General features: G+C 59.8%; 36 protein-coding genes, 1 tRNA gene and 1 riboswitch. Of the genes, 24 read left to right on the forward strand and 13 right to left on the reverse strand.

The genetic code is table 11. The features are described 5' to 3' along the window. Positions 1–1324: 1324 nt before the first annotated feature. The 3 genes from HMPREF2779_RS01080 to HMPREF2779_RS01090 all read right to left on the reverse strand — a co-directional run bounded on the left by HMPREF2779_RS01080 (position 1325) and on the right by HMPREF2779_RS01090 (position 4697). Positions 1325–2080: an HAD family hydrolase gene (locus tag HMPREF2779_RS01080; RefSeq protein WP_070685990.1), complete on the reverse strand. Its 756-nt coding sequence runs from the start codon at positions 2078–2080 to the stop codon at positions 1325–1327. A 203-nt stretch (positions 2081–2283) separates the two neighbouring features. Next, positions 2284–3705 (reverse strand): FtsX-like permease family protein, encoded by a 1422-nt coding sequence (locus tag HMPREF2779_RS01085; protein WP_070685992.1) that lies wholly within the window; start codon positions 3703–3705, stop codon positions 2284–2286. Then, on the reverse strand, positions 3705–4697 hold the full coding sequence (locus HMPREF2779_RS01090; protein WP_105360623.1) for an ABC transporter ATP-binding protein: 993 nt from the start codon (positions 4695–4697) through the stop codon (positions 3705–3707). The genes HMPREF2779_RS01085 and HMPREF2779_RS01090 overlap by 1 nt, the downstream gene beginning before the upstream one ends. A 283-nt stretch (positions 4698–4980) precedes the next feature. Here HMPREF2779_RS01090 and HMPREF2779_RS01095 point away from each other — a divergent pair, with 283 nt between their 5' ends. The 8 genes from HMPREF2779_RS01095 to HMPREF2779_RS01130 all read left to right on the forward strand — a co-directional run bounded on the left by HMPREF2779_RS01095 (position 4981) and on the right by HMPREF2779_RS01130 (position 15952). Further along, the gene (locus HMPREF2779_RS01095) at positions 4981–6270 is read left to right on the forward strand and encodes a 2-carboxy-D-arabinitol-1-phosphatase (RefSeq protein ID WP_049338391.1); all 1290 of its coding nucleotides are present in this window, start codon (positions 4981–4983) and stop codon (positions 6268–6270) included. A 19-nt stretch (positions 6271–6289) separates the two neighbouring features. Next, the gene (locus tag HMPREF2779_RS01100) at positions 6290–6724 is read left to right on the forward strand and encodes a VanZ family protein (RefSeq protein ID WP_005508166.1); all 435 of its coding nucleotides are present in this window, start codon (positions 6290–6292) and stop codon (positions 6722–6724) included. A gap of 421 nt (positions 6725–7145) precedes the next feature. Beyond that, positions 7146–7937 (forward strand): DeoR/GlpR family DNA-binding transcription regulator, encoded by a 792-nt coding sequence (locus tag HMPREF2779_RS01105; protein WP_005504500.1) that lies wholly within the window; start codon positions 7146–7148, stop codon positions 7935–7937. Then, positions 7937–8887: a 1-phosphofructokinase family hexose kinase gene (locus tag HMPREF2779_RS01110; protein ID WP_105360610.1), complete on the forward strand. Its 951-nt coding sequence runs from the start codon at positions 7937–7939 to the stop codon at positions 8885–8887. The genes HMPREF2779_RS01105 and HMPREF2779_RS01110 overlap by 1 nt, the downstream gene beginning before the upstream one ends. Positions 8888–9078: 191 nt before the next feature. Next, entirely contained in the window at positions 9079–11088 is a 2010-nt protein-coding gene (locus tag HMPREF2779_RS01115; protein ID WP_105360611.1) for a PTS fructose transporter subunit IIABC, read from the forward strand. Between the two features lie 100 nt (positions 11089–11188). Then, entirely contained in the window at positions 11189–12883 is a 1695-nt protein-coding gene (gene ptsP / locus HMPREF2779_RS01120; RefSeq protein ID WP_105360624.1) for a phosphoenolpyruvate--protein phosphotransferase, read from the forward strand. Positions 12884–13116: 233 nt separating this feature from the next. Then, positions 13117–13395 (forward strand): HPr family phosphocarrier protein, encoded by a 279-nt coding sequence (locus tag HMPREF2779_RS01125; protein ID WP_005504506.1) that lies wholly within the window; start codon positions 13117–13119, stop codon positions 13393–13395. 418 nt (positions 13396–13813) lie between these two features. Beyond that, a complete protein-coding gene (locus HMPREF2779_RS01130) occupies positions 13814–15952 on the forward strand; it encodes a threonine/serine exporter family protein (RefSeq protein WP_070686004.1) in 2139 nt (712 codons plus the stop codon). 139 nt (positions 15953–16091) lie between these two features. Here the strand turns inward: HMPREF2779_RS01130 and HMPREF2779_RS01135 are convergent, their stop codons facing one another. Further along, positions 16092–16763, reverse strand: a complete 672-nt coding sequence (locus HMPREF2779_RS01135) for a uracil-DNA glycosylase (protein ID WP_105360612.1) — start codon at positions 16761–16763, stop codon at positions 16092–16094. 170 nt (positions 16764–16933) lie between these two features. On the opposite strand from HMPREF2779_RS01135, the gene HMPREF2779_RS01140 reads away from it, so the two are divergent. The 4 genes from HMPREF2779_RS01140 to rlmC all read left to right on the forward strand — a co-directional run bounded on the left by HMPREF2779_RS01140 (position 16934) and on the right by rlmC (position 21424). Then, positions 16934–17257 carry a DUF3263 domain-containing protein gene (locus HMPREF2779_RS01140; protein WP_105360613.1) on the forward strand — a complete coding sequence of 108 codons (324 nt, stop codon included), beginning with the start codon at positions 16934–16936 and terminating at the stop codon, positions 17255–17257. 261 nt (positions 17258–17518) lie between these two features. Continuing rightward, positions 17519–18091, forward strand: a complete 573-nt coding sequence (locus tag HMPREF2779_RS01145) for a LytR C-terminal domain-containing protein (protein ID WP_105360614.1) — start codon at positions 17519–17521, stop codon at positions 18089–18091. A gap of 369 nt (positions 18092–18460) precedes the next feature. Continuing rightward, on the forward strand, positions 18461–20083 hold the full coding sequence (gene groL / locus HMPREF2779_RS01150) for a chaperonin GroEL (RefSeq protein ID WP_070686012.1): 1623 nt from the start codon (positions 18461–18463) through the stop codon (positions 20081–20083). A 207-nt stretch (positions 20084–20290) separates the two neighbouring features. Beyond that, a complete protein-coding gene (gene rlmC, locus HMPREF2779_RS01155) occupies positions 20291–21424 on the forward strand; it encodes a 23S rRNA (uracil(747)-C(5))-methyltransferase RlmC (RefSeq protein WP_070686014.1) in 1134 nt (377 codons plus the stop codon). Positions 21425–21527: 103 nt separating this feature from the next. Here rlmC and HMPREF2779_RS01160 read toward each other — a convergent pair whose 3' ends face one another. Further along, complete coding sequence (locus HMPREF2779_RS01160; RefSeq protein WP_105360615.1) at positions 21528–22034, reverse strand: mycothiol transferase; 507 nt, start codon at positions 22032–22034, stop codon at positions 21528–21530. A gap of 246 nt (positions 22035–22280) precedes the next feature. On the opposite strand from HMPREF2779_RS01160, the gene HMPREF2779_RS01165 reads away from it, so the two are divergent. From HMPREF2779_RS01165 to HMPREF2779_RS01180, 4 genes are all read left to right on the forward strand, one after another. Beyond that, the gene (locus HMPREF2779_RS01165) at positions 22281–23690 is read left to right on the forward strand and encodes an FAD-dependent oxidoreductase (RefSeq protein ID WP_070686018.1); all 1410 of its coding nucleotides are present in this window, start codon (positions 22281–22283) and stop codon (positions 23688–23690) included. Between the two features lie 308 nt (positions 23691–23998). After that, positions 23999–24700 (forward strand): isochorismatase family protein, encoded by a 702-nt coding sequence (locus HMPREF2779_RS01170; protein ID WP_070686020.1) that lies wholly within the window; start codon positions 23999–24001, stop codon positions 24698–24700. Beyond that, positions 24697–25464, forward strand: coding sequence for an SDR family oxidoreductase (locus HMPREF2779_RS01175; protein ID WP_070686022.1), 768 nt, complete (start codon positions 24697–24699; stop codon positions 25462–25464). Before HMPREF2779_RS01170 ends, HMPREF2779_RS01175 begins: the two co-directional genes overlap by 4 nt. Before the next feature lie 63 nt (positions 25465–25527). Beyond that, a complete protein-coding gene (locus HMPREF2779_RS01180; protein ID WP_105360616.1) occupies positions 25528–26631 on the forward strand; it encodes an isochorismate synthase in 1104 nt (367 codons plus the stop codon). A gap of 107 nt (positions 26632–26738) precedes the next feature. Here the strand turns inward: HMPREF2779_RS01180 and HMPREF2779_RS01185 are convergent, their stop codons facing one another. Further along, the gene (locus HMPREF2779_RS01185) at positions 26739–27731 is read right to left on the reverse strand and encodes a 4'-phosphopantetheinyl transferase family protein (protein ID WP_105360617.1); all 993 of its coding nucleotides are present in this window, start codon (positions 27729–27731) and stop codon (positions 26739–26741) included. Between the two features lie 174 nt (positions 27732–27905). Here HMPREF2779_RS01185 and HMPREF2779_RS09320 point away from each other — a divergent pair, with 174 nt between their 5' ends. Beyond that, the gene (locus tag HMPREF2779_RS09320; RefSeq protein WP_070686029.1) at positions 27906–29366 is read left to right on the forward strand and encodes an RNase H family protein; all 1461 of its coding nucleotides are present in this window, start codon (positions 27906–27908) and stop codon (positions 29364–29366) included. Positions 29367–29590: 224 nt separating this feature from the next. On the opposite strand, the gene HMPREF2779_RS01195 is transcribed toward HMPREF2779_RS09320, so the two are convergent. The 4 genes from HMPREF2779_RS01195 to HMPREF2779_RS01210 all read right to left on the reverse strand — a co-directional run bounded on the left by HMPREF2779_RS01195 (position 29591) and on the right by HMPREF2779_RS01210 (position 32836). Next, on the reverse strand, positions 29591–29881 hold the full coding sequence (locus tag HMPREF2779_RS01195; RefSeq protein ID WP_005504526.1) for a WXG100 family type VII secretion target: 291 nt from the start codon (positions 29879–29881) through the stop codon (positions 29591–29593). A 414-nt stretch (positions 29882–30295) separates the two neighbouring features. Next, the gene (locus HMPREF2779_RS01200) at positions 30296–31783 is read right to left on the reverse strand and encodes a sensor histidine kinase (RefSeq protein WP_070686031.1); all 1488 of its coding nucleotides are present in this window, start codon (positions 31781–31783) and stop codon (positions 30296–30298) included. A 1-nt stretch (position 31784) separates the two neighbouring features. Next, on the reverse strand, positions 31785–32489 hold the full coding sequence (locus HMPREF2779_RS01205; RefSeq protein WP_070686033.1) for a response regulator transcription factor: 705 nt from the start codon (positions 32487–32489) through the stop codon (positions 31785–31787). A gap of 74 nt (positions 32490–32563) precedes the next feature. Next, positions 32564–32836 (reverse strand): hypothetical protein, encoded by a 273-nt coding sequence (locus HMPREF2779_RS01210; protein WP_070686034.1) that lies wholly within the window; start codon positions 32834–32836, stop codon positions 32564–32566. A 141-nt stretch (positions 32837–32977) separates the two neighbouring features. Here HMPREF2779_RS01210 and HMPREF2779_RS01215 point away from each other — a divergent pair, with 141 nt between their 5' ends. From HMPREF2779_RS01215 to HMPREF2779_RS01225, 3 genes are all read left to right on the forward strand, one after another. Further along, on the forward strand, positions 32978–33727 hold the full coding sequence (locus HMPREF2779_RS01215; protein WP_105360618.1) for a DUF3027 domain-containing protein: 750 nt from the start codon (positions 32978–32980) through the stop codon (positions 33725–33727). Positions 33728–33936: 209 nt separating this feature from the next. Next, positions 33937–34641, forward strand: a complete 705-nt coding sequence (locus tag HMPREF2779_RS01220; RefSeq protein WP_070686037.1) for a metal-dependent transcriptional regulator — start codon at positions 33937–33939, stop codon at positions 34639–34641. A 699-nt stretch (positions 34642–35340) separates the two neighbouring features. Continuing rightward, positions 35341–35500: riboswitch (cyclic di-AMP (ydaO/yuaA leader) on the forward strand. Next, the gene (locus HMPREF2779_RS01225; RefSeq protein WP_070686039.1) at positions 35501–36139 is read left to right on the forward strand and encodes a C40 family peptidase; all 639 of its coding nucleotides are present in this window, start codon (positions 35501–35503) and stop codon (positions 36137–36139) included. Positions 36140–36319: 180 nt separating this feature from the next. Here HMPREF2779_RS01225 and HMPREF2779_RS01230 read toward each other — a convergent pair whose 3' ends face one another. Further along, positions 36320–37351 (reverse strand): DUF4031 domain-containing protein, encoded by a 1032-nt coding sequence (locus tag HMPREF2779_RS01230; RefSeq protein WP_105360619.1) that lies wholly within the window; start codon positions 37349–37351, stop codon positions 36320–36322. Between the two features lie 119 nt (positions 37352–37470). Here HMPREF2779_RS01230 and HMPREF2779_RS01235 point away from each other — a divergent pair. Continuing rightward, positions 37471–37543, forward strand: a tRNA-Arg gene (locus HMPREF2779_RS01235). 174 nt (positions 37544–37717) lie between these two features. On the opposite strand, the gene HMPREF2779_RS01240 is transcribed toward HMPREF2779_RS01235, so the two are convergent. Further along, on the reverse strand, positions 37718–38509 hold the full coding sequence (locus tag HMPREF2779_RS01240) for a VOC family protein (RefSeq protein WP_233992176.1): 792 nt from the start codon (positions 38507–38509) through the stop codon (positions 37718–37720). A gap of 144 nt (positions 38510–38653) precedes the next feature. Between HMPREF2779_RS01240 and HMPREF2779_RS01245 the strand changes: the two genes are divergently transcribed. From HMPREF2779_RS01245 to sucD, 3 genes are all read left to right on the forward strand, one after another. Further along, positions 38654–41653: a UvrD-helicase domain-containing protein gene (locus tag HMPREF2779_RS01245; RefSeq protein WP_105360620.1), complete on the forward strand. Its 3000-nt coding sequence runs from the start codon at positions 38654–38656 to the stop codon at positions 41651–41653. A gap of 459 nt (positions 41654–42112) precedes the next feature. Continuing rightward, positions 42113–43279: an ADP-forming succinate--CoA ligase subunit beta gene (gene sucC, locus HMPREF2779_RS01250; RefSeq protein ID WP_105360621.1), complete on the forward strand. Its 1167-nt coding sequence runs from the start codon at positions 42113–42115 to the stop codon at positions 43277–43279. A gap of 29 nt (positions 43280–43308) precedes the next feature. Continuing rightward, on the forward strand, positions 43309–44226 hold the full coding sequence (gene sucD / locus HMPREF2779_RS01255; RefSeq protein ID WP_070686056.1) for a succinate--CoA ligase subunit alpha: 918 nt from the start codon (positions 43309–43311) through the stop codon (positions 44224–44226). Positions 44227–45134: 908 nt separating this feature from the next. Here the strand turns inward: sucD and HMPREF2779_RS08920 are convergent. Further along, complete coding sequence (locus HMPREF2779_RS08920) at positions 45135–45347, reverse strand: hypothetical protein (protein WP_158676570.1); 213 nt, start codon at positions 45345–45347, stop codon at positions 45135–45137. Positions 45348–46231: the final 884 nt, after the last annotated feature.

The raw sequence follows: 46231 nt of genomic DNA on the forward strand, positions 1-46231 counted from the left end.
CCCCGGTCTGCTCCTTGAGGAGCGGGCCGGGGGTCTTTCTTGATGCTACCTATCAGGTGAGGCTGTGGGGCGGGCGCCTCTTAGTTCTGCGCCGCCTCCGACTGCTGTGCCGCCTCAAGCTTGGCGATCCAGGTGCGCACCAGCGAAAAAGCATACGCACCTAGGAAAGAAGAAGAGAGGTGGGTGAAAGCAGCAGGGGAAGTGAAGACTGTTTACCGCTGTATCTGCGATAAGAACCTAGAAATGTTTAAGGCAGAGGAGCATCTGAAGCGCATTAAGACGACTTAGGATGCAAGTTTGCTGAGGAGAGAGAACGGGCTGGGAGCTTTAGCAGCTAAACACTATAGTTTGTAGTGGCGCAAATTATTATTGAATTATTACTAAAATAATCTTGACTCCCATTTTGCTGATTGATATCATAAAAGTGTTCCGGTTCATATTAAGCTAGAGATATCATCAACAGCTAGAGAAGGACAGGCAATGAAAAATTTTAGTAAGTCAATCGTAAGTTGTATTTCTGCAACTGTAGCGATAGGTATATCTGGGTTGGCGAGCTATCCTGCTCACGCAGAATCCACTGCTCCACAAAGCGTCTCATCTGTTTCACCTACTTTAGGTAGCTTTTCTACAAACTCAAACGAAACGGGGTATACCACCACTGAAAGCAAAAATTGAATAAATATCTGAGGTGATTAAGTTGGTCGATACTAGATACATACCGGTACCTGAATTATGTTTCGCAGGTTATTCTTTCTATTATTTTACATCTTCGCATGATTCAATGTTTTATAATGTTGCCGGTATTTTAATTCTTTGTGGATTTGTTGGGTACTCTGCATATCGTGCAAATAAGAACTACGTACAACCTGCGGCATCCTTCATAAAATCCGTATTTTTTATGTTGGCTGTGGTAATTTTACAAGTGTATTGGCTTGACCCTTTGGCTCAGGTTGTAGTTCTACTTATGAGTATCCTGTACGCTTTTGTTTTCTATAAGCAACAGCCGAAATAAGCATCCTTGGACTTCTAAAACACCTAGCATCACGAGAACCTGCCAATGTTCAGGTTCTCGTGATGTTTTGTATTGGTACCGTTTAGTGAGACTTTGGAAAAGTAGCGCTCCGCGAGAGTGCTGATGAGGTCAAAGGGCTACAAGAGCGGGTGCTAGAGAGGCAGCTGATAAGCATAGAAGACCCCCGGTCTGCTCCTTGAGGAGCGGGCCGGGGTCTTTCTTGATGCTGCCTGCCAGGTGGGGCGGTGAGGCGGTGAGGTGTCTACGGTAGGTGCTTAGCCCTGCTGCTTAGCCCTGCGCCGCCATAGACTGCTATGCCTCAGACTGCTGTGCCGCCTCAAGCTTGGCGATCCAGGTGCGTGCCGCCTCCCAGAGCTGCGGGTCATTGAACGAATCGAAGCGCCCAAAACCGGCCGGTGCCTTTGCCGGGTCGGTGCCTCCCGGAACGTAAATCATGACCTTCGTACCGGCGTCACGTGCCGCCTGCGCGCCCGCGGGGGAGTCCTCGAACGCCAGCGCCTCGTGACCTTCAAAGCCGAGGCGACGTGCCGCCTCCAGGTACATGTCCGGGGCGGGCTTACCGGTCGGAACGTCGTTGCTGCTGACCCAGGTGCGCACCAGCGGGGCGTAACCGTAGCTTTCCATCTTCAGGGTCAGAATGTTCGCGGTGGAGTTCGACGCCACCGCAACCGGCATGTGCTCGCTCAGGAAGCCCAGGAACTTCTGCGCACCCTCAATCAGGTCCACGCCGGAGCTGATGACCTCGTGCTCGGTGGTGAGCAGGTCCTTCATCACGCGTTCATGGTGCTCGGCGTACTCTGCGGAGGTGGTGTCCGGCTTCTGGCCGTTCTGCGCCTCGTAGGAGAGCAGTGCAAGCTCCTCGGCGACATCGGCTGCCGCCAGGCCGGTGAGGCGGTGCTCGACCTCTTCGGTGAAGGGAACAGACCAACGGGCGAAAAGCTCACGCTGCACATCGTTCCAGACGGTCTCGGAGTCGAGGAGGATGCCGTCGCAGTCGAAGATTGCGCAGCGGGGGAACCAATCGGAGGGTACTGTGTGTTCAAACATAATGTCAGTCTCTCACAGGGCTTTAGGCTATGGAAGCGGTGGCCCGGTGCGTGAGAAAACATGCAGAGCGCAAACCGGGTGAGGGTACAAAAGCACGCACTATAAGCACACAACACAAAAGCACACAGCACATCAGCAGACATAAAGAAACCCTCCCGCCGCATCCAGAACGGATGCAACGGGAGGGCAGAAGCTAAAACAGCTTAGAGAGCGGACACCGGCTTATGAGTCACCTGACGCATAAACGGAATGGTCGCCAACAGGCCCACATAGACCAGTGCCAGACCCAGCGCAATAGCGCCGAAGGTCATACCGAACATCTTCGCCAGAATCTCACCGGAAAGACCCTGCGCCGCAATCAACGCCGTCAGCGGCAGACCCAGTAGCGCAGAAACCACGCTAATGAGCACCAGCGGACCGAAAACCACGGTAAGGCGCGAAGCCTGCAACATCCTTGTGGGGGTACCCATCATATTCAGCGAAGAGTACAGCGAACCACGCTCGTAAATGGCGGCGCTCTGATTCAGCACTGCGGAGAGGGTGACCAGCAGGTACGAGAAGAACAGCATGAGCAGCATGCCCTGGAACATGTCCGACATGATGGTCATGAAGGGACCGGCGGCGGGGCCTACCTCCTTCGCAGTTTTGTTCATCTCACCCGCCAGAATCAGGATGGGGCCGAAGAAGGTCACCAAGAAGGTCGACAGTGCCACACCCGAAACCTGACGCCACGCCCCGCGCGGGGACTCTAGCACCGCACGATAACCCAGCAGAACCGACGCCTTCTGGGTCATGCGCACACGAATCTTTGCGTACGCCCACACCAGGAAGGTACCAATCAGGTCGATAGCAACCATCATCAGCAGACCCGGCAGAGCAATGAAAATCGCTAGGTTCTTAATCGCGCTATCGGCACCGCCGTCCTGGAAGGGTGAGAACATGCTAAAACCCTTCGAGGTCGAAGCCAGAATCATCACGGCAATGACCAGAACAACACCGATACCCAGAGCAATGTAACCGGCGGAACCAGCCTTCGCGCGGGTACGCACACCCAGCGGGCTGATGCTGACCTTCGCCAAACCGAACAGGGAGCTCAGAGCCGCCAGAACCATACAACCCAGGAAGCAGTAGAAAATCACGCTCACGGGCAGGAGCATATTCTCAGCACCCAGCGGAACGTTCATGAAGTGCATGGCACCGAACGGGAAAATCAGCACCAGGTAAAGCAACAGACCGATGATGAAGCCCACGAGGGAGTACACCAGCGCGTCCGCAACCGACAGACCCACAATCAGGGTCGTGGAGGCACCAATCAGGCGCAGGGACGCCAGACGCTCATCACGGCGGCGGGCACTCAAACGAGCAGCCGAAGCGCCCAAGGTAAAGAGCGGAACAATCAGCACCAGAGCGGCAACCCACGCCAAACCCATGTAGAGCTTCTGAATGCCCATCAGGTTCACCAGTTCGTGGTCAACGTTGGCGGCGTGGTCAAGCCAGGTGCTCAGCGCCTGAACACCACCGGCAACCGTCAAAAACAGTGCCGAGGAGGCGGCAAAAGCCAGCACGGGAAGAATCGCCTGCGAACTCCATAGGGTTCGTTTGGCGAGTAGAGCGTAGATTTGCATTATGCACCTGCCTGAGACTGAGCGCCGAGGTTCTGGGCACCGGGGTTCTGTGCGGGAACACCGCCCTGGTTATTGCGCTGGTCGCTCACAATCTGACCGTCCTGCAGGTACACCACGCGGGAGCACGCCGCCGCCACGTTCGGGTCGTGAGTAACCACCAGCAGAGTCTTGCCCTGCTGCGGAATCATGGTCAGGAGCAGAGCCATCACCTCGCGGGCGGTCTTCGAATCCAGCGCACCGGTCGGCTCATCCGCGAAAGTTACGGGGGCGCCGTTCACCTGGGAGCGGGCAATCGCCACACGCTGAGCCTGACCACCGGACATCTCACCCATACGGCGGTCCAGCATCTGACCCAGACCCAGACGGTTCAGCAGGTCAGCGGAAATGGAACGCGCCTGCTGGCGGGGAACACCGGCAATCATCGCGGCGAGGGAGACGTTCTCCTCCGCGGTCAGCTCGGGAACCAGCAGACCCTGCTGGAACACGAAACCAAACGAGTTAGCGCGCAGGGAGGTGCGCTCACGCTCGCTGAGGGACTCCACCGCCACCTGACCGGTGGGGCCATTGAACAGCACAGAACCGGCATCGAGCTTGATAATGCCCGAGAGTGCGTGCAACAGGGTGGTCTTACCGGAACCGGAAGGACCCATAATCGCCACGGACTCGCCGGGGAAAATATCCAGGCTCACGTTACGCAGCACCGGGTTATTGCCGTACGACTTGTGCAGGTTACGGGCAGAAATAATCGCGCCGCGCGCGAAGGGTGCCTGCTGCATCTGCTGAGGTGCCTGCGCCAGGTAGCCCTGCTGGCCCTGGTAGTAGCCTGCCTGACTCTGCTGGTTAGGCTGACCGGGCTGACCGGACTGACCCTGCTGGGGCTGACCGGGCTGAGCGGAATACTGACCGGCAGGCTGCGCCGCCTGCGGAGGGGTCATTGAATACGGGTTCTGAGCCTGGAACTGCGGGTTCTGAGATTGAGGATTCTGCGTCATGACAACCTTCATTGGGTATGAACTAACGGAAGTACACTTCTATCATCTCAGCTTCTTGGCGGCTCACCCCTCCGTCTGGGGGCTGAAAAATATGGGAAAACCCTGAAAAAATTCGCCCGACCGGGCGCTCAACCACCCCGCAGCTCATACCGCGGTATGAGTGCGCCTCAGTAGAAGGGATAAGCCGCGCACCCCTTGAACTGCACTGAGGCTTTGAACTGCACCGAGGCCTTGAACTGCACCGAGGCCTTGAACTGCATGGAGGCAGTGCCATACTAGAAAGATGACCGACGCACAGAACACCCCCATCATCACTCCGGTAGCCGACCCCGAGGCAGGAACCCGCATCATCTTCCTGCGCCACGGCCAGACCGACTGGAACATTGACCACCGCTTCCAGGGCGGCACCGACATCCCCCTCAACGACACCGGCAGGGAGCAGGTCCGCACCGCTATTGGTGCCCTGCAACAGGCAGCAGCTGAGGGCACCACCGTGGACGCTATCGTCTCCTCACCCCTTTCCCGCGCCGTAGAAAGCGCCGAAATCGTAGCCGAAGGCCTGGGCGTACCCTACCGCGGTGCCGTTGACGGCTTCCAGGAACGTTCCTTTGGCGACCTGGAAGGCCAGATCGCTACCCGCGAGCTGATTCTCGCCTCCCGCCAGTCCAACAATGCTTTCAATGTGGAACCGAAGAAGGACTTCCTCGCCCGCTCCCTCGCGGCGCTGAACCGCGTCCGCCGCGAATACGAGGGTCAGACCGTTGTGGTCGCCGCGCACGGCATGCTGATTGCCATGACCATGACCGCCCTGGTCGCTGAACGCCACCCCGAACTGCTCAACGAGGACGGCATCTACCCGATCCCGGTGAACGCCTCCCTGACCGAGGTGCCCCTGCAGTACCTGGACGACGCGATCGACCGCCTGGTTGTGCAGCACCTGGAGCCCGAGCTGAGCCCCGAAGAGGTCCCGGCGGGTGCCGAGAACACGACCCTCACCCTGATCCGTCACGGCCAGACCGACTGGAACAAGGCGAACCTGATGCAGGGCATCACCGACATTCCGCTCAATGACACCGGCCGCGAACAGGCACGCACCACCGGCAAGAAGCTCGCCGACATGGGTCTGGAGTTCACCGTGCTGGTGTCCTCGCCGCTCTCCCGCGCCCACGAGACCGCGCAACTGGTCGGTGAGCACTTCGACCTGCAGGTGCACAAGACCTACCCCGAACTGGTGGAACGCGCCTACGGTGCCGGCGAGGGCCTGGACATTCCCGCCCCCGAACGCCGCGCCCCGGAACGCTACTACCCGAACGTGGAATCCGAACGTGACGTGTACGTTCGTGCGGTGCGTACCCTGCGCAATATCGTGCGTGAACTCTCTGAAGCCGCGGGCGACCAGAAGATTATTGCCGTCAGCCACGGCAGCTTTATCCGCCGCGCCCTCTCCGCAGCGGCCGGTGAAGAATGGACCGTGACCGTGCCGAACGCCGAACCGCTCACGATTGACGTGCCGGGCCTGTTCGCGTGGGACTCGAGCAAGCAGTTCGACGAGGTGGGTCGCCTTGTTTGGTAAAAGTTGGTCTAGCGCTCGCGTGTGGCGGCTGATTCTCTGGCCGGTCACGGCGCTGTACTGCGCGGTGGTGGCGAGTATTGTGTTCGCCCCCGTGCACGTGGACGATAACGAGATGGGCGGCCGCCTGGCGCAGCTGCTGGATACCGGCCACGCTGAGGGTTGGTTGCCTGCGTTCATTACCTATTCGAGCATTGAGCAGCTTTCGAACGTCATCATGTTCATTCCGGGCGGTTTTCTTTTCGCCCTGCTGCTCAAGCCGAAGGCTCGCCCGCACGTGCTGTACTCGGGATTTTTGGTCAGCGCCTGCATTGAGACGATCCAGAGTTTCATGCCTGATCGCACCGGCGACCCGGTGGATGTGCTGATGAACGGTTCGGGTGCCCTGCTGGGTGCGGCGGGTGCTTTGGGCGTGCATCGTTGGCGTCGCGTGCGTCGCGAACGCAAGGGCAAGTAAACGAGCACCCAAATAAGCGCGCATTAATTGCACATGTTCTGCTGGTGGAGGCGCCGGTTCCGAGGGTTTCTCGGAGCCGGCGCCTCCACTTTTTGCCCTGCTGTGGGTGTGCTGGCGGGGCCTATCAACACCGTGGGTGGTGGGGGAGAGGTAAAACCCAACAGTTCATTAGGTCAAACAGACATAAACAGGCAACAGCTCGCAAATAGGTGTGGTTTCGGTAGGGAACAATCGGGTAATATTCCGGCAAATACAGCGTTTTATATTGACTTGCCCACAAAAACCCACATAAAATCAAGTATTACCCTAAAGCGTTCTGTCGGTTCGCTGAAACCATGTCTCTCACGGTCCTGAAAGCCGAGCAGAACGCAGAAAAGAACGCACAGATTTCCTCCCACTAGCCCAAAGGAACACCAGATTTATGTTCGCAGAAGAACGCCGTGCCGAAATTGCAAAGCTTGTTGCCTCCGCACGTCGTGTCAACGGCGCTGACCTTGCGCGCCGTTACGATGTGACCATGGAGACCGTGCGTCGTGACCTCGCCGCACTGGAAGAAGCAGGTAAGCTCCGCCGTGTCCACGGTGGTGCTGTCACCATTGAACAGTCCACCTCCCTGGAGTCCTCCATCTCCTCCCGACAGGGCATGAATACTCCCGAAAAGCGCCGCATCGCCACCAAGGCATACCAGATGCTGCGCGACTCCGAGGCGGGCTCCATTGTCCTGGACGCAGGCTCCACCATCGAAATTCTTGCCGACCACATCGGCGCCGAAAACTTCAGCCTCAAGACCGGCAACGACCGCATCGTCATCACCCATGCACTGCACATTGCAGTCAAGCTCGCCGAAGCTGAAGGCGTGACCCTTGAGCTGGTTGGCGGCCAGCTGCGCAAGATGACCTGGGCTGCTGTTGGTGCACGCGCCGCAGAGCACTTCGGCACCATGCGCCCCGATATTGCTTTCATTGGTGCCAACGGTATCGAAGCCCACTTCGGCATCTCCACCCCCGGCATGAACGAAGCCATCGTCAAGACCGCAATTTGCAAGGCGGCCCGCCGCGTGGTCTTGCTCTGTGACTCCGCGAAGTTCGGTCAGGAATCCCTGGTCCGCTTCGCCGGATTTGAGGATATTGACACCCTCATTACCGATCGCGAGCCCGAAGGTGCTCTCCGTCAGGCGCTCGAGGCCGCAAACGTTGAGATTGTGATTGCCTAATGATTATTACTCTGACCGCCAACCCCAGCCTGGACCGCACCATTGAACTCGGTGCGCCCCTGGCCCACGGTGCCGTGCAGCGTGCTGTCGGCGCCGTACAGGATCCCGGTGGCAAGGGCGTGAATATTTCCCGCGCCCTGCAGGTTTCCGGCGTGCCGACCCTCGCCATTGTGCCCGGTGAAGCCACCGACCCGGTGCTGACCGCACTGCAGGCTGTGGACGTTGAGTTCGCTAACCTGCCCACCGGTGAGCCGATTCGCTCGAACATCACCGTGGTTGACCCGGATGGCACCACCACCAAGCTGAACGCCCCCGGCACCGTTTTTGATGCTGAACTGCGTCAGAAGCTGGACGAGCTGGTGGTTGAGCGTTCCAAGGGTGCCGACTGGGTGGTTTTGGCTGGTTCGCTGCCTCCGGGTCTGGAACCGACCTACTACTCCGAGCTGGTGGCGGCACTGCGCGCCTCCGGCTACGAGGGCATGATTGCTATTGATACCTCTGAGGCGCCGCTGATTGCGACCGTCGCCGGTGAGCACAAGCCCACCCTGATTAAGCCCAACTCGGAGGAGCTGGCTCAGCTGACCGTTAGCGATAACTGGGAGGAGCTGGAGGCTAGCCCCGAGCTGACCGCTCGCACCGCCCAGAAGCTGCTCGGCGACGGCATCGAGTACGTGCTTGCCACCCTCGGCGGCGGCGGTGCAGTGCTGGTCACTGAGCAGGGTATCTGGCACGCTGTGCACGAGCCGATTCAGGTTCGTAGCACTGTGGGTGCCGGTGACTCATCGCTGTCCGGTTTCTTGATTGCTCACACTCGTGGTGAGGACGCCCCCGGTTGCCTGGTTCAGGCGGTAGCTCACGGTTCGGCTGCTGCTGCTCTGCCCGGTACCCGTATGCCTTCGCTGGAGCAGACCACTCCTGAGAAGGTCACTGTTCGTCAGCTGCAGCTCTAATTCGGGCTGTTTTCGCACCTCCAGCTTTTATTCTCAGAAGAGAATATAAGCTGGGGTGCGGTGCGCATATGTACACGCATATACGCACGCTACACACTCAACACACACTGCGCACACTTTGAACTCATATAGGGGAGAAGCCCGGCACCACTGAGCGAATCCCCACCCCAATACATACCCGAGGAGGGAATATGTCTGATCTGATCACCGCAGATCTCGTCCTGCTGGACGAGAACCTCGGCGAGACCCGATTCGACGTAATTGCCAAGCTCGCCCAGGCAGTCGTAAATGCCGGACGCGCTACCGACTTCGAGCAGCTCTACGCGGCTGCCGAGGCACGCGAATCCAAGACCGACACCGGTATCCCCGGCGGTATTGCGATTCCGCACTGCCGCAGTGCCGCCGTCACCGAGCCGACCCTGGCAATGGCACGCCCTAACCCGGCAGTTTCCTTCGGTGCAAAGGACGGCCCCGCCGACCTGATTTTCTTCATCGCTGCACCCGATGGCGCTGACCAGGCCCACCTGAAGCTGCTCTCCACCCTGGCACGCTCCCTGATGAAGAAGAGCTTCACTGCGTCCCTGCGCGAAGCCTCCTCGGCTGAAGAGATCGTTGAGCTGGTCAACGATGCGCTCGGCGTGGGCGAGAAGAAGGCAGAGGCTAAGCCCGCCGAGGCTGCACCCGCCGCCGCACCTGCCGCCTCCGCTCAGGAAACCCCCGCTGCTTCGGCTCCGGTGAAGAAGATTGTTGCTGTGACCGCATGCCCCACCGGTATCGCTCACACCTACATGGCTGCCGACGCCCTCAAGTACGCTGCTGAAGAGCTCGGCTACGACCTGAAGGTTGAGACTCAGGGCTCCTCGGGTAATGAGAAGCTGGCTCAGGCTGATATTGACGCCGCAGACGCCGTGATTTTTGCGGTGTCCGTGAACGTGCGTGAGCGTAACCGCTTCGCAGGTAAGCCCTTCGTTGAGTCTCCCGTCAAGCGCGGTATTGACGAGCCTAAGGAAATGATTGCGGAGGCTCTGGCTGAGGCTGAGAACCCCAACGGTGCACGCGTTGCCGCTGCCGCATCCAGCGGTGAGGACAGCACAGGTGCTACCGAAGGCGCTTGGGGCTCGCGCATCTACAAGGCCGTGATGACCGGTATCTCCTACATGATTCCGTTCGTTGCTGCCGGCGGTATTCTGGTCGCCCTGGGCTTCGTTTTCGAGGCAATTACGGTGCCGAACCTTGGTGATGTGAACACCAAGGCGATTCTCGACTCGGCAACCCTGTTCAACCTCGGTGATGTGCACTGGACCCTGTACCTGGGTGCTGTTCTGCAGACCATCGGTGGTTTCGGTCTGAGCCTGATGGTTCCGGCTCTTGCCGCGTACATTGCGTACGGTTTGGCTCAGCGTCCCGGTATTGCTCCGGGCTTCATCGCCGGTTCGGTGGCTCTTGCGGTGAACGCGGGCTTCCTTGGCGGTATTGTTGGCGGTATTCTCGCCGGTCTGATTGCGTACGCTCTGGGTACCCTGAAGCTGCCCCGCTGGCTTGGCTCGATGATGCCCGTGGTCATCACCCCGCTGGTGACTTCTCTGGTTGCCGGCCTGGCAATGTACCTGCTGCTCGGTGCGCCCCTGGCGTGGGTTATGACCACCCTGCAGGATTGGCTGACCTCCATGTCTGGTGGTTCCGCTCTGCTGCTGGGCCTGATCCTGGGCGCCATGATGGCTTCTGACCTGGGTGGCCCCATCAACAAGGCTGCTTACCTCTTCGCAACCGCTGGCCTGTCTTCGGGTGCGACCGTGAACCAGGAAATCATGGCTGCCGTCATTATTTCCGGTATGGTTCCGCCGCTGGCTATGGCTCTGGCAACCACCCTGCGCCCCAAGCTGTTCAACGAGAACGAGCGTGAGAACGGTAAGGCTGCGTGGCTGCTGGGTGCATCCTTCATCTCTGAGGGTGCTATTCCCTTCGCTTCGGCTGACCCGGCTCGCGTGATTCCTTCGACCATTGTTGGTGGCGCTATTGCCGGTGCAATCTCCATGGGTGCGCACGTGGCTTCCCCGGCTCCGCACGGTGGTATTTGGATTATTGGTCTGGCGCAGAACCCGCTGATGTTCCTGGCAGCTGTTGTTGCCGGTACCGTCGTTTCGGCGCTGTTGTACGTGGTGCTGAAGTCCCTGGGTGCCCGCTCTAAGGCATCCGCATAATGGCCGTATAACCTCACCTTCATTTGATTGTCTGTTTGCAGGCGTGAGCGTGAAAAAACACGTTACACTGTAGACAAACCACAGATAGGACATGAACTCTATGACTACCTACAAGGGCGTCGGCGTATACGCCGGCCGCGTTATTGGCCCCGTTCTTCAGATGCCTAAGCCCATCGAGGAACCCAAGGACGGTCTGCGTCTGAGCGGTGAGACCGCTGAGGCTGCAGCGCAGCGCATCAAGGACGCATCGGTCCGCGTCAAGGAAGACCTGCTGGCTCGCGCAGAGAACGCAGGTCGCGACGGTAAGGCTGTTCTGAAGTCCACCTCTCAGATGGCTACCGACCGTGCACTCATCAAGAGCGCTATCAAGCTGGTTGAGAGCCAGGAGATGGCTCCCGAGCGCGCAATCTGGGAGGCTGCGACCTCCTTCGCAGACCAGATGGCTGCCCTGGGTGGCTACATGGCTGAGCGCGTCACCGACATCCACGACGTGCGTGCCCGCATCGTTGCTGAGCTGACCGGCCAGCAGGCTCCCGGCATCCCCGTTTCTGATAAGCCGTTCATCCTGGCTGCTATTGACCTGGCGCCGGCTGATACCGCGACTCTGGACCCCGAGAAGGTTATCGCCCTGATCACCTCTGACGGTGGCCCCCAGGCACACACCGCTATTCTGGCTCGCGGCCTGGGCCTGCCCGCTATTGTGGCGGCTAAGGGCGTGACCGAGATTGCTGACGGCACCATCGTCTACGTGGACTCCAACGAAGGCATAGTTGACACCGAGCCCACCGACGCTGACCGCGAAGCAGCAATCAAGTACGCAAACCGTAAGCCCGTCGCTGACTTTGGCGGTCAGGGCGTGTTGGCTGATGGCACCCGCGTTGAGCTGTACGCAAACGTTGGTGACGGCAAGTCCGCTGAGAAGGCTGCAAGCCTGAAGGCTGAGGGTGTTGGCCTGCTCCGCACCGAGTTCGGCTTCCTGGGCCACGACTCTGAGCCTTCTATCGAGACTCAGGCTAAGACCTACAAGTCCGTGTTTGACGCATTCCCCGGCAAGCACATTGTGGTTCGTACCCTGGACGCTGGCGCTGACAAGCCCCTGCCGTTCCTGAACGTGAACCCCGAAGAGAACCCCGCACTGGGTGTTCGTGGCTTCCGTACCGACTGGACCGTTCCGGGCGTTCTGACCCGCCAGCTGGAGGCTATTAAGGCTGCTTCGGAGAACTCCGACGCTGACATCTGGGTTATGGCTCCGATGATTTCGACCACCTCCGAGGCACGCAACTTCGCGAACATGCTCAAGGAGATTGGCCTGCCCGTTCACGGTGTGATGGTTGAGACCCCCGCAGCTGTGATGAACGCTGAGGCAATCCTGGGCGAGGTCGACTTCGTGTCTATCGGCACCAACGACCTGACCCAGTACACTATGGCGGCTGACCGCCTGCTGGGCGACCTGGCGCACCTGAACAACCCCTGGCAGCCTGCAGTGCTGAAGATGATTAAGATGACCGTTGAGGGTGCTCAGCGTGCATCGGTCACCGCGGGTAAGAAGAAGTACGTGAGCGTCTGTGGTGAGGCTGCGGCTGACCCGGCTCTGGCTGTTGTTCTGATTGGTCTGGGTGTTGATACCCTGTCCATGAACGCTGGCGCTATCCCCGCTGTGGCTGCGGTTCTGAAGTCCGTGACCAAGGAGAAGGCACAGCAGATTGCGGCTATCGCTCTGCAGCAGATTTCTTCTGCTGAGGCGAAGGAGAGCGCACGCAAGGCTCTGCCGATTCTGGACGAGCTGGGCCTCTAAGCTTAAAACGATTTCGGGGCTGCCTGCCGCTCCTTGATGGGGTGTGCTGGGCGGTGCCTGAGTCCATAAAAATGCCGGGTGTAGAGTTTTATTTCTGCATTCGGCATTTTTGGTACTTGTTAGCGTATGGCTGAACGGTACAATTTATAGAGTAAGGGCGGGTCCTGAAGCGCCCCGTTCATTTAGAATAGGTACTGATATATTTTCGGTTCCTTGATCAAAGGAGAAACATAATGGCAGAGCGCGAAGCCACTATTGCAAGCCGTGTTGGCCTGCACGCACGTCCGGCAGCTATCTTCGCTGAGGCAGCTGGCGACCTCCCCGTTGAGGTGACCATCGCTGCTAAGGGTGAGCCCGCAGATGAGGCTATGGACGCTGCATCGATTCTGTCCCTGATGTCCCTGGGTGCAAAGCACGGCGACGTTGTTGTCCTGCGCGCTGAGGGCGAAGGTGCTGAAGAGGCTCTGGACTCGCTGGTTAAGATCCTCGAGACCGACCACGACGCTGAGTAATTGACTTTCGCCTCTGAGGTGACCCCCGAGCGGTGCGCTTCAGATGCTGTGAAGGCTAATGGCCTTAAGGCGTGAATATCCCGTCACTTCGGTGACGGGATATTTTTTGTTATGAATAATTCATTTTTTATTGAGGTGCGAGGGGGAGTAAGTGGGGGATATTTCTATGCAAATCTTAATGTATATATAACCTTTATTTTTCCTCAAAAATAGCTCTAGAAATATCTCCCAAAATATCTTCTGTACAGTAGTGACCTGGATTTTTCTTCATATCAATGAAGCTTTCTGCCGTAAGTGCCGCAGAGCGCTTTTTGCTCACAAAATCACCGGGCAGAAAAGTGATATTTCTGCTCTTCAGTGCTACCGCAGAATCGTGCCCTTGTTAGACTAAAAAGGCACTGTCTATCTGGGAGGGACATTGGCAGAATCGAGGAACACCCCCGCGACCCCCACATCGCGGGAAGCTTCGCATGCAGGCGAAGCAAACACTGCCGCAACGGAAGGAAGCGAGCAGAATACCACCGCGGGCTATATCGCCGGTAAACGCGGTTTTCCCCTGGTTTCACTAGACCAGGTCACCGACGAGAAATTGCGCCGCGTGCTGGCTCAGCAGGCCGTCTCCGCGACAAACCAGGAGGGCACCGTCGCTGCAGAAGCTGTCAGTGATGTACTCCAGGAAGCCGCAGCGGATATGGGCATCACCGCGCAGGAGCCGGTTGAGCCCGCCAGCGACCCCGAACTCACCCCTAACGGCCACGGCGCGCGTACCGTCATTGACCCCTCCCTCGTGCCTGATGATGATCTGGACGCCTACCGTGAAGACCCGAACCCCGTCACCTCCAGCAACTTGGTAACCGAGGCGGCGCTGACCCGCCCCTCCCAGCCGGTGCCCATGACCGGCATGATTCCGCAGGTGCCCAACTCTCACGCAGCCCGACGCTACGGTGCGGATCCTACCGCCGTGCCGAAGACCGGGCCCGTCTCGATGCCCACCACCTCCGTACCGCTGGTTGAGGGCGGCTCTCGCGGCCTGTTTGGGCGCGGTAGCGGTGGTCGCTGGGGTTCGCGTCGCTTCCGCTCCTTCGTGCGCACTGAGGAGGCGGCACCCGCCGCCCCGCGCGGTGCCCAGCGCATCGCGCAGCGTCAGTTCGTGCCGACTATCCGGTCTGACGAGCATGAGCGCCGTGAGGCGTTCCGCCGTGAGAAGGAGTACGCGCGCGATACCCTGAACTTCACCCTGCGCCTGGCGGAGGCGATGTTCCACTACGGCGCGGACGCAATGGATGTGGACTCGGCGATTATTGCGGTGTCTTCGGCGTACGGGCTGGACTCGGTGGAAGTCGACATTACGAACCAGTCGGTGACCATCAACTACACGTCGGACCCCGATATTTACATGGAATCCCGCATCGCCAAGCGCAATGCGAACGCTGACGAGCGCTTTACCCATACCCTGGTGCGTGTGGTGCGTTCCTCTACGGAGAACTACGAGGCGCTTTCTGAAGTGTACGGCCTGATCTACAAGATCACTCGGGGCGGTATGACTCTAGAAATCGCCGATTTGAAGCTGAACCAGATTACGCACCGACCCAAGCCGTTTCCGCCTCTGGTGGTGTGGTTGGCGAACCTGGCGTGTGCTGGAACCCTGACGGCGGCGCTGGGTGCAAGTTTTGCGACGGCGTTGAGTGCGGCGATTATTTTTATTCCGGTGTACCTGCTGATTCAGTGGTTGAGTTCGATTGGTATTCCGGCGTTCTTCCGTATGGCTGCTAGTGCGGGTCTGATGACCTTCTTGGCGATTTGGCTGGGCGGTGAGGGATCCATTCTTTCGGTGTTGCAGCGTCAGGGGGAGGCGATTTCGGCGCCTCTGGTGGTGGCTGCGGGCATGATTATGTTCTTGCCAACACCGCGTCTGGTGGGTGCCGTGCAGGATGCGATTAATGGCTTCCCGGTGACGGCTGCGGGTCGTTTCGTGTCTACGGGCATGAGCTTCTTGGGTCTGGTGGTTGGCATTGCGACCGCGGTGAGTGCGATCAATATTTTCAACGGTCCGACCCTGGATATTGAGCAGCTGCGTTTTGAGCCGACGACCCCGCTGGTGGCGTCGTTCTTCTTCCTGGTGGCGATTGCGACCTTTGCGATTACCTTGCAGACGAAGCTGGTGAAGGTCGGGTGGCTGATGGTCATCACGGGCTGCGGTCTGGCGGCGTATTACGGTTATGAGCTGCTGGCTGGCCCGAGTACTGGTCGCGGTCCGACGGCGTGTGCGGCGGTTGTGATTGGTGCGTTGAGCACGTATTTTGCGTACCGTCTGCATGTGCCTCAGGCGATTTTCTCGATTCCTGCGATTACGTTCTTGTTGCCGGGTCTGTCGTTCTTCCGTGGCATGTATTTGTTGACGGTTGAGACGGACGTGATTCTGGGTATGCAGAATATGATTACGGCGGTTTCGATTGTGGTGGCGATGGCTTCGGGTGTTGCGTTGGGTAATTACACGATGCAGTATGCGCTACAGCGTTTTACGACTCCGCGAAACGTGGAACCGGCGGATTCTTAGCCCTCTTTCAAGGGTATATAGCCAATATTGCATATATTGGATATTGGGAAGGGGCGGTAGCTTGCAAGTTCAACTCACAGGCTACCGCCCCTTCACTATCCCTATTGCGCCAGCTCATACACTGGCTCATGTGCTGCGCCTAGCGGACCGTCCAATCCACCGGCTCTTCCCCCTGCTGCACAAGCAAAGAATTCACCGTCGAAAACGGGCGCGAACCAAAGAAACCACGACGAGCAGACAGCGGCGAAGGATGCGCCGACTCCACGCTCGGGTACGGCTGCAACATGGGTGCGCACTTGCGTGCATCCGCACCCCACAGCAGACCCACCAGCGGCTGGTTACGCGCCACCAGGGCACGGATAGCGCACTCGGTAATCTCCTCCCAACCCTTGCCGCGGTGCGAACCCGCATCAGACTCACGCACCGTCAAAACCCTGTTGAGCAGCATGACGCCCTCATCAGCCCAACAGGACAGATCGCCGTGATCAGCCGGGGCAATACCCAGATCGTCCTCAAGTTCCTTGTAAATATTGTTCAGCGAACGAGGCAACGGCATACCGCGGTGCACCGAGAACGACAGACCCATCGCATTGCCCGGAGTAGGGTAGGGGTCCTGACCAATAATGAGGACCTTTACCCCGCTCATCGGGCGGCGGAACGCATTGAAAATATCGGCAGTAGGCGGGAACGTACGGTACCCAGCCGCGTGCTCCTCACGCAGGAAAGCGCCCATGGCGTGAATCTGCTCTTCGACGGGGGCAAGTGCTGCCGCCCAATCCTCGCTCATAATGTTGCTGAGGGGCTGGTTCATAAATCTCCTCGGGGAATCTCCTGGTGCTGATGCGACCCGGACGGTGACGGGGCCGGGTGCGGGCTGAATGTTTCTCCTCTAGACTGAGTTTCTCTTCTAGACTAGGGGATGACGGATGCACGCGCTAGGAGACGCCAGCCGCGGCAGGCGAGCTACAGACAGGAGGGAACATGACAGAACAGGAATGCGCCGAAACCGCTGAGATCCAGGCAGAGGCAGGGGCTCATGCGGAGGCAGAGAACCAGGTAGAAACACAGAATCAGCCGGAAGTGCAGCAGCAGCCCGGCGGCCTGACCCCGGTGGAGCGCCGCATCCTTGAGGTGGAGCGCCGCCGCTTCAAGCACCAGGGCTCCAAAGAGAAGGCGATTATCGCCGCCGGATTTACTCCGATTGCCTACTATCAGCGCCTGAACGTGATGCTCGATGATGAGCGGGTACGTGCCGCAGCGCCGCAGATTATCGAGGTTCTGCGCGCCCGCCGAGACGCTGACTAGGAGCTCGAACTGGGGGAGCTGTGGGAGCTTTCCAACTCCTGCTTTCAACCCCGCGCACCTCAAGTTCAACCAGAGATTGAACACTGTGCGGTGTCCGTCTCTTTCACAGCCGGTTGCGGGGCGTTCACGTTGGTTCTCGCTAGTTGAGCCGGTACTCTAGGTACTAGAACACCAAGACCGCACCTTCCGTAGCCGCGCCCGCGCGCCCGGTAGGGCGGTACGGTACCAGCCGGTAAACAGAGACCCGTGAAATGAGGATAAATGAGCTACCCCCGCGACGAATTTGACGAGGTAGACGAAAATACCGCCCGCCGCGGAACCTACCGTGCGGTCAATGCTGACCCGGCAAAGAGCCCCAAGGGCGCTATCCCCCTGGTAGCTGCAGGCGTAGTTGGTCTGCTCATCGGCGGCGCAATGTACGTGTACGCGCCGCGCACCGCCTCCCCGCAGTATTCGGCGTCCACCGCGAAGAGTAGCTCCGCCCCCGCAAGCGCGTCGGCGTCCTCTGCGCCGGCTAAGGCTTCCGTATCGGCAAGCGCTACGAAGACCGGTCTGGCTGAGTCCATCTCTGTGGCGGTCTACAATGCGGCGGCTCCGGCGGGTAGCGCATCCGGTGCGGCGGCACTGCTGACCGGTTATACCATCAGCGAGACGGCAAACTACACGGGTGCGGCACCGGCAACCAGCGTGGTCTACTATGCTGAGGGCTACCAGTCGCAGGCGCAGAGCATCGCTTCGAAGCTGGATATTTCGCAGGTACGACAGGCAACCGCCAGTGTTGAGATGGGTAACCACGAGGTGATTGTGGTGCTGGCTTCCGATTACACCGGCTAGGCCCCGGCGTCCGCCGCTTTGTAATTACAAACTTTCATCAACCCCACTCGTGCAATTCCACTGATGCGCCGGGTGGGGTTGATGCTTTTAACACCCCTCACGCGCCCCCGGCGGGCACACCGATAACGCCCCTTTTGGCGGGGTTGATGAGCGCAGATTAAGCACTGGGCGATTAACCCTTCAACCTTGGGCTTAAACGTTTGCTCCATGCCGGTGCGGGTGCCACAATTGATGTAGCATTCGGGTGCTTTATGCCCTACTCTGCCCGCGCCTGCGTAACGGGGGCGTTGTGGAGGGGCAGCCACCCGATTTAGATGTACCGCACCCGCAGGGGTGAAGGAAAAAATCCGATCGTCCAGGAGGACACTTATGGCAAAGCTCATTGCTTTTGACGAAGAGGCACGCCGCGGCCTTGAGCGCGGTTTGAACACCCTCGCCGATGCAGTGAAGGTGACCCTCGGCCCCCGCGGCCGCAACGTTGTGCTGGAGAAGGCGTGGGGCGCCCCCACCATCACCAACGACGGTGTCTCGATCGCGAAGGAAATCGAGCTGGAGGATCCGTACGAGAAGATTGGTGCGGAGCTCGTCAAGGAAGTTGCTAAGAAGACTGACGACATCGCAGGTGACGGTACCACCACCGCTACCGTTCTGGCTCAGGCACTGGTTCGCGAGGGCCTGCGCAACGTGGCTGCTGGCGCTGACCCGCTGAGCCTCAAGCGCGGCATTGAGAAGGCTGTTGAGGCTGTGACCGAGGCTCTGCTCTCCTCCGCAAAGGAAGTTGAGACCGAGGAAGAGATCGCTGCAACCGCGTCTATTTCCGCTGGCGACGCTGAGATCGGCAAGCTCATTGCTGAGGCAATGGAGAAGGTCGGCAAGGAAGGCGTCATCACCGTTGAGGACTCCAACACTTTCGGTCTGCACCTCGAACTGACTGAGGGCATGCGCTTCGACAAGGGCTTCCTGTCCGGTTACTTCGTGACCGACCCGGAGCGTCAGGAAGCAGTCCTGGAGGACCCCTACATCCTGGTTGTGAACCAGAAGATTTCGAACGTTAAGGACCTCGTCCCCGTCCTGGAGAAGGTCATGCAGTCCGGCAAGCCGCTGCTGATCGTTGCTGAGGACGTTGAGGGTGAGGCTCTGGCTCTGCTGGTGCTGAACAAGATGCGCGGCTCCATCAAGTCTGTTGCTGTGAAGGCTCCGGGCTTCGGTGACCGCCGTAAGGCTCAGATGGCTGATATCGCTATCCTTACCGGTGGCCAGGTCATTACCGAAGAGGTTGGCCTGTCCCTGGACGCAGCAACCCTGGACATGCTCGGTTCCGCTCGCAAGGTCGTTGTGACCAAGGACGAGACCACCATCATTGAGGGTGCAGGCGATGCAGTGGCTATTGAGGGTCGCGTGGCTCAGATTCGCGCAGAGATTGCTAACTCTGACTCCGACTACGACCGTGAGAAGCTGCAGGAGCGCCTGGCTAAGCTCGCTGGTGGTGTTGCTGTGCTGAAGGCTGGTGCCGCAACTGAGGTTGAGCTGAAGGAGCGCAAGCACCGCATTGAGGATGCTGTGCGTAACGCTAAGGCTGCTGTTGAGGAGGGTATCGTCCCCGGTGGTGGCGTTGCTCTGATTCAGGCTGGAGTGAAGGTCTTCGACAAGCTGGAGCTGACCGGCGACGAGGCGACCGGCGCGAACATTGTGCGCGTGGCTATTGACGCACCGCTGAAGCAGATCGCTGCTAACGCTGGTCTGGAGCCGGGTGTTGTGGTTGACCGCGTTCGTTCCCTGCCTGCTGGTACCGGTCTGAACGCTGCGACCGGCGAGTACGAGGATCTGATGGCTGCTGGTATTGCTGACCCGGTGAAGGTGACCCGTTCGGCTCTGCAGAACGCTGCGTCGATTGCTGGTCTGTTCCTGACCACTGAGGCTGTTGTTGCGAACAAGCCGGAGCCCGCTGGTGCGGCTGCTCCCGGTGCGGACGCAATGGGCGGAATGATGTAGTAAAAATTTATCCCTGATGGGGTAAATTTCTACGGAATCCGTGGCACGCGAAGCGTGACCCGGTGGTGACCTAACGCTGGTACCCAAACCGGCGCAGGTCCACGCATCCGTATGAGGCGGGGGCGGCTACCCATGAAGGGTGGCCGCCCCCGCTTTTGTGTGCCCATGCGTCCTGTCCCGGCGGTGGAGGCGGTAGAATGGCTCCTTATGGAATGCGCCTATTTTCGTGATGACCTCTGCTCCTCCTGCCCCAGCATTGAGACCGCCTACACCGCGCAGGTGCAGGCGAAGCAGGAGCACGCCCGCGCCCTGCTCGCTAACTACCCGCAGCTGCAGTGGCTGGACCCGGTGACCAGCGCGGAGGCGGGCTTCCGCAACAAGGCGAAGCTCGTGGTGGGTGGTTCGGCGAAGAACCCGACCCTCGGCATCGTGGATTACCGTACGGGCGCCTCCACGGATCTTGGCGCATGCCCGCTCTATATGGAGCCGATTCAGGCGGCTATTCCGGTGCTGCGTGAGCTGATTCAGCGCGCGGACCTGACCCCCTATGACATTCCGAATCGTCGCGGTGAGCTGAAGAATATTCTGGTGACTGCTTCGGCGGCGGGTGAGCTGATGGTGCGTTTCGTGTTGCGTTCGAAGAAGCTGCTGGTGCCGATTCGCCGTCAGATGGACTGGCTGCAGGAGCGGCTGCCGAACCTGGCGGTGCTGTCGGTGAACCTGCTGCGTGAGCCGGTGGCGCGCGTTGAGGGTGATGAGGAGATTATCCTTTCGGAGCGTCAGACTCTGCCGATGCAGGTGAACGACCTGACTCTGCATTTGCGTCCGCAGAGCTTCTTCCAGACGAACACGAAGGTTGCTGAGGCGATGTACGCGCAGGGTCGTGAGTGGGTGCGTGAGGTGGCTCCGCGCTCGCTGTGGGACCTGTACTGTGGCGTGGGTGGTTTTGCTCTGCATGCCGCTTCGGTGATGGACGGCGGCTCGGTGACGGGCATTGAGATTAGTGCGGAGGCGGTCGCTTCGGCGCAGCGCACGGTCGCTGAGTACGGCCTGGAGGGTGTGGACTTTTCGGCTCAGGATGCGCCGGAGTTCGCGGTGTCTTCTGGCACGGTGCCGCAGATGCTGGTGGTGAACCCGCCGCGCCGCGGTATTGGTGAGAGCTTGTGCGCGTGGATTGAGGGTTCGGGTATTGACCGCGTGGTATATTCGAGCTGTAACGCCGTGACTTTGGCGAAGGATCTGGGGCGCATGCCCTCGTTTGCGCCGGTGCAGGGCCGTGTGCTGGACATGTTCCCGCATACGGACCACTACGAGGTCATGGTGCTGCTGCAGAGGCAGTAGCGGCTTTTAGATGTGTAGGCGGTGGCGTCTCGGACGGTTGTGTCCGAGGCGCCACCGCCTTTTCATGCCCCCTAGCGGGCGTGAAATCCTGCGCCGCGAAATCCTAGGCGGCGAGAATACCCGCCACGTACGCCGCCTGACCCACGTGCTGCGCCGCATCGTCAATCATGCTGACCAGACGCACACCGCGAGTCACCGGCGGAGTCCACGAACGGTCAATAACCTCACTCAAATCAGCCTCGCTCAGCGTCTGTGCGTAGGCCGCGAGCGCCTCGCCGGTCGCCACAAGGTACTCCACCAGCAGGGCAGAATCTTCAACCACGATGGAACGCGCCTGCTCTGCGGCGTGGCCGTAGCCCATGGTGTCGCCCAGCTCGCCCAGGTTGAAGCGTTCCCTGAAGCCCTGAGCCTCCCAGATCTGCGGCTGACCGTTGAGGGCGGAGAGCTGCATGTCCATCTGTCGTCCGGCGTGCCAGAGCAGCCAGGCGATAGAGTTCGGGTGCCCGCCCGGGTGGGCGTTGAGCGCCTCGGGGGATAGCCCCTTGACGGCTACGGCGGCTTCGATACCGGGGCGGCTGGCGGCGTCACGCAGAATATCGTGGGTGTTCATGGAGTCCTCCTGAATTTGCTGGCTTCCTTTAGGCCGGCTTCTTGTAGGGAGCCGGGTAGTTTTAGTCTACGCCCGCGCGGGCTCTGAGGGGTGGCTGTGGAAGAAGGGAGGGGGCTTTGCTCACTTCCTAGCGGTGGGGGCGTGAATTGGGGTGGCAAGAAAAAATGTGGTGCACGGGAATAATGCTCATTTCTTTGCGTTGAACTCTGTGAAGACATCATCATCTAAATTTCACAGGAGAATATTATGACCACCCCCGCTCAGCTGCACTTTGACATGGTCGTCATTGGCTTCGGCAAGGGCGGCAAGACCCTCGCCGGCGCATACGCTAAGACCGGCAAGAACGTTGCCCTCATCGAACAGTCCACCGGCATGTACGGCGGCACCTGCATTAACATCGGTTGCGTACCCACCAAGGCGCTCGTGCACCGCGCCGACGAGTTCCGCGCCAGCGGCGAGCGTAGCCTTGAAGAGGCAAACGCTGCCTACGAATCCGCCGTGGTTTTCCGTGACAAGCTGACCGGCATGATGCGCGCCAAGAACCGCGAGATCCTGCTGTCCAACGAGACCGCTAAGCTCATTGACGGTCACGCACGTTTCATCTCCGACACCGAGGTTGAGGTCACCGCGGGCGAGGACACCCTGCGCGTTACCGCCGACTACTTCATCGTCAACACCGGTGCCGTGTCGGTTATCCCGCCGATTGAGGGTATCCGCGAATCTGAGCGTGTGCTCACCTCCACCGAGCTGCAGAAGCTCACCCCGCGCCCCAAGCGCCTGGGCATTATCGGTGGTGGCCCCATCGGTGTTGAGTTCGCCGGTATTTTCTCCTCCTACGGTACCGAGGTGACCATTCTGGACGGCGTACCCGCCCTCTTCGGCCGCTACGATGAGGACGTTGCCCAGATTGCCCGCGAGATTATCGCAGACCAGGACATTACCGCTCACACCGGCGTGCGTGTGCAGTCCTTCAAAGACGGCGCTGACTCGGTGACCGTGACCTACCTCGACTCCGAGGGCGCTACCCGGGAGCTGGAGGTGGACTACGTGATGGTTGCGACCGGCCGCAAGCCCGCCACCGAGGGTCTGGGCCTGGAGAACACCAGCATCGAAACCAACGACCACGGCGCAATTGTCGTGGATGAGCACCTGCGCAGCACCGTGCCGAACATTTTCGCGCTCGGTGACGTGAACGGCGGCCCGCAGTTCACCTACATCTCCATGGATGACTACCGCGTGGTGCTCTCCCAGCTGGTCGGTGACGGTTCCCGCTCCACTAAGGATCGCAAGGCAGTGGCTTCGACCATTTACATGAACCCGCCGCTGTCTTCCGTGGGTCTGACCGAGCGTGAGGCGATTGAGGCTGGCCACAAGGTGAAGGTCGCTTCGAAGCCGGTTGCCGCGGTTGCCGCGATGCCGCGCGCGAAGACCCAGGAGAACCCGCGCGGCATCATGAAGTTCGTGATTGACGCGCAGAGCGACCAGATTCTGGGTGCCCAGCTGCTGGTAATCGAGTCCATGGAGGTCATTAACCTGGTGGCTCTGGCGATGCGCCATGGCATTACTGCTTCGCAGCTGCGCGATGAGATTTACACTCACCCCTCGATCACTGAGGGTCTGAATGAGGTTCTTGCCGTCGCGGCGCCCGTGAACTAGTTGAACTAGAATCGCGGCTGAATTCCCGGTTCGTATAGCGTTTCTGCTTGTCTGAGTGCTTCCCTGCCCGTTCCGCCCGTTGTGCTATCAACGGGGGTGCGGGTGGGGAAGCATTTTTGTTAAAGTTCAGATATACCTTGTTGCTAAGTATGCCCTAAGATGGTTATGAGATAAGCGCAAGCTCACCGATTGGGTGGTCAGCGCGAGAGGGCTCGGAGGAGACACCCACTCGCTGCTACACCCACCACAGCGCACTGCCTGCGCCGCGCATACAACCGAAAAAACCATAGGCACGAACCGGGAGAATCATGGCACTGCCCAAAATCAAGCCCTACACCTACGTCGACCGTGAACACAGCAACCGCGTGAGCTGGCCCGTAGACCCCTCCCGCGCTGTACTGCTCGTGCACGACATGCAGGTACACTTCGTCCAGGCTTTCGAAGGCGCCAACCTGGGTGAGAGCAACGGCAACCCGGACGCCCAGATCAACATCGCCATTCGGAACCTGCGCCGCCTCATTGACGCCGCCCACGCCGCCGGAATCCCGGTCTACTACACCGCGCAGCCGCCGCGCCAGAACCCAGAAGACCGCCGCCTGCTCATCGACTTCTGGGGCGACGGCCTGCAGAACGACGAGTCCGCCCGTGTGCTCGACGAACTGGCACCCACCGACCGCGACACCATGCTGACCAAGTGGCGCTACTCCGCGTTCGTGCGCAGCCCCTTCGAAGACCTGCTCAAGGAGTCCGGTCGCGACCAGCTCATTATCGGCGGTGTGTACGCGCACATTGGCTGCCTGACCACCGCCCTGGAGGCGTTCATGCGTGATATTCAGCCGTTTATGGTTGCGGATGCGCTCGCCGACTTCTCGGAGGAGGAGCACCGCATAGCGTGCGAGTACGCTTCGGCTCGTTGCGCCCGCGTGCTGAACACCGCCGATGTACTCGCCGACCTGCATGCTGCAGAAGGTGCTGAGAAGGCTGAGACTGCTGAGGAGGCGCGCGCATGAGCTGGGTCATTGTGACCGGCGCGAACGGCGGTATTGGTGAGGCAACCGTCCACCAGCTCATTAAGAACGGCTATTCGGTGTTTGCGGCTGACCTTGCGGAGCAGCCCATTGCTTCCTTCGGTACCTACGGGGACGCGATCTTCCGCTACCGCACCGTAGACGTTACGAGCGAAGAGTCCGTCACCGCCCTCGCCAACGCTGTAGCGGCACTCGACGAACCCATCACCGGTGCCGTGCTCGCCGCGGGTATCGCCCACAGCCAGCCGCTGCTGGAAACCAGTTTCGACACCTGGAAGCGCTTGCACGCGGTCAACTCCGACGGCGTGTTCCTGTGCCTGCGCGAATTCGCGCGCATCATGATTGACCAGCAGGAAGCCGACCCGGCGAACAGTCGCTCCCTGGTGACGGTCGCCTCCAACGCGGCACGTGTGCCCCGCGCGGAGTTTGGCGCTTACGGTGCATCGAAGGCGTCGGCGGCGCGCGTGAGTTCCAGCTTCGGCCTGCAGCTTGCCGCGCACGGTATTCGCGTGAACTCGGTCTGCCCCGGCACCACCCGAACCCCCATGGTGACTGACGCCTGGGAGGGGGAGGACCGCTCCGCCCTGCCGGTTGCCGGTAATCCGCAAACGTTCCGCCTGGGCATTCCGCTGCGCCGTATTGCCGACCCGGCGGATATTGCGGCGGTCAACGCTTTCCTCATTTCTGAGGCGGCACGCCACATCACCATGCAGGAGATTGTCGCCGACGGCGGCGCGACCCTCTAACGGCACCCCGTGTCCGGCGTTTAGATGCCCGGCGCGAACCCACATACCACTGATAGAAGTACGATGACGAACCTTCCCGACTTTATCTTTGCCACCGGCACCCGCGTCCTGCGCGCATCCGGCGCGATGACCCCTGTCACCTTCGATAATGCCCTGGACGAGGCGAAACGTGCCGGTAGCGCCGTCGTGGGTCTGATCCCTTTTGACCCCGATATGCCCGCCTACCTCTTCGTGCCCGAACGCCTGGAGGAGCAGCAGGTGCCGGTCCCCGAGCAGACCGTGGCGCTTGCCGAGCCGGTATCGGTCACCGGACGGCAGAACGACCGGTTCCGTGCCGCCGTTGCGACCGCCGTGGAGCGCATGAAGGCGGGTGAGCTGAGCAAAATCGTGCTTTCGCGTGTGCTCACCGCCCGCTACGCACCCGGCGCTCTCAACCTGGAGGCGCTGTACAACAACCTGCGCGCCCAGCAGCGTTCCGCGTTCAACTTTGCGGTGCGCCTGCCCGAGGGTGAGCGCGGTATGAGCGGAAGCTACCTGATGGGCGCCTCCCCGGAGCTGGTGTTCCGCACCGAGGGCCGCGCATTTAAGACCCACCCGCTGGCCGGCAGCGCCCCGCGCATTGCCGAGCCCGGTAGCGCCGAGGACGAGGCGATTCGTGACCGCCTGTTCGCCTCCCCCAAGGACCGCCACGAGCACGCCTACGTCATCAACGATATTGCCGAGCGCCTGGCACCCATTGCCGAGGAGCTGAACGTGCCGCAGGTGCCTTCGCTGCTGCAGACCCCGCAGCTCTGGCACCTGGCGACCCCCATCGACGGCGTGCTGAAGGAGGGGCTGACCTGCTTGGACGGTGCCCGCGCGATCCACCCGACCCCCGCGATTTGCGGTGCCCCCACTGAGAAGGCGCTGGAACTGATTCGCCAGCTGGAGTCTTTCGAGCGCCGTTACTTTGGCGGCCTGGTCGGCTACATGGACGCCGAGGGTAACGGCGAGTGGGCGCTGGTGTTGCGCTGCGCCCAGGTCAGCCCGGACGAGGCGGTGCTGTACGCGGGTGCGGGTATTGTGGCTGAGTCCGACCCGGAGCTGGAGCACACGGAGACTGGCACGAAGCTCGGTAGCTTTGGTCGCGCCCTGGGCGTGGAGACCCTGGGTGAGGATACCCCTTAGGTTCTGCCTTGAACGCCTTGACGAGGCAGAATAAAACGACGGAACGCGCTCGCTGGCATGGCGGGCGCGTTCCGTCGTTGTATCAGGTGTTAGGGGATTGAGCGCGGCTAATCGGTGAGCAGGCGCTTGAACTCCAGGGGAGTAGCCACCGGCAGAAGCTGAGCCTCAACCTGCGCGGGCTCACCCTCGGCAGGGTTCTCCACTGCCAGGGCGATGAGCATCTTCTGCGCGTGCTCGGGGTTCTCCGCGTCGGGGAGCGCTACGGGTACCCACTGCAGGCTAAAGCTTCGCTCGGCAACCTCGCCGCCCTGACTACTACCAGGGGGCGCGCTAAAGGTCGCTTGGGCGGTCAAGCTGTCCTGAATCAGTACGCGCAGGGCGGTCGGCTCGGAAGCGTTGCTGCCCAGAGGGTCCCCCGGGTCCTCCTCGTTCATGGCAAGTTCGAGCGCATCCAACAGGTCATCGGTGAGCTGCACCCGAACCAGGGACGGCACCACGCTCAGGCCGTGGCCGGTCGCCTTGAGCACCGCTTCCTTAGCGGTCCACAGCGCCACAGAGAGCAGGTGCAGTACGGGGGCGGGGCGTTCCTGCGCCACCCGCTCATAGAATGCGCGTTCTTCATTGGAGAGCGCCAGGCGCGCAAAACCGGAGAACAAGCGCGCATCCAGGGTCTCAACATCCACGCCAAGCACCGCCGAAGAATTACGACTAAACGCGCCCACGACCAGCGGATTCACCTGCGACATATTGAAATTCACGCCCGCAATACGTGGCTTACCGTGCTTCTTACCGCTGGTGCACAGGGTGCAGGAACGATCCACCTCAATCTCAGAAGCGGCGCTGGATGGCACATCCAGACGTGCCGCAGCCATGGCGCGCATGAGCGCCTGAGTGCTCAGGTAGCTGACCGCCGCCGTGGAGGTCGGCAACTGCGCCGCATGCTGCTGCTCAGCAAGCCCCAGGTAGCTCAACCAGCTAAAACGCAGGGAACCGTACATCGTACGGGTGGGAAGAGCGAAAATCTGCACGCGCTCGCTCGGACGGGCGGTAGGGCGCTCCGGGCGCTGTGCGCTGGGTGTTTCGGGGGCAGAATAGCTCATAGGTTTAGTGTACCCGCCCGGCATTACGGCAATTTGCGTTGCGAGGCTACTTGAGGTTGTCCACAGCGGCGACCATGCGCTACGCACCCTCGCCGCCGGTGCGGTAAAGTCATCACAGACATCATTACGGACAGCCGCCCGCACAATAGAGCGGCGGTACAGAAAGAAGGTACCGTGAACAGCACGCAAGAAATCATTGCCGCCGCAGACGGCTCGGCGCTGGGCAACCCCGGACCGGCGGGCTGGGCATGGTATATCGACGATGACCACTGGGCGAGCGGCGGCTGGGCGCACGGCACCAATAACATGGGTGAGCTCAAAGCTGTCCTGGACCTGTTCGAGGCGACCGCATCCCGCCCGGAGGCGAAGCTGCGCGTGTACTGCGATAGCCAGTACGTCATTAACTCGCTGACCAAGTGGATGTCCGGCTGGAAGAAGAAGGGCTGGAAGAAGTCTGACGGCAAGCCCGTGCTCAACCGCGATCTTCTGGAAGCGCTGGATCAGGCGCTGACTGGCCGCGACTACGAGTTTATTTGGGTGAAGGGCCACGCGGGTCACGAGCTCAACGAGAAGGCGGATTCCCTGGCGAATGGTGCTGCGCGCGCCTATCAGGAGGGCCGCGAACCTGCGCACGGCCCCGGCTTCGGTGCGGCTGCTGAACCTGCTACTGCGGCTGAGCCTGTGGAGGCTCCGGCTGTTGAAGTGCCGATTGTGAACGCTCCGTCCGCAGAACCTGCACTCTCTGACGTTGCCCTCTCTAAGCTGGCGCCCTCCGAGTCTTCCGCGGACGCCCACCTGCCCGTGCAGGAATTCACCGCAGCCGAGATTGAGAACGCCCAGCGAGGCGTGGAGAGCCTGCGCCTGTCCGGTCTGCTGCGCCCCGCCTCCGCGGTGAATGCCCCCGATCCGGAGGTGGTCCGCACCCGCAAGGAACAGCTGGCGCTCGCGGCAGAGCGCGCCGCCGAGCGTGACGCAAAGGCACTGGCGCGCCAGCAGGAAACCGCTCAGCAGGCATCCAGAGCCGCGCAGGCGGAAGAAGAGGATGACCTGACCGGTCTGGAAGAGTTCGCGGGCCTGGACCCGAACGATGTTGACCCGGCGGAACTTCTGGGCGAGACGGAAGAACATGCAGAAGAGCAGGCGGTAGAGCCCGCTCTAGAGCCTGCCGCGGCGCCCGCACAGACCGTAGAGCCCGCTCAGCCTGGTGCGCCTGTCCAGTCTGTTGCGCATACTCAGCCTTCTGTGCCTGCGCCCGTTGCTCCCGCCGCGCCTGCCCCGAACCCCGTTGTCCTGAACCCTGAGGAAGCCGCCGCCGCAGAACAACTACTCGAGAGCCGCGGCTCCGTCATGGAGGCGGCGCAGCTGGAGTCCATGCTGCACGAGCGTCTGGTGTGGGTGACCGCCACCGGCAAGTCGGTGTCCCGCTCCTCGGTGCTGCAGTACCGTGAACGCGCCTTCACCCAGCAGGGTGCCCCGCTCAAGCAGGGTGTGCAGGTGCTGGATTCTTCCAGCGTGCTGGTTATGGCGGCGGTTGCCACCGCGCGCGGTCGCGTGAGCCGTTCGAGCATCTGGCATTACGACGCTGAGCGCGGCCTGTGGCGTCTGCGTTTCCGTCAGGAGACCCCCGCCGCATAAAAGGTTCAATCGCCTGGTTCACGGGCTTCTGAGCTCTCAAAATTTCCGTACAATAAAACCCCGCCGCATCCTCAAATTGCGAGGATGCGGCGGGGTTTTTCTCAATAGATGTTCGCCGCCTTCTGGCGAATCTGGCAGGCGGTGTGCAGTGCGGTCGGGACCTTTTAGCTGCCCGGTCTGCCGTCTGCCTGCGGGTGGGCCTTAGAACCTGTAGCCCTGACCCCTTAGCCGACGAACATGGAGGCGTTAGCCTGCTCGGTGTCTGCGTAGTTTACGCCTGCACGGGTGAGTGCCTCGTTGATCTGGGTGATGGATGCTTCGACCTGGCGCTGGGTTGCGTGCCACTGGTCCAGTACGCCCTGGAAGTTGGCGGATGCGGAGCCGGTCCAGGAGCTCTGCAAATCGTGCAGGGATGCGGTCATACCGTTGACGTCTGCGGTGATGGATGCGACGTAGGATCGTGCCTGTGCGCTCTTGGCTGCGATGACTTCGGAATCGACATTGAACTGTGCCATGGTTTTTCTCCTTTGAGATTAGGTGGGGTGGGGTGGCTGCCCCGTTGTGGCGCTTGGGGTGTGGATCTCTGGAAGGGTTGAGTTCCTGACCGGAAGCTTGTTATCACTATATCTTTCAAAATGTATCAAATGAGCTGAAAAGTGATTATTAAATAAATCTGTGGATAAACCCGCCAGATTCACTCCAGCATCTCGAAAAAATCGAAAACCCTCCCGAAAATGACGCCGCCATGACGCGCGCTAGGTTGCCCACCCCCGCTGTTCTTGAGCCGCGCAGCTTCTCCTAACTCGCGCTCTCTTTACTCGCGCCGCCGCGAGCCATAGTCCCGCCTCCGGGGCACAGCAAAACCCCCGAACCGTAGAACACTCAAGTTCCACAATCCGGGGGTTTATGTATCAGTGCTATTTCATCAGCTAATCATCCGAGACGGGCGGCGGATAGAACGGCAAAGAAATCACGAAGGTAGCGCCGCCACCATCGGTCTCTTCAATGTGAATCCTACCCTCGTGCTGCTCGACAATCGCAGCCACAATGGACAGACCCAGACCCGTACCACCGGTCTCACGCGAACGTGAAGCATCGGTGCGGTAGAAACGCTCGAAGACGCGCTCGCGGTCTTCGCCGTGAATACCGGGGCCGTGGTCGCGCACCTCCAGCACGGACAGCGGGAAGCCGTGAACCTCTTCGCGTACGCCCACCGCAATCTCCAGGGGAGAGCCGTCGGGGGTGTAGCGCATGGCGTTGGTCAGCAGGTTCGCCACAACCTGACGCAGACGTGATTCGTCGCCGAGCACGGTCGCGGAGGTCGGCGCGACCTCTTCGTTCAGACCCACCAGGGACACCGCACGATCGGGTGCCGTAGCGTAGGCGTCGTTCGTAGCGTCCACCGCCAGGTTGAACAGGTCGAAGGGCGCCAGCTTGGATTCGCGGCGCTCATCAATACGCGCCAGGGTCAGCAGGTCTTCCACGAGCTGACCCATACGCTTGGACTCCGATTCGATGCGGCTCATCGCGGTAGCGACGGCCTCATCGGTCGGTAGCGCGCCCTGACGGTACAGCTCCGAGTAGCCTCGAATACTGACCAGCGGGGTGCGTAGCTCATGCGAAGCGTCACCCACGAAGCGGCGCATTTTCGCCTCGCTCTTCTCGCGGGCTTTGAAGAGCATTTCAATCTGGGTGAGCATCGTGTTCAGCGAAACCGCGAGGTTACCGATCTCGTTGCTGGGGTTGTAGTCCTCAATACGTTGAGAGAGGTCACCGGCAGCGATCTTGGCGGCGGTCTGCTCCACGCGAGCTAGCGGCTCGAAGGTGCGGGTCACAATCACCCAGGTCATCGCAATTGCGGAGGCGAGAGTCGCCAAGCCAAACGCGAAGGTCAGCACACCCACGAGGGCGACCACCTGGTTCGTTTGTTTCAGCGGCATGGCAATGATGAGGGAGGCCGCCTCCGGCAATCCTGAAGAGTCGTTGGCTTCAATGGGCACGGCGAGCACACGCCAATCGGAGGAGCTTCCCACCGAGTTGACGGTGACCGCCTCCTCGTTTTGCTTGCGAACCTTCTCTTCGGTCCAGCCCTGCAGCACCGGCTCGCTGAACTGACCGCTGTCCTCGGACTCGAGCGAGTACAGTACGTTGCCGTCCTTATCGAGCAGGTACAGGCGGTAGGTGCTCAGGGATTGTTCCTGATTGCCGGAGGGGCGCACGGTCGCCAGCTGCACGAGTGAGGGGGCGCTGTTCTTCATCTCTTCGTCTAGTTGGTGCACCATCTGGGCGCGCAGTGCGGAAATCGCCACCAGGCTCGTTACCGCAATGGAGAGGGCGATGAGCATGGAGGTGATGAGCACCAGCTGGGTGCGAAGGGAGAGAGACTGGGGGATCCGGTCGAGGGGTTTGAGCGCCACGTTAGCCTCGAGAACCGCGAATCATGTAGCCCACACCGCGCTTGGTGTGGATGAGCGGCTCGTGGTTTTCGCGGTTATTGTCGATCTTGCGGCGCAGGTACGAAATGTAGGACTCGACAATGGAGGAGTCGCCGTTGAAGTCGTACTCCCACACGTGGTCGAGAATCTGCGCCTTGGACAGCACGCGGTTGGCGTTGAGCATCAGGTAGTGCAGCAGGTTGAACTCGGTGGGGGAGAGGTCAATCTCTTCGTCACCGAGGAACACTTCGTGGGTGTCCACGTTCAGGGTGAGGGCGTCAACGCGCAATACGGCGTCGTCCTCCTCCTGGACGCTGCGGCTACGGCGCAGAATGGCGCGGATGCGGGCGATTACCTCGTCGAGGGAGAAGGGCTTGGTGACGTAGTCGTCGCCGCCGGCACCCAGACCGGTCACCTTGTCCTCGGTGGCGTCCTTTGCGGTCAGGAAGAGCACGGGGGTGGTGGTGCCGTTTTCGCGCAGGCGGCGGGTCACCTCGAAGCCGTCCATGCCGGGCATCATGACGTCCAGGACAATGAGGTCGGGTTTTTCGGCGTGCGCCTTTTCGAGGGCTTCGCGGCCGTTGCCGGCGGTAACTACTTCAAAACCGGCGAAACGCAGGGAGGTGGCGAGCAATTCAAGAATGTTGAACTCGTCATCGACGACTAGGAGTTTTGCTTCAGCAGACATACTCTATCTTTCTCTCTGAATGGCAGGCTGTACTTGATAAGTGAATGATGTGTGTGAGCTTGCGGCCCAAATCTTTATGCCCTGTTGCGGCGCATGACCGACAGGATGAGTGCGGCCATGAGTGTAATAAAGGCGACGGGGAGGAGGACCAGCGGAATCTGGCTCATGAGGGCGGGCGGCGCTGCCCCAACCCACTTCATCACGAGCATGGCAACTCCGGTGAGCAGACAGAGCAGGGCGAGAATCGCGCCGCCTGCACCGAGCCAGCGGATGGCTCCGGCGTAGGGCAGGGGTGCAGGGATCTGCTCTGCAGTGTTGTGCTTATCCTGTGCGGGTTCATTACTCATGGATTTAACGGTATCAGCTCACACACAGCTGTTCGTGGGCGAAGCCCCAGATTTAGCGGTTTGAGACCCAAATTCACAGCGTATGTGAAGCTTGGGGGAGCGGCCGCACTGTTTGCGCACGCGAGATGCTTTAATAGGGGTATGTCTGAACAGGTTATTGAACTGCTCCCCGAAACTACGCCCGCTACTGACGCGCCCGCAGAGTCCGTTGTGCCTTCTGCCGCGCCTGAGAGCGCTGACGAGGGTAGCGCTGTACCTGCTGAGACTCAGCCCTCCGTGAACGCTGAGGAACCTGAGATGGCTGAGGCACCTGCTGAAGAATCTATCTCGGAGGAATCCGCTGCCGAAGAAACTGAACAGAACGAAGACTCCACCCCCGACCCCTTCACCCCGCTGGATGAAGAGGTAGGTGCCCCCTCCCTGGGTGTCCCGCACAAGCTGCGCCGCACCTCCAAAGTGGATGAGATTCTTGCCGCCGCTAAGGACGTAGCGTTGCAGGGTGTGCGAGAGATCGCCCCGGCACACGCTATCGGTCTGGTTCACCATGTGCGCGCCGAGGAAGAGCGTCTGAGCACTCACCTGTTTGAGTGTAGCCTGCCCGGTTACCGCGGCTGGTTCTGGTTTGCGACCCTCTCGCGTGCGCCTCGCTCCCGCGTGGCAACGATCTGCGAGGTGGGCCTGCTACCCGGCGACGATGCACTGATTGCGCCGGATTGGGTGCCGTGGGCTGACCGCGTTCGCCCCGAAGATCTGGAGGAGAACGCCGCGCAGGAGAACGCAGAGTCTGCTGAAACCGCTGAGGCAGAGGAATCTGCTGAGCTTGCAGGGAACAAAGCGGAAGAGAACGAATCTGCCGTGGAAGAAACCGCTGAGGCTGAGTCCGCAGAGTAAGCCTACCGTCTACTCCTCTTAATAAGGGGCGGGTTAGCAAAATGTATATATAAGGTGTTGTATTGAGTCGTCCAACGGTTATTGTTGGGCGACTCAATGACTTAAGCCGTGGCAAAAGCCGCTGAAAAAGTACATAATAGATTATTGAGTAAGTAACGACTTAGGCAGTGCTATCTAAGCACTGTTGCGGTGATAGCTGGGAGAGATATATGACAGACCTCATCGATACCACAGAGATGTATTTGCGCACCATCCTCGAACTGGAGGAAGAGGGCATCGTCCCCATGCGTGCGCGCATCGCTGAACGACTCGAGCATTCCGGCCCGACCGTTTCCCAGACCGTGGCACGCATGGAGAAGCACGGCCTACTCACCGTTGAGCCGGATCGCCACCTCGAACTGACCGAGGAAGGCCGCCACAAGGCGGTCGAGGTGATGCGTAAGCACCGCCTGGCTGAGCGCCTGCTCTCCGACATTATTGGTCTGGAACTTGAGTACGTGCACGAAGAGGCATGCCGCTGGGAGCACGTCATGAGTGACAAGGTGGAGAAGCGCATCCTGGAGATGCTCAAGGACCCCAAGTTCTCCCCGTACGGCAACGCTATCCCCGGCCTGGAGGATCTGGGACACACTAGCGAGAAGAATGACGAGCGCACCGTGCCCATGTCCCTGGCTGCACGCGACTCCGGTCCCGAGGATCGTTTCACCATTTCTCGCTTCCCCGAGTCCATTCAGACTGACGTTGAGCTGCTGAAGTTGCTGGCTGACGTAGGTATTGTCTACGGCGCTTCGGTGTCCGTGGTTGCCGGCCAGAATGATGACGTGATTGTTCACGCCGACGGTGAAGAGGACACCCTCTCCCTGGATATGGACGTAGCAAACGCAATTGTGGTCAAGCGCGGTGGCAGCCTCTAAGTTCCAGTTTTGAGAGTCTACTAACCCGCTTCACGCTTTAAACGGTGGTACCGCCTTCTTACTTGAGGAGGCGGTACCACCGTTTTTTGTGCTGTTGATTCCCCGGGATCCGGCGCTGTCTTAGATAGTGGACGATTTAGCTCAATAATCGGCGCAAAACGCCGTATATAAGGGAAGAACCGGGCAAAAGCGGAGGAACGCGGCGTATTCGGGTTACAAAAGGTGGACTAAGCGACGTATATCAGTAGTTCAGACTACCCTCACGTGAGCGAGTATATACTCCTCTCTTAACTTTTTGGCAACTGCGCTTGAGTGCATTTTTCGTGTTTTTCGCTTAAATCTGAGGTTGAAATTGAGAGACACGCCGGCTTCTGGGCGAGTGATAGGGGCAAAACCTTAAGAGACGAGGCTCATTTTTAAGAGTTTTGAATCATGTCTTCAAGGGGCGGTAGTGCATTAAAAGCGAATGTGTATCCTTGTGAAACGCCTAGTCAAACGCCTTAAGTTGCTTAAGTGCCCGCAAATAAACGGGGTTCTGGTCGTCCAAACTCGCTCCGTTCCACCGGGGATGAAAGCTCAAAATTTAAGTCTGAATGAGGTGACAACTGGGAGTTTTCTGTGTATTCTCGATTTGTGCCAAAATCCTAATCGTAAGAGGGCACCGTCGAAGTGGTTCCGCTGAGTTCTGCCAACGCTTCGATGTAACGTCTACCCAATATGGCAGAAGCGGGGGACCCAATCCCCAAGCTGGGATACGGCTTCTCAATCGAGAAGCCTCGGGGCTAAGCCACTTCGGTGGCCGAGCGAATCCATGCTCGAGTCCGACAGCTTACCTCGTCAGGCAATGGAGGAATTACCAATGGCTAACAAGATCGTACGTACCGCAGGTGCAACCATCGCAGCAGGCGCACTCCTGCTCGGTTCGACCGTTCCCGCGAACGCATTCGCACAGATCCCCGCTGCAGCTGATCTGTCCTACGATTACACCAACTACGAATTCGACTACACCAGCTACAACACCCCCGCAACCACCTACGTTGCTCCCGCAGCAACCACGGCACCCGCAGTTGAGACCACCTACGTAGCACCCCAGGCTGAGACCCAGCAGGCTTACGTTGCACCCGTTGCAGCTCCGGCACCCGCAGCTTCCACCGGTAACGCATCCCGCGACGCAATCGTTGCAACCGCAATGAGCGGCCTGGGCGGTGCATACGTTTGGGGCGGCAAGACCTTCGGTGCATGGGACTGCTCCGGCTTCACCTCTTGGGTTTTTGCTCAGCACGGCATCAAGCTGACCGCTTTCACCTACGCAATGAAGAACGAGCTGCGCCCGACCGCTAACCCCCAGCCCGGCGACATCGTCTTCCAGAACGGCTACAGCCACGTTGGTATCTACCTGGGCAACGGCAAGATGATCTCCGCTCTAAACCCCACCAACGGTACCCTGGTGCACCCCACCTCCTGGATGTCCGTTGACGGCTACTACACCGCTCTCTAAGTCTTAGCGCATAAGAGCTGGATCTAGCCCAACATACTTCAAAAAGGCGTCTACCTCGCACGGGGTGGGCGCCTTTTGCGTACCCGAGATTTGCGTACCTGAGAGATTCCAAGAAAATACCGCCGAGAATGCACCTTAATGTGGGCGCATTCTCGGCGGTATGCGTTGAGGCGTATGCGGCTAGGACGCCAGAGCCTGCAGAAGCCTCTGCGGGTCCAGCCCCCACTCGCTGAGCTCAGCATGCAGATTAGCCTGTGCGGGCTCCTCCCAGAGCTGCAGAGCCTCTTCGGAGAGAAAGATGCGCTTGCGACCCAGGATGGAACGCAGGAAGTTCGTACGACCGGTACGGAACGCCTCATCGTCAAAATGGGAGTACTCGCTACGCACCCCGCGCAGGTAGCGACGATAGCGTGCCGAATCAGCCGCCAGGATAGACATATCGGCATCGAGGAAAAACTGAATATCTGCCGGTTCATAGCCCGCCGGTAGGTCGGTAGACTCGGGAGGCTCGTGGGTTGCCGTGGCACGCACCAGAAGGCTCACCATCTGCAGCTCGTGTCCGGTAAGTAGACCCGCGGTGACCAGTGGTGCCAGGGAGGCGCTCGCCAGCTGCTCGCTGCGGCGCTCATCCTTATCCGGTGCGCCCTCATAGACCGCGTCGTGGAACCACGCCGCCAGAATCAACGCCAGGGGAGTAGAACCTGCCTGCGCGCGATGTGCGTAGAGGTGGTCCAGGTCGGTGAGCATCTGCGAAAGGTGCCCGCTGTGGTGGTAGGCGCGGTGCGGTTGCTCCCACGCCTGCAGCAGGCTCTCACCCAGTTCCGCCACCTGCGCCGTGAGTTGAGCTTGGTTCACGGCAGGGGCCTCCACATGCTTGAGGCGGGGTGTATTAAGGCGGGGCGCAAACGCCGCCTCCCAGGCGCGAAGCAGACGCGGGCGAATCTTTTCCGGGCGTTCCTTCAGGGGAATCCGTAGACCGCTGGCAATGAGCGTGCGAGTCAGCTGTGCACCGCTGAGCTCCTTTGCGCCCGCCCGAACCAGCTCATCGTAGAGGTGCGCCGGAACATCATAGTGGTCGCGGTCGAAGGCACGCTCACTGATGCCCGCCGCTGCGGCGAACTCGTGCAGTTCCGCCAGGGACACATCGGAGATGAGGTGTGAGAAGACGGTGCCGTGCGCGGGCCAGGTGGGTGGGTCAATGTAGATGCTCATTCGTATATTGTAGGAGCGGTTCTGCCGCCGGGTGCGGGTGTCTTCGGGCGGTGAACACAGGGCGGTGGACAAGGGCTGTGCTGACCTGCGGTGCGGAGTGCTTTATACTGGATAGGTACGCCCTCGTAGCTCAGGGGATAGAGCACTTCTCTCCTAAAGAAGGTGTCGGACGTTCGAATCGTCTCGGGGGCACACAGAACCGGCATTCACGCCGGTACGAGAAACCGCTCGTCGCTTGCATTAGTAGGCGCGGGCGGTTTCTCTGTTTCTGCACGTAACGAGTACTCAAGAAAACACGTTGTTATAGCTGAGACAGGTCAATCTTGCCCATCAGCAGGATCTTCTCGCGAGCGGCCTTATCCGTCATCAGCTCAGCAATATTATGCGGGACACCTGCCAAGAAATACCCCAGCGATCTACACACCAGCCGCAACGCTCCGCCTCAGGTATAGCCGAGAGCTGCTCCCAATAGTAATCAACCTCCTCCTGAGTACGGCACGAAAGAACTACCGAAACCCCCGGCGTGAATGTGAAATCGTGGAAAGTGCCGGAATCAGCAGCCGCCATCCAGGTGCCGTGCAGGTTGAAGTCGGTAAACATGACCGCATCTGCCTCAAAGGGGCTACCTTCCGGATAGTGGTACAGGGTGCCGCAGCGGGCATCATCAAACATGGAAATCCAGCCGTTGGTGGCTTCTTCTGCATTGCCGTGATTCGTGCCGCCAAACATGAAAGAAGGCACGACGAAGGGTCGCGGGTCGCCTGCAGGATTGGTAAGCATCAGCTGCCAGGTCATACCGAAACGATCACGCACCCAGGCGTAGCGTGGGGAGAAAGGATACTCACCCAGTTCCATCAGCACACCGCCGGTACTTAGCTCTTCGTAGAGTTCATCGAGGTATGCTCGCGCTTGCGCCTCACCACCGAAGAGGAGCGGGTCAAAGTTTAGGATGCAACTGATGGACTGGTTCGGGACGTACCGGTCATCACCGTTAATGAGCGAGAGCTGGAAGCCGTGGATGCTTAGAGTCGTGAGTCCGGGCATCTGTTCCATGATGGAAGCATCGCGAAAAACCCTGGTATAGAACTGTGCCGCTTCGTCGGCTGAGCCATTGCACCATAGGGCTATTGAGAGGCTCGGAGATAAGGTCTGGGTCATGCGGTCATCCTAGCATGACTATTCTGTGCCACCGGGGTGCCGTTGCCGATTTAGGTTGTGAGGCTGATTGACTGAACGGGTGGGAGCCGCGGAGTAAATGCGGTAGCATGGAATATCGAACGTGTATTCTAGGCAGCGAGGTAGATGATGAGTGACAAGCCCGAACAGCAGAAGCAGCCCTTCATCGAACAGGACGGCCTGTTCGCCGCCGAACTCGTCACCCCCGCAGTACCGGTAGCAGATGATGAGCCGCCCTTCGACCCCTACTACGACGTACCCCCTGCCGAGGACGACTACTACGCCCCTCCCATGGACGCCGCAGTGATGGATGCTCCGGTGATGGAGGCGCCTGCACAGGACGTACCCGCCGCCCTGCCTACCGGCATGCCCGCCTACGGTACCCCTGCTACCAGCGCCTCTGCTACCAGTGCGCCCGTTCCTGAACCCGGCGCACCCGTAGCCTTTACCGCCGCAGACCCGCTCGGCGACTTTATGCCGCCCGCCTACCGCGTCGGCGGCTACGGCGAGGACTTCGACCCCGCCGATCCCTACGGCGAACGCACCTACAGCCTCAATGCGGTGGACCCCTCCTCCCTCACCGCCGGGCTCAACGAACGCCAGGAAGAAGCCGTGCTGCACTCCGGCTCGCCCCTGCTCATTGTCGCGGGCGCTGGCTCCGGCAAGACCCGCGTGCTCACCCACCGTATCGCCTACCTGCTCGCAACCCACCGCGCGACCCCCGGCCAGATTCTCGCCATCACCTTCACCAACAAGGCTGCCGCCGAAATGCGTGAACGTATTGAGGCACTGGTTGGCCCGCGCGCCAAGCACATGTGGATCTCGACTTTCCACAGCTTCTGCGTGCGTGTGCTGCGCCGTGAGGCCGCCGCCCTGGGCTTGAAGTCCACCTTCACCATCTACGATTCGACCGATTCGCAGCGCCTGCTGAGCCTCATCATTAAAGAGCTCAACCTAGACACCAAAAAGTTCACCGCCAAGGCAGTGGGTAACCGCATTTCTGCGCTGAAGAACGAGCTGGTCAGCGCCGAAGCGTACGCATCCCGCGTGGCGATCGATAACCCGTACGAGAAGACTATCTCGCAGATTTACACCGTTTACACGCAGCGTCTGCGCGCCGCCAACTCCCTCGACTTTGACGATCTGATTGGCCGCACCGTCTTCTTGCTCAAGAAGTTCCCCGAAATCGCGAACTACTACCGCCGTAAGTTCCGCCACATCCTCGTGGACGAGTACCAGGACACCAACCACGCCCAGTACCAGCTCGTGCGTGAACTGGTCGGCGCCCACACGAAGGCCCCGGCTGACCGCGGCCCCTACCCGGACGCCGTGCCCCCTGCCGAGCTGACCGTGGTGGGTGACTCCGACCAGTCCATCTACGCCTTCCGCGGCGCTGATATCCGCAATATTACGGACTTCGAGAAGGACTACCCGAACGCCCACACGATTCTGCTGGAGCAGAACTACCGTTCCACGCAGAACATCCTCTCCGCGGCGAACGCGGTCATTGAACGCAACTCCGACCGTCGCCCCAAGAAGCTGTGGACCGCCTCCGGCGCGGGCGCGAAAATCATCGGTTACGTCGCCGAGTCTGAGCACGCCGAGGCACGCTACATCACCCGCGAAATTGACCGCCTTGCCGATGAGCACGGCGTGCAGCCCGGTGACGTCGCAATCTTCTACCGCACCAACGCGCAGTCCCGAACCCTCGAGGACATGCTCATGCGTGCCGGCCTGCCCTACCGCGTGGTCGGTGGCACCCGCTTCTACGAGCGTAAGGAAATCAAGGACGCCCTGGCGTACCTGCGCGCCCTGAGCAACCCCGATGACGACGTGAACGTGCGCCGCATCCTCAACGAACCCAAGCGCGGTATCGGTGCCAAATCTGAGTCCGTGGTGGCGGAGTACGCGAGTGCGAACCGCATCTCCTTCTACGCCGCCGCACGCCAGGCAGCCGACATCCCCGGCCTGGGCGCCGCCGCGGTCAAGAAGTACGCCGAGTTTGTGCGCCTCATGGACGACCTGGCGCAGATTGCCCGCACCGAACCCGCCGCAACCTGCCTGGAAGCGGTCCTGGAGCAGACCGGGTACCTGGCGGCTCTGCGCGCCTCCAAGGATATTCAGGACGAATCGCGCGTGGAGAACCTCTCCGAGCTACTTGACGCCATGGTCGAGTTCGAGACCGAGAACCCCGGCGCCGACCTGGAGCAGTTCCTCGAACACGTGGCTCTGGTCGCTGATGCCGACTCAATCCCGAACCGCCCCGCCAGTGCGGAGGGCGAGAACGCCTCCGCCGCACAGATTGCCGCCGAAGCCGCCGAGGCGAAGGCACAGGGCATGGTCACCCTCATGACCCTGCACACCGCCAAGGGTCTGGAGTTCCCCGTGGTGTTCCTGACCGGCATGGAGCACGGCCTGTTCCCGCATCAGCGTGCCCTGACCGATGAGAAGGAAATGAGCGAGGAACGCCGCCTGGCGTACGTGGGTCTGACCCGCGCCATGGAGCGCCTGTACCTGACCCGCTCGGAAACCCGCACCATGTGGGGTAAGAGCCAGTTCAACCCGCCCTCGCCCTTCCTAGAGGAAATTCCGGAGGAGCTCATCGAGTGGAAACGCACCGCCGGTTTCTCGGGTTTTGGCGCCTCCGGTATGGGTGCGTATGGCGCTCGCGGCAGTTCCTATGGCGGCAGCTCCTACGGCAACTCGTACGGTGGCGGCTATTCGGGTGGTTCCCGTTCCGGCTACGGTTCCGGCGGCTACTCGGGTGGTTACAGCTCGGGCGGCTATGGCTCGAGCGGGTACAGTTCCGGTGGCTCGCGCGGCTCATACGACCCCTACGAGTCTCGCCCCGCACGCCGCTCCGAGCCGTCCACCGCGGATATTAACGGCTCGGCAAGCTACGGGCTGGCGGCGGCCACCTCGAAGGTGACGAACCGTTCCCGCGTGCACCAGAGTAAGGAAATCCCGACTCTGGCGGTCGGCGATACCGTGCGCCACACCAAGTTCGGTGAGGGCCGCGTACTCGCTGTTGAGGGTAGCGGCGATAAGACCGTGGCGAAGGTTCGCTTCGGCTCGGAGGAGAAGCGCCTGCTGCTGCGTTACGCGCCGCTGGAGAAAGTGAGCTAACGCGTCAGGGGCGAGAACCTGACAACGCCGGTGGAGGGGCGGGTATCTGAGGGTGCCCGCCCCGCTTTTGTGCGCCGTGTCGGGCGTGTTGTCCGCCTGCGGAGAAGGGCGCGGGGATGCTTCGGCGCTGGGCGGTAAAGGTTGCGTGTTCGCCGGTATTTCGCGGCGAATGAGGGTGCCCGGAGACGGGCGTATCTTCCGGTATGTGACCTTTGGGTGAAACCTACCCAAAATATTTGTGAGCTGAGTCGCTAAAATCTCAGATTTGGGGTTCCGTGAGTGCGAGCTCATGCCGAATCCGATAGAGTAGAGACGAGAGAAATTCCCCGCGTCAATGATGCGTGTGCGCCGGGTGCGAGAGACCCCTATCGCACCGTAACGGGCACACGGGGGAACCTCCTCTAATGACCAGGCCGAGTGCACCAGTACTCGGCACCACTTCGAAGAAGAAGGACACCTGTGGACCTTTTCGAATACCAGGCGCGCGATCTCTTCGCAAAGCACGGCGTACCCGTGCTCAAGGGCATTGTTGCGACCACCCCTGAAGAAGCAAAGGCAGCAGCTGAGGAAATTGGCGGCCTGACCGTCATTAAGGCTCAGGTTAAGACCGGCGGCCGCGGTAAGGCTGGCGGCGTTAAGCTCGCAAAGTCCCCCGAAGAAGCTTACGAGCACGCTAAGGCAATTCTCGGCATGGACATTAAGGGCCACACCGTTCACCGCGTGCTGGTCGCTGACGGCGCAGACATCGCCGAAGAATACTACTTCTCCCTCCTGCTGGACCGTGCAAACCGCTCCTACCTGGCAATGTGCTCGGTAGAAGGCGGTATGGAAATTGAGCAGCTCGCTGCTGAGCGCCCCGAGGCACTGGCAAAGATCGAGGTTGACCCGCTGGTCGGCCTGGACCAGGCTAAGGCTGAGGAAATTGCTAAGGCAGCAGGTTTCTCCGCAGAACTGCAGGAGAAGGTTGTTCCCGTTCTCGTCAAGCTGGGCGAAGTCTACACCAAGGAAGACGCAACCCTGGTTGAGGTTAACCCCCTCGTTCTGACCCCCGAGGGTACCATCCTCGCCCTGGACGGCAAGGTCTCCCTGGACGACAACGCAGAATTCCGCCAGCCCGAGCACGAGGCTCTCGTGGACAAGTCCGCTGAGAACCCGCTGGAAGCTAAGGCAAAGCAGTTCGACCTGAACTACGTGAAGCTGGACGGCGAGGTCGGCATCGTTGGTAACGGTGCAGGTCTGGTTATGTCCACCCTGGACGTCGTTGCATACGCTGGTGAGAACCACGGCAACGTCAAGCCCGCAAACTTCCTTGATATTGGTGGCGGCGCGTCCGCTGAGGTTATGGCTGCCGGCCTGGAAATCATTCTGGGCGACGAGCAGGTCAAGAGCGTTTTCGTGAACGTCTTCGGCGGCATCACCGCATGTGACGCAGTGGCAGACGGCATTGTGAAGGCTCTGGAGATTCTGGGCGACGCAGCAACCAAGCCCCTGGTTGTGCGCCTGGACGGCAACAACGTTGCTGAGGGTCGCCGCATCCTCTCCGAGGCGAACCACCCGCTGGTTGTTCTGGCTGAGACCATGGACTCCGGCGCTGACAAGGCAGCAGAGCTCGCTCACAAGGCGTAATCGCCAGCAAAGGATTTCAAGGAAGTAATATGTCTATCTTTGTGAACAAGGACTCCAAGGTCATCGTTCAGGGCATCACCGGTGGCGAGGGTACCAAGCACACCGCACGCATGCTCGCAGCAGGCACCAACATTGTGGGCGGCGTGAACGCTCGCAAGGCTGGCACCACCGTCACCCACAAGGCGAAGGATGGCTCCGATATTGAGCTGAATGTGTACGGTTCCGTAGCTGAGGCTATTGAGAAGACCGGCGCGAACGTCTCCATCGTCTTCGTTCCCCCGGCTTTCACTAAGGCAGCAGTTCTCGAGGCTATCGAGGCTAAGATTGGTCTCGTTGTCGTCATCACCGAGGGCGTTCCGGTTCAGGACTCTGCAGAGTTCTGGGCAGCGGCTAAGGCATCCGTGGACGAGAACGGCAAGCAGATCACCCGCATCATCGGCCCCAACTGCCCCGGCATCATCTCCCCTGAGGAGTGCCTGGTTGGTATTATCCCGGCGAACATCACCGGTAAGGGCAAGATTGGTCTGGTCTCCAAGTCCGGTACCCTGACCTACCAGCTGATGTACGAACTGTCTGACATTGGTTTCACCACCGCTATCGGTATTGGTGGCGACCCGATCATCGGCACCACCCACATCGACGCTCTGGAAGCTTTCGAAGCTGACCCCGAGACCGAAGCAATCGTCATGATTGGTGAGATCGGTGGTGATGCTGAGGAGCGTGCTGCAGAGTACATCAAGGCGAACGTGACCAAGCCCGTCGTTGGTTACATCGCAGGCTTCACCGCTCCTGAGGGCAAGACCATGGGCCATGCAGGCGCTATTGTCTCCGGTTCCTCCGGTACCGCTCAGGCGAAGAAGGAAGCTCTGGAAGCAGCAGGCGTGAAGGTCGGTAAGACCCCCTCCGAGGCTGCAAACCTGATGCGCGAAATCTTCGCTAACAAGTAGGCAACTGTCTGTTCTAACTAGCAGTAAGGCCCCCAACCTCTTGAGGTTGGGGGCCTTACTGCTATATCTCAGCAAGGCTACATCAGCGATTTAGCTTCCGTTAGATCACTAAAACCCTTATAGCTGTAGGTAAAGCTCGAAATATTGCCAGAAATGTAGTTTTTGCAACCGGTTGAAGTTGTGGTGTATGTGCCCCCTGTGCCAGTAGAGTTAGAAAATGAAACTGACCAAACAGGTACTGAATAGATACCTTCATCAAAGGTAAAACTCTGGGTACTGGTTGAACCAGTAGCAGTATAGTTCCAGCCATTTGTGGGGGTGTAGTTTACACTGGTGGTATATGCAGTAGGATCGTGGTAGCCGGTGGGCATAGCATCAGCAGCAGGTTGCTTGTAGTCTTCGACATAGATAGTGAAAGCCGAAGAAGTTACGGTCTCATTGGAGGGCGAGACCTGTAATCTCGAGCTGAGTGCTGTTCAAATCCCAGTAAGCGCCTGTGGCAGAAGTAGTTTCGGCTTCACCCCAGAAGAAGTAGGTACTGCCGCCCTGCATCATGGCCTGGAGGTCACCGCAGATAGAAGCTGCGTAGGCGGGAATCACGGAGGTGGCAACCACTGCGGGGGTTGCCCAGGCTGTGCCCTTAACGAGTGTGCGGCGGGGAGTGTAGTAGACACAGGTATCCTCTAATATCTAAGTATTGTGCTTGTGAAACCCTGTTAGTCTATCGAGAAATCCCTGTTCCTCCTCCGCGTCTGTAGCACAAAACTCACATGAATAGAGCCATAGCTGTCCAGTAAATTGATACGGGAGGGCTCTGGCTTAGATTTGTGCCTGGCCGGGCTGCCGTGCTATCGACTAGCCCGGGGCAGAACAATACAGATACTTAGATATGAGTATCGGCCAGAATTCTAATCATATTCATCTATCGGGGTGTACTGCCATGCTCCGTCAAAGGTGTCGGAAGCACCGTTATCTGTCGTCCAGGTACCCATGTAGCGGGCATGGTAATAGTCGCGGGCAGCTGTTGATACAGGGATGCAAGAATCCGTGAGATAGGAGGTGACGGCTAAGTTACTTCCAGGCCAAGCAATGGTTTGTAAAGAAGCGGTTGTCTCGGTCATTGAACTAGCCCAGGTGAAAGTAAAAATATCCAAGGCCACCCCCCATTGATGGTTTGATTACGCTGTACCCCCGAGTACACCCAGTTAGCGTTTTGACTGGTAAAGTAGTCGATAGTTCCGGCAGAAAGGCAATCTGAAAACGGAAATTATTAGACAGCGTCACGGTGGTCTGCGGCGCTACAGGGTTCTCGGGGACGATGGTGAACCCGTTAGTGCCCGGTGCTTCCTTGTAGTAGGAGGTGACCCTATTTTTGTAGATCCTTGCATAGCCGCTGTTGCAGTTTTTGTACGTGTACTTCGGCCTACGTACCAGGTTGCATTGAAGACGTAGGACTGTGAGGCGGCATAGGCGGGGATGGCGGTGGTTGCCAGCACGGCGGGGGCTGCCCAGGCAGAGCCTTTTGCAAGTCTGTGGCAGAAATGGTGGTCATCGGGGATTCCTAGGGTGAAGGAGTGTGTAGCGTGAGCGGGGAGCTAGTAACACATTAGGGCGTATGAGTTATTAAAAATAGCCAAGAAGTGCATTTTCCCCTGTATTTTTAAGGATTCCCCTGGGTTTTAGCGCCCTAATGGCGCATTTAATCAATATAAACGTGTTGTTAAATTTTAGTTTCTAGGGTTCTTGAAGCGGGTGCGAAGTCGATGATGCTCTCTAGCGGAGCGTGCTGAGATAGTGCTTTCGGTCAGAAAGAAAGCCCCTGTCGCGCTGAGCGACAGGGGCTGAGATTACGCAAAGTTGGTGCGCTGGATGAGAGATATGTCCTCGAAGCTTCGCCCGTTATCCAGGGTGGCGCTGAAAATGTAGCCGCCGTAGACGTAGTTGTTGGTACTGCGCGGCCTGATTCGTGACGCGAATCGCAGCGCTATTTTGGTGCCGGGCCAGG

This window comes from Rothia sp. HMSC069C03, assembly GCF_001811075.1.
Classification (GTDB): Bacteria; Actinomycetota; Actinomycetes; order Actinomycetales; family Micrococcaceae; genus Rothia; species Rothia mucilaginosa.

Bases quoted from the DNA above. Each gene is read 5' to 3' on its own strand.
- HMPREF2779_RS01080 (WP_070685990.1), bottom strand. From the start codon at position 2,080: ATGTTTGAACACACAGTACCCTCCGATTGGTTCCCCCGCTGCGCAATC.
- HMPREF2779_RS01085 (WP_070685992.1), bottom strand. From the start codon at position 3,705: ATGCAAATCTACGCTCTACTCGCCAAACGAACCCTATGGAGTTCGCAG.
- HMPREF2779_RS01090 (WP_105360623.1), bottom strand. From the start codon at position 4,697: ATGACGCAGAATCCTCAATCTCAGAACCCGCAGTTCCAGGCTCAGAAC.
- HMPREF2779_RS01095 (WP_049338391.1), top strand. From the start codon at position 4,981: ATGACCGACGCACAGAACACCCCCATCATCACTCCGGTAGCCGACCCC.
- HMPREF2779_RS01105 (WP_005504500.1), top strand. From the start codon at position 7,146: ATGTTCGCAGAAGAACGCCGTGCCGAAATTGCAAAGCTTGTTGCCTCC.
- HMPREF2779_RS01110 (WP_105360610.1), top strand. From the start codon at position 7,937: ATGATTATTACTCTGACCGCCAACCCCAGCCTGGACCGCACCATTGAA.
- HMPREF2779_RS01115 (WP_105360611.1), top strand. From the start codon at position 9,079: ATGTCTGATCTGATCACCGCAGATCTCGTCCTGCTGGACGAGAACCTC.
- ptsP (WP_105360624.1), top strand. From the start codon at position 11,189: ATGACTACCTACAAGGGCGTCGGCGTATACGCCGGCCGCGTTATTGGC.
- HMPREF2779_RS01125 (WP_005504506.1), top strand. From the start codon at position 13,117: ATGGCAGAGCGCGAAGCCACTATTGCAAGCCGTGTTGGCCTGCACGCA.
- HMPREF2779_RS01135 (WP_105360612.1), bottom strand. From the start codon at position 16,763: ATGAACCAGCCCCTCAGCAACATTATGAGCGAGGATTGGGCGGCAGCA.
- HMPREF2779_RS01140 (WP_105360613.1), top strand. From the start codon at position 16,934: ATGACAGAACAGGAATGCGCCGAAACCGCTGAGATCCAGGCAGAGGCA.
- HMPREF2779_RS01145 (WP_105360614.1), top strand. From the start codon at position 17,519: ATGAGCTACCCCCGCGACGAATTTGACGAGGTAGACGAAAATACCGCC.
- groL (WP_070686012.1), top strand. From the start codon at position 18,461: ATGGCAAAGCTCATTGCTTTTGACGAAGAGGCACGCCGCGGCCTTGAG.
- rlmC (WP_070686014.1), top strand. From the start codon at position 20,291: ATGGAATGCGCCTATTTTCGTGATGACCTCTGCTCCTCCTGCCCCAGC.
- HMPREF2779_RS01160 (WP_105360615.1), bottom strand. From the start codon at position 22,034: ATGAACACCCACGATATTCTGCGTGACGCCGCCAGCCGCCCCGGTATC.
- HMPREF2779_RS01165 (WP_070686018.1), top strand. From the start codon at position 22,281: ATGACCACCCCCGCTCAGCTGCACTTTGACATGGTCGTCATTGGCTTC.
- HMPREF2779_RS01170 (WP_070686020.1), top strand. From the start codon at position 23,999: ATGGCACTGCCCAAAATCAAGCCCTACACCTACGTCGACCGTGAACAC.
- HMPREF2779_RS01175 (WP_070686022.1), top strand. From the start codon at position 24,697: ATGAGCTGGGTCATTGTGACCGGCGCGAACGGCGGTATTGGTGAGGCA.
- HMPREF2779_RS01180 (WP_105360616.1), top strand. From the start codon at position 25,528: ATGACGAACCTTCCCGACTTTATCTTTGCCACCGGCACCCGCGTCCTG.
- HMPREF2779_RS01185 (WP_105360617.1), bottom strand. From the start codon at position 27,731: ATGAGCTATTCTGCCCCCGAAACACCCAGCGCACAGCGCCCGGAGCGC.
- HMPREF2779_RS01195 (WP_005504526.1), bottom strand. From the start codon at position 29,881: ATGGCACAGTTCAATGTCGATTCCGAAGTCATCGCAGCCAAGAGCGCA.
- HMPREF2779_RS01205 (WP_070686033.1), bottom strand. From the start codon at position 32,489: ATGTCTGCTGAAGCAAAACTCCTAGTCGTCGATGACGAGTTCAACATT.
- HMPREF2779_RS01210 (WP_070686034.1), bottom strand. From the start codon at position 32,836: ATGAGTAATGAACCCGCACAGGATAAGCACAACACTGCAGAGCAGATC.
- HMPREF2779_RS01215 (WP_105360618.1), top strand. From the start codon at position 32,978: ATGTCTGAACAGGTTATTGAACTGCTCCCCGAAACTACGCCCGCTACT.
- HMPREF2779_RS01220 (WP_070686037.1), top strand. From the start codon at position 33,937: ATGACAGACCTCATCGATACCACAGAGATGTATTTGCGCACCATCCTC.
- HMPREF2779_RS01225 (WP_070686039.1), top strand. From the start codon at position 35,501: ATGGCTAACAAGATCGTACGTACCGCAGGTGCAACCATCGCAGCAGGC.
- HMPREF2779_RS01230 (WP_105360619.1), bottom strand. From the start codon at position 37,351: ATGAGCATCTACATTGACCCACCCACCTGGCCCGCGCACGGCACCGTC.
- HMPREF2779_RS01240 (WP_233992176.1), bottom strand. From the start codon at position 38,509: ATGACCCAGACCTTATCTCCGAGCCTCTCAATAGCCCTATGGTGCAAT.
- HMPREF2779_RS01245 (WP_105360620.1), top strand. From the start codon at position 38,654: ATGATGAGTGACAAGCCCGAACAGCAGAAGCAGCCCTTCATCGAACAG.
- sucD (WP_070686056.1), top strand. From the start codon at position 43,309: ATGTCTATCTTTGTGAACAAGGACTCCAAGGTCATCGTTCAGGGCATC.
- HMPREF2779_RS08920 (WP_158676570.1), bottom strand. From the start codon at position 45,347: ATGACCGAGACAACCGCTTCTTTACAAACCATTGCTTGGCCTGGAAGT.